The sequence below is a fragment of the Microbulbifer sp. CNSA002 genome (assembly GCF_047324085.1).
Classification (GTDB): domain Bacteria; phylum Pseudomonadota; class Gammaproteobacteria; order Pseudomonadales; family Cellvibrionaceae; genus Microbulbifer.
Genome location: NZ_CP172449.1, coordinates 1842924 through 1900594 on the forward strand (window position 1 = coordinate 1842924; position 57671 = coordinate 1900594).

General features: G+C 47.9%; 52 protein-coding genes (2 of these 52 cut by a window edge). 35 read left to right on the plus strand and 17 right to left on the minus strand.

The window, feature by feature from the left end:
- Both rnhA and dnaQ read left to right on the plus strand, forming a co-directional pair.
- Window positions 1-49, plus strand: partial view of a ribonuclease HI gene (gene rnhA / locus ACG1BZ_RS08255; RefSeq protein ID WP_413665181.1) — the 3' portion only. It extends 389 nt beyond the left edge of the window; only the last 49 of its 438 coding nucleotides appear in the window; the start codon falls outside the window, past its left edge; the stop codon is at window positions 47-49.
- Window positions 50-63: 14 nt separating this feature from the next.
- Entirely contained in the window at window positions 64-789 is a 726-nt protein-coding gene (gene dnaQ / locus ACG1BZ_RS08260; RefSeq protein ID WP_413665182.1) for a DNA polymerase III subunit epsilon, read from the plus strand.
- Window positions 790-905: 116 nt separating this feature from the next.
- Here dnaQ and nhaB read toward each other — a convergent pair whose 3' ends face one another.
- The gene (gene nhaB / locus ACG1BZ_RS08265; protein ID WP_413665856.1) at window positions 906-2441 is read right to left on the minus strand and encodes a sodium/proton antiporter NhaB; all 1536 of its coding nucleotides are present in this window, start codon (window positions 2439-2441) and stop codon (window positions 906-908) included.
- Window positions 2442-2822: 381 nt separating this feature from the next.
- On the opposite strand from nhaB, the gene ACG1BZ_RS08270 reads away from it, so the two are divergent.
- The 7 genes from ACG1BZ_RS08270 (at window position 2823) to ACG1BZ_RS08300 (ending at window position 11277) form a co-directional block, all read left to right on the plus strand.
- Window positions 2823-4529 (plus strand): hypothetical protein, encoded by a 1707-nt coding sequence (locus ACG1BZ_RS08270; RefSeq protein ID WP_413665183.1) that lies wholly within the window; start codon window positions 2823-2825, stop codon window positions 4527-4529.
- A 14-nt stretch (window positions 4530-4543) separates the two neighbouring features.
- Complete coding sequence (gene nudC / locus ACG1BZ_RS08275) at window positions 4544-5359, plus strand: NAD(+) diphosphatase (RefSeq protein ID WP_413665184.1); 816 nt, start codon at window positions 4544-4546, stop codon at window positions 5357-5359.
- 45 nt (window positions 5360-5404) lie between these two features.
- Window positions 5405-6055: a cation/multidrug efflux pump gene (locus ACG1BZ_RS08280; RefSeq protein WP_413665185.1), complete on the plus strand. Its 651-nt coding sequence runs from the start codon at window positions 5405-5407 to the stop codon at window positions 6053-6055.
- A gap of 48 nt (window positions 6056-6103) precedes the next feature.
- Window positions 6104-7249 (plus strand): protease SohB, encoded by a 1146-nt coding sequence (sohB, locus tag ACG1BZ_RS08285; RefSeq protein ID WP_413665186.1) that lies wholly within the window; start codon window positions 6104-6106, stop codon window positions 7247-7249.
- Between the two features lie 40 nt (window positions 7250-7289).
- Complete coding sequence (locus ACG1BZ_RS08290; protein WP_413665187.1) at window positions 7290-8303, plus strand: YhdH/YhfP family quinone oxidoreductase; 1014 nt, start codon at window positions 7290-7292, stop codon at window positions 8301-8303.
- A gap of 159 nt (window positions 8304-8462) precedes the next feature.
- Window positions 8463-9725, plus strand: coding sequence for a patatin-like phospholipase family protein (locus ACG1BZ_RS08295; RefSeq protein ID WP_282933415.1), 1263 nt, complete (start codon window positions 8463-8465; stop codon window positions 9723-9725).
- A 658-nt stretch (window positions 9726-10383) separates the two neighbouring features.
- The gene (locus ACG1BZ_RS08300) at window positions 10384-11277 is read left to right on the plus strand and encodes a polysaccharide lyase (RefSeq protein ID WP_413665188.1); all 894 of its coding nucleotides are present in this window, start codon (window positions 10384-10386) and stop codon (window positions 11275-11277) included.
- Window positions 11278-11315: 38 nt separating this feature from the next.
- On the opposite strand, the gene ACG1BZ_RS08305 is transcribed toward ACG1BZ_RS08300, so the two are convergent.
- The gene (locus ACG1BZ_RS08305; RefSeq protein WP_413665189.1) at window positions 11316-12086 is read right to left on the minus strand and encodes a pseudouridine synthase; all 771 of its coding nucleotides are present in this window, start codon (window positions 12084-12086) and stop codon (window positions 11316-11318) included.
- A gap of 390 nt (window positions 12087-12476) precedes the next feature.
- Here ACG1BZ_RS08305 and ACG1BZ_RS08310 point away from each other — a divergent pair, with 390 nt between their 5' ends.
- Together ACG1BZ_RS08310 and ACG1BZ_RS08315 are read left to right on the plus strand one after the other, a co-directional pair.
- Entirely contained in the window at window positions 12477-13685 is a 1209-nt protein-coding gene (locus ACG1BZ_RS08310) for an RtcB family protein (protein ID WP_413665190.1), read from the plus strand.
- Between the two features lie 79 nt (window positions 13686-13764).
- Window positions 13765-13953 carry a hypothetical protein gene (locus ACG1BZ_RS08315; RefSeq protein WP_413665191.1) on the plus strand — a complete coding sequence of 63 codons (189 nt, stop codon included), beginning with the start codon at window positions 13765-13767 and terminating at the stop codon, window positions 13951-13953.
- Between the two features lie 21 nt (window positions 13954-13974).
- Here the strand turns inward: ACG1BZ_RS08315 and ACG1BZ_RS08320 are convergent, their stop codons facing one another.
- Window positions 13975-14364, minus strand: a complete 390-nt coding sequence (locus ACG1BZ_RS08320) for a YchJ family protein (RefSeq protein ID WP_282933410.1) — start codon at window positions 14362-14364, stop codon at window positions 13975-13977.
- A 152-nt stretch (window positions 14365-14516) separates the two neighbouring features.
- Here ACG1BZ_RS08320 and ACG1BZ_RS08325 point away from each other — a divergent pair, with 152 nt between their 5' ends.
- From ACG1BZ_RS08325 to ACG1BZ_RS08355, 7 genes are all read left to right on the plus strand, one after another.
- Complete coding sequence (locus ACG1BZ_RS08325; protein WP_282933409.1) at window positions 14517-15044, plus strand: TetR/AcrR family transcriptional regulator; 528 nt, start codon at window positions 14517-14519, stop codon at window positions 15042-15044.
- A 38-nt stretch (window positions 15045-15082) separates the two neighbouring features.
- A complete protein-coding gene (locus ACG1BZ_RS08330; RefSeq protein ID WP_413665192.1) occupies window positions 15083-16147 on the plus strand; it encodes an efflux RND transporter periplasmic adaptor subunit in 1065 nt (354 codons plus the stop codon).
- A 43-nt stretch (window positions 16148-16190) separates the two neighbouring features.
- Window positions 16191-19298, plus strand: coding sequence for an efflux RND transporter permease subunit (locus tag ACG1BZ_RS08335; RefSeq protein ID WP_413665193.1), 3108 nt, complete (start codon window positions 16191-16193; stop codon window positions 19296-19298).
- Between the two features lie 296 nt (window positions 19299-19594).
- Entirely contained in the window at window positions 19595-21796 is a 2202-nt protein-coding gene (locus tag ACG1BZ_RS08340; protein WP_413665194.1) for a hypothetical protein, read from the plus strand.
- Window positions 21797-22035: 239 nt separating this feature from the next.
- Complete coding sequence (locus tag ACG1BZ_RS08345) at window positions 22036-22587, plus strand: GmrSD restriction endonuclease domain-containing protein (RefSeq protein WP_413665195.1); 552 nt, start codon at window positions 22036-22038, stop codon at window positions 22585-22587.
- A gap of 77 nt (window positions 22588-22664) precedes the next feature.
- The gene (locus tag ACG1BZ_RS08350) at window positions 22665-25391 is read left to right on the plus strand and encodes a DEAD/DEAH box helicase (protein WP_413665196.1); all 2727 of its coding nucleotides are present in this window, start codon (window positions 22665-22667) and stop codon (window positions 25389-25391) included.
- Between the two features lie 85 nt (window positions 25392-25476).
- Window positions 25477-25779: a hypothetical protein gene (locus tag ACG1BZ_RS08355; protein ID WP_282933402.1), complete on the plus strand. Its 303-nt coding sequence runs from the start codon at window positions 25477-25479 to the stop codon at window positions 25777-25779.
- Window positions 25780-25902: 123 nt separating this feature from the next.
- Here ACG1BZ_RS08355 and ACG1BZ_RS08360 read toward each other — a convergent pair whose 3' ends face one another.
- Entirely contained in the window at window positions 25903-26217 is a 315-nt protein-coding gene (locus ACG1BZ_RS08360; protein WP_108732688.1) for a DUF6471 domain-containing protein, read from the minus strand.
- Window positions 26218-26365: 148 nt separating this feature from the next.
- Here ACG1BZ_RS08360 and ACG1BZ_RS08365 point away from each other — a divergent pair, with 148 nt between their 5' ends.
- The 7 genes from ACG1BZ_RS08365 to ACG1BZ_RS08395 are packed head-to-tail and all read left to right on the plus strand — an operon-like array spanning window position 26366 to window position 31403.
- The gene (locus tag ACG1BZ_RS08365) at window positions 26366-26770 is read left to right on the plus strand and encodes a DUF2170 family protein (RefSeq protein ID WP_108732689.1); all 405 of its coding nucleotides are present in this window, start codon (window positions 26366-26368) and stop codon (window positions 26768-26770) included.
- The gene (locus ACG1BZ_RS08370; RefSeq protein WP_282933401.1) at window positions 26767-27462 is read left to right on the plus strand and encodes a PspA/IM30 family protein; all 696 of its coding nucleotides are present in this window, start codon (window positions 26767-26769) and stop codon (window positions 27460-27462) included. Before ACG1BZ_RS08365 ends, ACG1BZ_RS08370 begins: the two co-directional genes overlap by 4 nt.
- A 4-nt stretch (window positions 27463-27466) precedes the next feature.
- Complete coding sequence (locus tag ACG1BZ_RS08375; RefSeq protein ID WP_413665197.1) at window positions 27467-28537, plus strand: potassium channel family protein; 1071 nt, start codon at window positions 27467-27469, stop codon at window positions 28535-28537.
- Window positions 28522-29175, plus strand: coding sequence for a YjfK family protein (locus tag ACG1BZ_RS08380; RefSeq protein ID WP_413665198.1), 654 nt, complete (start codon window positions 28522-28524; stop codon window positions 29173-29175). The genes ACG1BZ_RS08375 and ACG1BZ_RS08380 overlap by 16 nt, the downstream gene beginning before the upstream one ends.
- Window positions 29176-29189: 14 nt before the next feature.
- Entirely contained in the window at window positions 29190-29606 is a 417-nt protein-coding gene (locus tag ACG1BZ_RS08385) for a DUF350 domain-containing protein (RefSeq protein ID WP_282933398.1), read from the plus strand.
- 12 nt (window positions 29607-29618) lie between these two features.
- Window positions 29619-30233, plus strand: coding sequence for a DUF1190 domain-containing protein (locus ACG1BZ_RS08390; RefSeq protein WP_282933397.1), 615 nt, complete (start codon window positions 29619-29621; stop codon window positions 30231-30233).
- A 3-nt stretch (window positions 30234-30236) separates the two neighbouring features.
- Window positions 30237-31403 (plus strand): glutathionylspermidine synthase family protein, encoded by a 1167-nt coding sequence (locus ACG1BZ_RS08395; protein WP_413665199.1) that lies wholly within the window; start codon window positions 30237-30239, stop codon window positions 31401-31403.
- Window positions 31404-31460: 57 nt separating this feature from the next.
- On the opposite strand, the gene ACG1BZ_RS08400 is transcribed toward ACG1BZ_RS08395, so the two are convergent.
- A complete protein-coding gene (locus tag ACG1BZ_RS08400) occupies window positions 31461-32093 on the minus strand; it encodes an acyloxyacyl hydrolase (protein ID WP_413665200.1) in 633 nt (210 codons plus the stop codon).
- A 776-nt stretch (window positions 32094-32869) separates the two neighbouring features.
- On the opposite strand from ACG1BZ_RS08400, the gene ACG1BZ_RS08405 reads away from it, so the two are divergent.
- From ACG1BZ_RS08405 to ACG1BZ_RS08415, 3 genes are all read left to right on the plus strand, one after another.
- The gene (locus ACG1BZ_RS08405; protein WP_413665201.1) at window positions 32870-34345 is read left to right on the plus strand and encodes a lytic polysaccharide monooxygenase; all 1476 of its coding nucleotides are present in this window, start codon (window positions 32870-32872) and stop codon (window positions 34343-34345) included.
- A gap of 1652 nt (window positions 34346-35997) precedes the next feature.
- Window positions 35998-37620 carry a vanadium-dependent haloperoxidase gene (locus tag ACG1BZ_RS08410; protein ID WP_413665202.1) on the plus strand — a complete coding sequence of 541 codons (1623 nt, stop codon included), beginning with the start codon at window positions 35998-36000 and terminating at the stop codon, window positions 37618-37620.
- Between the two features lie 85 nt (window positions 37621-37705).
- Entirely contained in the window at window positions 37706-38284 is a 579-nt protein-coding gene (locus tag ACG1BZ_RS08415; protein WP_413665203.1) for a hypothetical protein, read from the plus strand.
- Window positions 38285-38569: 285 nt separating this feature from the next.
- Here the strand turns inward: ACG1BZ_RS08415 and ACG1BZ_RS08420 are convergent, their stop codons facing one another.
- Window positions 38570-40201, minus strand: coding sequence for a PAS domain S-box protein (locus tag ACG1BZ_RS08420; RefSeq protein ID WP_413665204.1), 1632 nt, complete (start codon window positions 40199-40201; stop codon window positions 38570-38572).
- Between the two features lie 312 nt (window positions 40202-40513).
- Here ACG1BZ_RS08420 and ACG1BZ_RS08425 point away from each other — a divergent pair, with 312 nt between their 5' ends.
- From ACG1BZ_RS08425 to ACG1BZ_RS08435, 3 genes are all read left to right on the plus strand, one after another.
- A complete protein-coding gene (locus ACG1BZ_RS08425; protein WP_413665205.1) occupies window positions 40514-41926 on the plus strand; it encodes an amidohydrolase in 1413 nt (470 codons plus the stop codon).
- Window positions 41923-43224 (plus strand): amidohydrolase family protein, encoded by a 1302-nt coding sequence (locus ACG1BZ_RS08430; protein ID WP_413665206.1) that lies wholly within the window; start codon window positions 41923-41925, stop codon window positions 43222-43224. Before ACG1BZ_RS08425 ends, ACG1BZ_RS08430 begins: the two co-directional genes overlap by 4 nt.
- 145 nt (window positions 43225-43369) lie before the next feature.
- Entirely contained in the window at window positions 43370-43765 is a 396-nt protein-coding gene (locus ACG1BZ_RS08435) for an MAPEG family protein (protein ID WP_413665207.1), read from the plus strand.
- Window positions 43766-43849: 84 nt separating this feature from the next.
- Here the strand turns inward: ACG1BZ_RS08435 and ACG1BZ_RS08440 are convergent, their stop codons facing one another.
- The 3 genes from ACG1BZ_RS08440 to ACG1BZ_RS08450 form a co-directional block, all read right to left on the minus strand.
- The gene (locus ACG1BZ_RS08440; protein WP_108732704.1) at window positions 43850-44149 is read right to left on the minus strand and encodes a YebG family protein; all 300 of its coding nucleotides are present in this window, start codon (window positions 44147-44149) and stop codon (window positions 43850-43852) included.
- 301 nt (window positions 44150-44450) lie between these two features.
- Window positions 44451-45068 (minus strand): LysE family translocator, encoded by a 618-nt coding sequence (locus ACG1BZ_RS08445; RefSeq protein WP_282933387.1) that lies wholly within the window; start codon window positions 45066-45068, stop codon window positions 44451-44453.
- Entirely contained in the window at window positions 45068-45676 is a 609-nt protein-coding gene (locus ACG1BZ_RS08450) for a DUF924 family protein (protein ID WP_413665208.1), read from the minus strand. The genes ACG1BZ_RS08445 and ACG1BZ_RS08450 overlap by 1 nt, the downstream gene beginning before the upstream one ends.
- 170 nt (window positions 45677-45846) lie before the next feature.
- On the opposite strand from ACG1BZ_RS08450, the gene ACG1BZ_RS08455 reads away from it, so the two are divergent.
- From ACG1BZ_RS08455 to ACG1BZ_RS08470, 4 genes are read left to right on the plus strand one after another with little or no spacing between them, the layout of a single operon-like run.
- On the plus strand, window positions 45847-46137 hold the full coding sequence (locus tag ACG1BZ_RS08455) for a hypothetical protein (protein WP_413665209.1): 291 nt from the start codon (window positions 45847-45849) through the stop codon (window positions 46135-46137).
- A 60-nt stretch (window positions 46138-46197) separates the two neighbouring features.
- Complete coding sequence (locus ACG1BZ_RS08460; RefSeq protein WP_413665210.1) at window positions 46198-46992, plus strand: DUF6249 domain-containing protein; 795 nt, start codon at window positions 46198-46200, stop codon at window positions 46990-46992.
- Window positions 46993-47003: 11 nt separating this feature from the next.
- Window positions 47004-47558, plus strand: coding sequence for an RNA polymerase sigma factor (locus tag ACG1BZ_RS08465; RefSeq protein ID WP_413665211.1), 555 nt, complete (start codon window positions 47004-47006; stop codon window positions 47556-47558).
- The gene (locus ACG1BZ_RS08470; RefSeq protein ID WP_282933382.1) at window positions 47551-47925 is read left to right on the plus strand and encodes a hypothetical protein; all 375 of its coding nucleotides are present in this window, start codon (window positions 47551-47553) and stop codon (window positions 47923-47925) included. Before ACG1BZ_RS08465 ends, ACG1BZ_RS08470 begins: the two co-directional genes overlap by 8 nt.
- 139 nt (window positions 47926-48064) lie before the next feature.
- Here the strand turns inward: ACG1BZ_RS08470 and ACG1BZ_RS08475 are convergent, their stop codons facing one another.
- From ACG1BZ_RS08475 to ACG1BZ_RS08510, 8 genes are all read right to left on the minus strand, one after another.
- Entirely contained in the window at window positions 48065-49120 is a 1056-nt protein-coding gene (locus tag ACG1BZ_RS08475; protein WP_413665212.1) for an alpha/beta hydrolase, read from the minus strand.
- 338 nt (window positions 49121-49458) lie between these two features.
- Window positions 49459-50343 (minus strand): alpha/beta fold hydrolase, encoded by an 885-nt coding sequence (locus ACG1BZ_RS08480; protein ID WP_413665213.1) that lies wholly within the window; start codon window positions 50341-50343, stop codon window positions 49459-49461.
- A 205-nt stretch (window positions 50344-50548) separates the two neighbouring features.
- Window positions 50549-51976 (minus strand): hypothetical protein, encoded by a 1428-nt coding sequence (locus ACG1BZ_RS08485; RefSeq protein WP_413665214.1) that lies wholly within the window; start codon window positions 51974-51976, stop codon window positions 50549-50551.
- Window positions 51977-52156: 180 nt separating this feature from the next.
- The gene (locus ACG1BZ_RS08490; protein WP_413665215.1) at window positions 52157-52756 is read right to left on the minus strand and encodes a glutathione S-transferase N-terminal domain-containing protein; all 600 of its coding nucleotides are present in this window, start codon (window positions 52754-52756) and stop codon (window positions 52157-52159) included.
- Between the two features lie 183 nt (window positions 52757-52939).
- Window positions 52940-53392 carry a hypothetical protein gene (locus ACG1BZ_RS08495; protein ID WP_413665216.1) on the minus strand — a complete coding sequence of 151 codons (453 nt, stop codon included), beginning with the start codon at window positions 53390-53392 and terminating at the stop codon, window positions 52940-52942.
- 542 nt (window positions 53393-53934) lie between these two features.
- A complete protein-coding gene (locus ACG1BZ_RS08500) occupies window positions 53935-55086 on the minus strand; it encodes a serine hydrolase domain-containing protein (RefSeq protein ID WP_413665217.1) in 1152 nt (383 codons plus the stop codon).
- Window positions 55087-55649: 563 nt separating this feature from the next.
- The gene (locus tag ACG1BZ_RS08505) at window positions 55650-56375 is read right to left on the minus strand and encodes a hypothetical protein (protein ID WP_413665218.1); all 726 of its coding nucleotides are present in this window, start codon (window positions 56373-56375) and stop codon (window positions 55650-55652) included.
- A gap of 813 nt (window positions 56376-57188) precedes the next feature.
- On the minus strand, window positions 57189-57671 hold the end of the coding sequence (locus tag ACG1BZ_RS08510) for a hypothetical protein (RefSeq protein ID WP_413665219.1). It continues 591 nt past the right edge of the window; 483 of the gene's 1074 nt are visible here — the last part of the coding sequence; the start codon falls outside the window, past its right edge — the gene reads right to left on this strand; the stop codon is at window positions 57189-57191.

Consider the following 57671-nt stretch of genomic DNA (forward strand, 5'->3'; position numbering starts at 1 on the left):
GCGGGCCGATCAGTTGGCAAATCGCGGCGTCGATGAGCTGGAGTCCTGAGGGGAATATTGCATATGCGTCAAGTGGTTCTCGATACAGAGACAACAGGTCTCGATCCCAAAAGCGGCCATCGTATTATTGAAATTGGTTGCGTAGAGCTGGTTAACCGAAAGTTGACTGGCCGTCACTATCACCAGTACATCAACCCGCAGAGACAAGTGGAAGATGGGGCTATTGAGGTCCATGGAATTACTAATGAATTCCTGGCGGACAAACCCGTATTCGCTCAGATCGCCGATGAATTTATGACCTTCTGTGAAGGTGCAGAGCTGGTTATTCACAACGCGCCCTTCGATGTCGGTTTTATTGATACTGAGCTGAGGCTGCTGGGTAATCCGCGCTGGCGCAATGTCAATGCGCATTGTGGGGTTTTGGATACCCTGACAATGGCCCGGGAAAAGCACCCCGGGCAGAAAAACAATCTGGACGCCCTTTGTAAGCGCTACTTTGTCGATAACTCCCAGCGGGATTTGCACGGCGCATTACTGGATGCGGAGATTCTTGCTGACGTCTACCTGATGATGACCGGTGGCCAAACCGATTTGGTGTTGGCACAGGGTGATTCCTCGGAAGGGGAGGAAGGTAAGAAGGCGGAAAATGATGTGGCGGGTGAAGCCATCCGTCGCCTATCGGCAGATCGCGCGCCCCTGCTAGTAGCGCGTGCTACGCCACAGGAAGCTGAAGCGCATCAATCGATGCTAGGATTGCTGGAGAAATCAGCGGGTAAACACTTCTGGTAGCACATCAATGAAGAGGTGTTCTCTTTAATCTTGATGTTCATTGCGCTTTTCTTTTTCTGAGTGGGTGGGAATTATCAATCCCCACCCATCCAGATAGTCTCTTATACAGGTTCTCTTTAGATCGCGTAGACCACGCAAATCAAAGCAACAATACTCAGTACGATGGTGTAGGGCAGAGCCATGATCACCATGCGGCCATAAGATAGGCGTATGAGAGGTGCCAGGGCCGATGTCAGCAGGAACAAAAATGCAGCTTGTCCATTGGGAGTGGCAACGCTGGGTAGGTTGGTTCCGGTATTGATGGCAATGGCCAGCTTGTCAAAATGTTCTCGGGTAATGTCACCTGCGGTGAGGGCAGCCTTAACTTCGTTAATATAAACCGTTGCCACAAAAACATTGTCGCTAATCATCGATAAAATACCGTTTGCCATGAATAGCAATCCTGGCTGCTGTTCGGGCTTTTGTGCGAGGACGAAGTTGGTTACAGGCTCGAATAGGTGCTGCTGGTGAATCACTGCAACAATTGCAAAGAAAACCACGAGCAGTGCAGTAAATGGCAGTGCCTCTTCAAACGCGTGGCCGATTCTAGCTTCTTGAACAACGCCGTTAAACGAGGTCAGAAGTACGATAATCATCAGGCCAATGATACCGACTTCGGCAACATGAAATGCCAGGGCAAAAACCAGAACCACAGCGACAACGCCCTGAATCCACAGCTCGGCAACTTGCGCCGAGGTGCGCTTCTTTTCTTCCTCTTTGGAAAAATTAACCAGTACCTCACGTACGGCGCTAGGGAGCTGGGCTCCATAGCCAAACATTTTAATTTTCTCCAAAAAGAAACAAGTAGCTAGGCCGGCAAAGAATGTTGGAATGGTCACTGGGGCCATCTGCAGGAAAAACTGTACAAATTCCCACCCGGCTTTCTCAGCGATCAGCAGGTTTTGCGGTTCTCCAACCAAGGTGCAAACACCACCGAGAGCAGTGCCTACGGCGCCATGCATGATCAGGCTGCGAAGGTAGGCTCGAAACTGATCCAAGTCTTCGCGGTGATACTCCACGACATGCTCATCGTTGGAGTGGTCATGGTCGTTGTGGTGGTGTGGCTGCTGGGAGGCGACCCGGTGATAGACTGAGTAAAAGCCTACGGCAACCGCAATCAGAACAGCAGTTACGGTCAAGGCATCTAAGAATGCTGACAGTACTGCAGATACAGCACAGAAAAGTAGTGACAGCAGAGATTTTGAATTCACATTAATCAAAATTTTAGTGAATACAAATAGAAGCAGGCTCTTCATGAAGTAAATGCCGGCCACCATAAACATTAGCAGCAGAATAACTTCGATATTCTCAACTACCTCGTGGTAGACGGCATCGGTGCTTGTCATACCCATCAATACGGCTTCAATTGCGAGTAGTCCGCCGGGTTGAAGAGGGTAACACTTCAGGGCCATCGCCAGGGTAAAAATGAATTCACCAATAAGGACCCAGCCTGTTACAAAAGGCCCCGATACATACAGTATTAATGGGTTGAGAAGCAAAAAGGCGGCTATGGTCAATTTGTACCAATCAGGCGCTTCGCCGAGAAAATTTTCGGCAAAGGCGCGACCAAATCCGCCGCCGGATGCCGCAATGGTGTTGTTGTAAGTGTTCATCATTTACTTCCTTGGTTAACCCATTGGTGTGGGTCAAAATGGAATCTTTGGGAATTGGCGGTGTATGCGAAATAGATACCTGAGCTCAATTATCGCTGCGTGCTTCCCCGGGTTTATTGTGCACAGATTGATTGGTTTTTGTTCTTTAACACAAAAAAACGTACAGCTTTAAACTTGAAAGTAGCAAACGCTACTGGGTTTTCTGGAAAATTCAAGTAATTTAGGGGCTTCAGCCCCGCCGCTAGGTTATTTGTCGATTATTCGGTGGAAATTGTTTGGCGAAAGGTGGACTCTTTTATTTATTGGGGTAAATTGCCCTTAATGAGGCCAGAATCATCCGGATCTGGTTGTTTTTTGTTCGATTATAGGAAGAATGCAGCGGTGCAGCCAAAGACTGAATTGCGCAAGATCAATATCACTTCTGTCAATGTAGTGAAGGATGAGCTGGTAGCTACCATCGATAATGCCGCCTCACACTTGGATAAATTTGCCGCGGATACTTCCCAAAAGCAGGCTCTCGAACAGAGTTTGGCTGCACTCAGGCAGGTCAGTGGAGTATTGCAGATGGTGCAGCTCCAGGCAGCTGAGCTCCTCGCCCAAGAGAAAATCAAAGCGCTTACAGAGGTGTTGGAGGAGAGACAGAGCGCCTCAGAAGAATTGATGGAAGCGCTGGGTACAGGTTTTTACGTAATGGGACGCTACTTGGATTTTGTCCAAAGTCGTGCCATTGCCCGTCCAGAATTGCTGATTCCCTATATCAATAATTTGCGTGCGGCCCGGTCTCAGCCCCCTGTGCCGGAAAGTCATTTTTTCCGTTGTAATTTGGAGGGGGCTGTGCCTGGTGCCGGGGCTTCTGCGGTAATGTCGGAAGACTTGAATAGTTTTGTTCGCCGATTCCGCCATATGTACCAGGTTGGTTTGTTGGCTCTGTTGCGAGGTAAACCTCGGGGCCCAGCGTACACGATGATGTCTCGCGCCCTTGAGAGAATCGCAAGCATCACCATGGGGCGCCCAAACGGGCGTTTATGGGTGGTAGCAGGGGCGGCACTTGCAGGCATGGCCTCCCAGGAAATGCGCATCAGCCGATCCCGAGTGATGGTTTTCAGTATGTTTGATCGCTGGCTACGAGCTTTGCAAAAAGAGTGTGATACAGCTTTAGATCAGCCTGCGCCACCGATTTTGCTGAAAGAGTGCCTCTATTGGCTGACTCTTTCCAAGCCCGAGGGTTTTGGTGGCAAGTTGCTGGAAGCCTTCTCCGCAGAGGCTCTTGATTACAGCGAAGAAGAATTAGAGCGGGAGCGGGCCACCCTTGGAGGCCCCGGCGCCACGGCAATTACCGCAGTTGCTAACGCCTTAGAGGAAGAGTTGTCCGGTGTGCGCCGGATGTTGGATGACGCTGAGTTAATTGGTACTACTACCTTGGATGCAGAAGATGGCCTCGCTTCTTCTCTACAGAGAGTGGCCGGTACCTTGCAGATGCTCAACTTCAAGCGGGTTGGAGAGAGCCTGCGCAGCGCAGTTGCGGAATACCAGAGTGCCTCCGGCGCGGGTGGTTCCATAGCGGACAGCGCACTGCAGAAACTGACAGGCCAGGTGTTGATGGTCGATAGCACGGTAAGAGCGCTCAAGCAGAGTACTTCTATTGATCTGGATGAATACGGTCATGCGGATATTGCCTTTGAGCACAGCCAGTTGGCAGAAGCGGAAGTGGCTGTACTTAAAGAGGCAGAAGCCGGTTTGGCGTTGATTAAGAGAGCGCTGGCGGCCTATGCAGAGTCCGACTTTGATCATGGCCATATTCGCAATGTTTCCACTACTTTGAACTCAGTGCGCGGAGGCTTGATCGTTCTCAACTTAAGTAGAGCGGCGGCCGTAGTTGAAGGTTTGCTGAACTTTGTTGAAACTGTTATCGACCGTCATGATGCCGGTCCTGAAGTAGAGCAATCTTTGCATATTTTTGCCGATGCGATTATCAGCCTTGAGTACTATCTGGGAGAGGTAAAGCTGCATAGGCAAGCAGATATTCAATCCCTCAGTCTCGCTATCGAAAGCTTGACTGCTCTGGGTTATCCCGTTGAGGCCGCATAATTAAGGAGGTCTCCTTGGTAGATAAGTTTGTCCCAGCAGGTAATGTGTGGGCAGTCCCGGAATTTTCCCAGCATATCCTGATTGCTGATGGGCTGATTCTCTGCCGAGGAGATTTTTTCCTCCATGACGCCCAGGTATTGGTAGCGGAGGCTGTTCAATCCAGCCACTATCTGGGAGAGCTAAGTGGGCGGGCGTGTGGTGTCCACGTTTTGTCTCGTCAGATTGAAATTGCCGGCTATGAATGGCGAAACCTGCGCAGCCTGCTGACTTTGGTTGAGGAGCCGATGTTTGCATTGGCTGGGCGGGCGCTACAGATTTCCCATTGGGATAGCCAACATCGATTTTGCGGTCGTTGTGGCACTCCTACCATCTATCACTCTAATGATCGCGCTCGCACCTGCCCGGCTTGTGATCTCACTGTCTACCCCAGAATCTCCCCCTGTGTAATTATGCTTGTTACCCGGGGAGATGAGTGTCTCTTGGCTCGTCATGCCTCGCGTGGAAATGCAACTTATACGGCCCTCGCTGGGTTTATAGAGCCCGGTGAGAGTGCAGAGCAAGCGCTGGTGCGTGAAGTCTATGAGGAAGTGGGGCTCAAAGTGGGTGCCCTGGAGTATGTGGGGAGCCAATCCTGGCCTTTTCCCGGGCAGTTGATGATCGGGTATTTGGCGGAGTGGCAAGGTGGGGGATTGTGCTTGGACCCCAATGAGATAGAAGAGGCAAACTGGTTCCACTACAGTTCATTGCCAGCTATACCGCCCATACAAACCCTGTCCGGCCGCTTGATCCACACTTTTGTCGAAAAGGCTGCAGCGAAGAACCGCCCGTAAGCTTGGTTTAAAGATGTTGCGCAGTATCAGGGAGTAGAAATCATAATGTATATAGCGATTACCTTTATTATTGCCATCCTGGCGTTGTTGTTTGTGTTTTGGGGCGCGCGAGTCCTGTTATCGGGAAATTGGTTCCTGGGGTTTATACGTGGTTCCGCCGGTCTTTTTCTTTTTGCAACTGCCCTTTGGATTGTTCTGATTGCTGCAGATGTTTACAGCTATAGAAATCTGGCTGAAGAGCACAGTGTTGGCATTGTTTCGTTTCGAAAAATTGCCGAGCAGCAATTTGAAGTCAAGTTTTCTGATGCGGATGGTATAGCGCAAAAGTTTGAATTGCTTGGGGATCAGTGGCAGTTGGATGCCCGAATGCTCAAGTGGCAGGGTCCATTAGCCCGCTGGGGAATTAAGCCCGCTTATCGTCTGGACAGGTTGAGTGGTCGCTATCTCACGCTACAGGATGAGCGAGCTCGCGAGCGTTCTGTCCACGAAATAGAGGGGGCGAACTATGGCGTGGATGTCTGGCAGTTTGTACGCGGTGTTGATCGCAAGTTGCCCTTTGTTGATGCGGTATATGGCAGTGCCACATTTCTACCTATGGAGGACGGTGCGGTTTACGAGGTGCGTATTAGCCACAGCGGTTTGTTGGCTCGCCCCCTTAATCAGCGAGCAACTTCCGCCCTGGAAGGTTGGCAGTAAAATACTGAAGCTAAATAAAAATTAGTTAAGACGGAAAATGGAGTCTAAGTGGAATTTTTAATTGAATACGGCCTTTTTCTAGCCAAAATTGTTACGGTTGTCGTGGCCTTAATGGTGTTGATAGGTTTTATTTTTGCAAATCGAGAGCAGCTGAAAGAGCGTGTTCAGGGTCATATCACAGTTACACATTTGAATGATCGCTATGAGCAGTTTAAAGAAACACTGCTTGAAGCTGTGATGGATAAGCACGAATTCGCCCGTCGTAAAAAGCAAATGGCGAAAGAGAAGAAAACTCAGGAAAAAGCCCTAGCTAAAAAACATAAAGCTGAGAGCAAAAAGCAGCCTGAAAAAAGTGCTGCTACTTCTTCCGACGTTGCTAAAGAGGAAGGAGAGCGTGAGTCTAAGGGTATAAAAGGGGAGTTGGTCTCCGAGCGCAAGCGTGTCTTTGTTATGCAATTTAATGGGGATATCAAAGCGAGTGCTCTTTCCCATTTGCGTGAAGAGGTGACGGCCATTCTTCAAGTGGCAGAGTCCGGAGATGAAGTTCTCCTTTGTCTTGAAAGCCCTGGGGGCATGGTGGCGAACTATGGCTTGGCCGCCAGCCAGTTAACCAGGATTCGTAGTGCAGGTATCCATTTGACTATTGCTGTCGATAAAGTGGCTGCCAGCGGGGGCTACATGATGGCCTGTGTTGCAGATCGTATCCTGGCAGCACCCTTTGCGATGTTGGGCTCTATTGGTGTTTTAGCTCAGATGCCGAATTTTAACCGCCTGCTGAAGCGCAATGATATCGATTACGAACTGTTTACTGCGGGCCAGTACAAGCGCACTGTAACCATGTTTGGTGAAAATACTGAGGAAGGTAAACAGAAGTTCCAAGAGGATTTAGATGAGATCCATATTCTGTTTCAGCACTTTGTCGGGGAGTACCGTCAAAAACTCGACGTCGACAAAGTTGCCACGGGCGAGGTTTGGTTCGGGCAAAAAGCCCTATCCTTGGGACTGGTCGATGAGCTGAAAACATCAGATGAATACTTGACCAGTTGTGCTAAGGACTGCGACTTATATCAGGTGGAATTCAAAGAGCGGAAAAATATTGCTAAGAAAATAGGGCTGGCGGCAGAAGCCGGTGTGGAATCGGCGGTCACTCGTCTCTTTTCACGGCTGGCAGCTCTGCGTCATCAGGCTCAATAGTTGTAACGTTACAGGTTGATAGTGTTGCGGGATATACCCCATGGAAATAGATAGGGATGAAAAATTTCGGGCAATTCAGGTTGCCGAAGTAGCTTCGGGAAAGTTTGACCAGTCTGTTGTTGAGCGTCAACTTTCTGAGCTTCCCGATAACCCGTTGCTGTTGGCCGTAAGTTATTCATCCTTGAATTTCAAAGATTCTTTATCTGCGTTTGGCAATCGTGGGATTACTAATACTTACCCCCATACCCCGGGTATTGATGCGGTGGGCAAAGTGCTGTTCGATCGGAGCAAGACGTTTCAACCGGGTGCCGAATTATTGGTCAATGGCTACGATTTGGGCATGAATACTTCTGGTGGACTTGCAGAGCGTATTGCCGTTCCTCCGCAATGGGCCTTGCCAGTCCCCGAGGGCCTAACAGCTTGGGAGTCTATGGCACTGGGTACGGCTGGTTTTACCGCCGCGCTTTGTGTTGAAAAACTCCTGGAGTCCGGTGCATCTCCTGAGGATGGAGAGATTCTGGTAACAGGTTCAACCGGGGGCGTCGGCTCTGTTGCCGTCGCCTTGCTGGCGAAGCTAGGCTTTCGTGTCGCAGCAGTGACGGGAAAGTTGGAGTCTGCTGATTATTTGGCGAGATTGGGTGCATGGAAGGTTCTCGACCGGGATACACTGGCCCCTTTTGCCAATAAGGCGATGGCCAAGCCATTGTGGGCTTGGGCTGTAGATACTGTGGGGGGGGAAACGCTTTTTAATGTCATTAAATCCCTGCGCTACGGCGGCGGAGTGGCTGCTTGTGGTATGGCTTCAGGTGCTCAATTTCACGCCAATGTATTTCCATTTATCTTGCGCGGTATTAGTTTGTTGGGTGTGGATAGCGCTGTTTTGCCAATAGAAAAGAAGGCAGAAGTATGGAAGCGGTTGGGCAGTGAGTGGTATATCGGCGATAAGCTCGACAGTATTGCGGAGAATATTAGCCTTGATCAGGCTCCAGAGTTTCTTGCGCGCTTAAATAGAGGGCATGGAATAGGTCGTTACGTTGTAGATATGGCTCTCTAATAGATCTATCGATTTAGAATAATAAGTACACTTAAAAGATTCTATTTATCTTACCAAATATCCCCGACAACTCTGAATCTGAGTTGTATATGGGCTTTTTTCTCAATAGCCTTTAAGCGGACTCTGTTGTTTGCGGGCTTGTTGTATTGGAAGAAAACTTTGTCGACAAGTAACAGTGAAAGTAACAAACCTGGCCAGCGTAACGCTCTGGTTCTCTCTGGGGGAGGTGCGCGTGCCGCCTATCAAGCGGGCGTTTTAAGGGCGCTTGCGGAACTGGTTCCAGAAGATAATCCTCGGCCCTTTCAAATAATCTGCGGCACCTCTGCAGGAGCTATGAACGCGATGCTTCTCGCCTCTCATACAGGTACCTTTAAAGAAGCTGTCGACAGAATGTGCTCAGTTTGGTTGCAGCTTAGTGTTGAGCAGGTTTATCGCACCAGTTGGCGTAGTTTGCTTGGAAATCTGTTTTCTATCAGTCGTTCGCTCTTGAACCAAGGTGTGGGTAGACAAAAACCTTTGGCACTCCTGGATAACAGTCCGCTGCGCAGCTTGGTTGAGCGCGAGATAAACTTTGACAATATTCAAAAAAATATTTCGGCTGGGCATTTGCATGCCACAAGTGTTAATGCGCTTTCTTATAGTGAAGGGCAGTCCGTCAGCTTTTTTCAGGGAGCGGAGAATGTTAAAGGATGGCAGCGGTTTCGTCGCTTTGGAGTGCCCACTCAATTAACCTCGGACCACCTATTGGCATCAGCAGCAATTCCTGCCATTTTCCCGGCGGTCAAATTGGATGGGGTTTATTTTTGCGATGGTGCCATTCGTCTGATGGCCCCGATTAGTCCCGCACTGCATCTCGGTGCCAAGCGTGTCTTTGTGGTGGGTGTGTCGGACAACCGTTCTCCAGCCCATTGGGGGAGTCGCAACAGTCCTGCGCAGATGGAGTCCCCTTCGATGGCGCAAATAGCTGCTCAGTTATTCAATGCCGCATTTATCGATAGCTTGGAGGCAGACTTGGAGCATCTGGATCGAGTAAATATGTTACTTGACTATGTGGATCCAACAGATCATTCCGATTTGAAATTGTTGCGTTCGGTAGAGTCGGTTGTTATTGAGCCCTCGCAGAGTTTAGGGCGTCTTAGTGGCAGAAAACTTGGTCACCTTCCCTCGGCGCTACGCTGGTTATTCCGCTCAACGGGTGCGACCAATCCCGGTGGCGGTGTTTCTGCAGCCAGTTATTTATTATTTGAAAGGCCATATATCGAAGAACTTATCGATCTCGGCTATCAGGATGCCATGTGGGAAAAAGATAAATTGCGCAGTTTTCTACAGCCGGAGCCGGAAGGTAAAACTGAGCGCAAGGGGCTCTTTGGGATTCGCAGTAAATCTCAAGAAGAGGCTTCTCACGGTAATTCTGAACACTGACCTTAGTTTCTCTCCCCTCATTGGCGTGACTAGCGCCTTTCATCTTAGTGAATATTTTTTCTTCAAGTTTCTAAAGGGCGTTAAACGCCCTTGAATCCATTATTATTCCGCCAAGGCGGAGGAAGCCTTTAGCATTTAGTTTGCGCTTTCTTATGATTTTCTCGGGCTATGTGCGCCCTCACTCATCCGAACAAGTAGCTTCTATATTTAATAGTGATGTCAATGCTGTCGGGTATTATTCAAGATGTTTTCTGTGTTTTTACTCGTGACTCTTTTTTCATTTAGTACAGGTAATCAGGATTTCGCCCAGATGATCGGTAGGGTTGATCGGGTTGAATATTTGGGGGGAGGCTTGGTTGTTTCTGGGTGGGCTTGTCAGAAAGGAGTATTCAAGTCAGTTTCTGTTGGTCTTTATCTAGGTAGCGATAGTAGAAGCGGGTTTCCATTAAAAATTTCCAGAGCTGATCAGGCGTCGTCAAAAGGAATTGCCAATATATGTGATACTCAGGGCGTTCCCCATGGATTCAAGTTCTATTTGAATTATGAGGAAATGAAAAAATTTGTAAGAAAGAAGATCTATGTATATGGGTTTTCATCAAATCAAGGCAGATTCAGTGCAATTTCAAATTCTGGTAGATATCGGGTCGGGATCCCCTACATGAAATATACCGATATTACCTTGTTGCGAAGAACTTTTGATTTGCAGCCACTGGCTACGTTTGATGATCAGCATTTAAATTTAATTCCAATGCCCGGTAATGGGCATGCACTGGAAGCTCAGTATATTCCTTATGAGAAGGGTTCGGAGAGAATTAGTACATCAACCCAGTTAGCCAAATCTGTTTCATCGGCAACTCTCGCTTACGATGTGAAGTTTCATCGGAACTTCGAATTTGTTAAGGGAGGTAAGCTACACGGCCTTGCTGGTGGGGGACAGGCTTCAGGATGCGTACCTATTGATCCGAAGAGTTGGAGTGTGCGGGTTAAGTTTGGTGCGGAGGGTAGGGTTGGGCTCTATACCTATCATCAGGATAGAGTCGCTCGGTGTGGAGATGGGTATCAAGGGAATGACAGCTTTAGATTTGAGCGGGATACCTGGTATCGGATTGAGTTGTTTGTGCAATTAAATAGCAGTGCAAATAATGCTGACGGATATATCGAGCTGTTTATAAATGGAAAAAAAATTGTAGAGGAACAAGGGTTGCGGCTGACTGGTAGTGATAGGGTAGCTATTGATAAATTTCAGTTCAGTACTTTTCATGGCGGTAGTTCAGCTTTGTGGTCACCCTCCAAAAAAGTCTATGCCTACTTTGACAATATTTCAGTGAAGCAAGGGAGAAAGATATATGGCCTTAAGGGGGCTGTATGCGAAAATGAGAAAGCTGGAATATACAATGGGTCGGGAGCTTGCTGTTCCAGCTCGTGTGGGGCCTGTGGCGGCCCCGGATGCGGCCAATTAAATGGTGGAAGCTCAGCCTGCTGCACATCGGAAATTATTAATTCAGCGCCATTGTGCTCCTATCCTGGGCAGGTCGCCCCATGCACTATGTAAGGCTTGAGGGCTTCTGAGTAACTTGGACGCTTTATAAATTAAAGTTTCCATTTAAATCGCTGAATTAATTGCAAGAAATTTCCCTGTATTTCGCATTGTATTTTCAGCTGAGAACCGCTCACCGGATGTTCAAGCTTAAGTTCAGATGCATGCAAAAGCAGTCGAGAGCACTCGAGCCTATTGGCAAAGAAACGATTATGGGTTGACTTTCCATATTTCGGGCAGCCAATTAGAGGGTGGTGGATATGCTTGAAATGCCTTCTTATTTGATGGCGCCGCCCTGTTTTCAATTGGATTTCTACTAGGGAATACCGGCTGGTCGGGTAGCGGTCAACCTCATAAGGTAACTCAATAGTCTCCAAGCGTCGGTACAGTGTAACAGCTTGCTGACGTGGCAGATCCGTTTTAGGTCGCTTCCTCTGGTGTTTGAAGTCGGCAACGGGGGGGAGGGCATAGTCAATGACACCTTCTTCCGGGCTATACCCTCTACATACAGCAATATATTTTTTTGATGATAAATCACTTTCCAGCTGCTGCTGTACCTGCGCAGCAATCTCGCTGCTTTTCGCAAAAATAATAACACCGGAGGTAGGCTTATCCAGTCGATGTACTGGATAAAGAAAGCTGCCACATAGGTCCCTCAAATATTGCAAAAGTACACGCTTTTCATGGCGGTCTATTTCTGATCTGTGAACAAGCCACCCCTCTGGTTTATAAGCGGCAAGTAAGTAGTCGTCTTCAAAGAGAATGGTAGGTTCTTGAGTGGTCATTTTGGGGGCGTGGCGACTGGACTGTAATTTCGGTAGCACGATTTTATGGCATAGCGAGCCCTCAAGCTATGTTGAAAAGTAAAAGTTGGTTAGTGAATTCAGGGTAGAATTTTTATCGATAGGCAAAAAACAGGCTTGACATGGTACCAAATGAGAATAAACTGCACCTAAATTCCATTGCTGATCTAGTTTCAAGGTTGGCATTCTAATTGGCAGTATTTTTGAAGTGGATCGCACCACTAAGGAGCCGTGAAATGCGAAATGTAGATATCAAGAGTTTATTTGTTTAATCACTTTTCACGTGCTTGAGCTTGGAAAGTGATATTGCTTTCCAAGCCAGACCTTCCAAAAGCCCTGGCAAATGCCGGGGCTTTTTTGTTTTAGCTTGGATTGCCGTTTCAGTTAAGTGGATTAATCCAGGGATAAAATATGCCTGTAAAAACAGTGTTGAATCGAAATGCACCGCCTGGCACGGTACCGGTAAAAATCTATACCGATGATATCGAGCCCAAGGCAATGCAGCAGTTAAAGAATATTGCCCAGCTTCCTATTGTGCACTCCCATGTTGCTGCTATGCCGGATGTGCATTTGGGAAAGGGGGCAACGGTAGGATCGGTGATCCCAACGGTAAGTGCGATAATTCCTGCTGCCGTTGGGGTGGATATTGGTTGTGGAATGAATGCGGTGCGAACTTCGCTACAAGCCCATCAGCTGCCAGACAATCTGAAAGCACTGCGGGACGCCATTGAGGTGAAAGTGCCGGTTGGTCAGGGACGACATAAACTGATCAGCGCCAGGGAATCTGCCTGCAAACTTTTAGCTCCCGGTGTGGATAGATTGTTTTCAAAGCATCCAGGGCTACTGAAGAAGCTGCATCAGCCACAAAAAACCTGGGTGACCCAAATGGGTACATTAGGGGGTGGCAATCACTTTATCGAAGTTTGTATTGATGAGAGTGGTGCTGTCTGGGTGATGTTGCATTCAGGGAGTCGAGGGATTGGCAATGCTATTGGTCAGCATTTTATCCAGTTGGCCCGACGGGATATGGTTGGGCATATGCACAATCTTCCGGATAAGGATCTGGCCTATTTCTCAGAAGGCTGCCAGAATTTTGACGATTATATTGAGGCGGTTAATTGGGCGCAGGAATATGCGCGCTGGAACAGGCAGGAAATGATGAAGCTTGTGCTTGGATGCCTGAAGGTAAGCTTGCCAAAGTTTACTTTGACCACAGAGGCAATTAACTGCCACCACAATTATGTTGTTCGCGAGCGCCATTTTGATAGAGATGTATTCGTGACTCGCAAAGGGGCTATTAGTGCTCAGAGAAATCAGTTGGGAATTATTCCCGGCTCTATGGGGGCTAAGTCATTTATCGTGCGTGGGCTTGGCAATAAGGAATCTTTTTATTCCTGTGCACACGGAGCTGGTCGAAAAATGAGTCGTACAGCGGCTCGCCAGCGTTTTACCAGAAAGGACTTGGAAGATCAGACCCGAGGTGTGCAATGCCGTAAAGATAAGGGCGTTCTGGATGAGATTCCTGCTGCTTATAAGGATATTGACCAGGTGATGGAGAACCAGTCCGATCTTGTGGAAGTGGTGCACACGCTACGCCAGGTAATTTGTATCAAGGGGTAAATATGGAGGTATCAATACAAGTTTTGAGTGAGAAGATATTTGGAAGAGTGGATCTACTAAAAGTAAAAGGTGAAGTTTTATGAAAAAGAAAGAAAAAATTCGTAGTTATGTTGCGCGTAATCCGCTAATGAGAAAGGGCGGTGCCCACGTAAAGGCAAAATCTTCGGGGCGTTTCGCTAGCAAGCAGAAGCTACGTAAAGAGGTGCGGGAGTGCGACTCCCGCCCCCAGGCTTTTGCTGCTATTTTTTCTTTGATATCGCCTCTTTAGCTAGCCGTGTTTTCTGCTAGCCTATTTCCCATCAGGCCAGTTGGGTAGAGCTTCCAAATATACCCAGCGCTTCTTAAATAACTTAAATAGTGAAATTTCGTGAATCAGGTGTTCTTGGTCATTTTCTGTATACCAAGCCTTAAATTCCACAATCGATTTTTTTAGTCCCGCCTTACTCTTAATAACTTCCAATTGTGTCCACTGGGTTTCAATATCCTCAGCTTGCAGTTCTGGGCAGGTGTCGGGATGCCAGGTTTTTTTCAGGTACCGAAAATTTCCGGTTGCAAAGGCCGTATAGCGACTGCGCATAACCGCTTCTGCATTATTGGGGTAAGCCTTTCCCGACAAATAGAGTCCGCAGCAGGTATCAAGGGGCTTGCCCGATCCACAGGGGCAGTACCGATCCGTCATAAATCATCTCTCCAGCGTGAACTTAACGCTCTCGTAACACTTTTTAACCATGTTTTCTGGTGAGGGAGCGTAGCATAGCTTGACCTTTGAAATGTTGCCGCTAAGATACCGACCAACCGGTTGGTTTTGATTGATGGTGCCCAGGAGGTCATGTGTCGAGAGTCGACAAAGCTGCCATTGTTCGAGCAGCAGAAGAAGTAGTCCGGGATCGCGGGGCGCGCAAGTTGACCCTGGATGCGGTGGCTGCACAGTGCGGGCTCAGCAAGGGCGGTTTGATTCATCATTTTCGAACTAAGCAGTCACTCCTGAAGGCGATGCTGGAGGCGGCAATAGCTCGTGAAGATGACAGTGTTGCCACTTTTGTGTCCTCGGGGGACAGCTTGTTGGTGTCGCGCTTGAAGAGCATTTTTGAATTGATGGAGGACGACAAGGGGCTGCCTCGCTCACTGATCGCCGCCGTGGCCGAAGACCCCATGTTGCTGGGACCGGTAAAAGACAAAGAGGAGCAGCAGCGTCGCGATATCTGCGATGCGTATCGTGACCCGGAAATGGCGGAACTGCTAATCCTGGCGGCCCAGGGCATGTTCCTGGGTCGCGTACTCGGTGTGGTTGAGTCTGAAGACCCGATTATTGAACGTTTACAGGGACGTCTGCTGGCGCTCTCTGCCGACCTGAACTAAAGGTCAGCCCCAGTTAATACAGTTTGTGGATGATGAATATGAATATATCGCCAAGATCGCGTTTCTCATTGGCCGTTTTGATCGCAGCAGTTGCAGTTCTGGCAGGATGCTCCGAATCGAAGACGGAGCAGGCGCAGGCAGAGCACGTCTGGCCCGTGAAAGTAGCTACCGTTGCCAGTAATAACCAGGTCAAAGATCGACAGTTTGCCGGTCGTGTTAAGGCAGTGCAGAGTGTCGATCTATCTTTCCAGGTCGGTGGGAAGCTGGACAAGCTCACAATTCGCGAAGGTGAAATTATTCCAAAGGGAACCCTGATAGCAGAGCTTGATCAGCGGGATTACCTGCGCAGGGTAAAAGAAGCCCGATTAAATGTAGAGTTGCTGGAAAAAACCCTCAATCGTCAGCGCTCTCTGGCAGGGTCAAAAGTTATTTCACAGCAGCAGCTGGATGAAACGAAAAGTAACTTTGACTTGGCTAAAGTGACCCTGGAACGTGCTGAGCAGGACCTGGCTTATACACAGCTAAGGGTTCCTTTCGATGCTTTGGCAACTCGCCAGCTGGTAGAGAATTACACCAACGTCCAGGCCGGCCAGGCAATTGTCCGTTTGCAGAATATTTCTGAAGTTCGAATTCAAATCTCCGTGCCTGAAAAGCTGTTGGCCACGGTTAATGAAGAGCAAGTCAACTCCATGACCGCCGAATTTGAATTTTTGCCGGGCAAGGAGTTCCCACTTACTTACCGTGAGCACCAGGCTGAGGCAGACAGCGTTACCCAGACTTACGTTGTCGAGTTTGGAATGCCCCGCCCCGAAAATGTACAGATCCTTCCCGGCATGACCGCTCGCGTTAGTGTGAAGTTGAATAAAGCGAGTGGTGACCTGTGGGTTCCCCTTTCAGCAGTGCAGACTGGCCCGGAAGGTAAGCCCTATGTTTGGCAAATTAATGCAGACCAGTCTGTTTCCAAAGCTTCCGTGACCCTCGGGCGTACTGATGGTGAGTCGGTTCAGATTAAAGATGGCATTAGCCCGGCTATGAAACTGGTTGCTACCGGCGGCCAGCACCTTTATGACGGTGCAAAAGTACGCAATTACGCACAGCACTAATTAGTGTGTTAGCTCTGGCCCTGTTAACAGTAGGGAAAATGTTGTGAAGATTTCTGACATATTTATAGAAAAGCCAGTTTATAGCTGGCTGTTGATGCTGATTTGCTTAATCGGTGGTCTTTGGGGACTTTCAGATATTGGCCGCCTCGAAGATCCTGCGTTTACGATCAAGGAAGCCCGTGTTTACACCTTCTACCCAGGCGCCAGCGCCCAGCGTGTAGAAGAGGAGGTCACCGAAAAGCTTGAGGTGGCCATCCAACAAATGGGACAGCTGGACAAGGTCTCTTCCACCTCAAGTCCGGGAATGTCTGAAATTCGGGTGGAAATCAAAGATCAGTATGCCTCGCAGGAACTTGCCCAGGTTTGGGATGAATTGCGGCGCAAGGTTAATGATGCTCAAAGTGACCTGCCCAGCGGTGCTTTACCCTCCATTGTGAATGATGACTTTGGTGAGGTTTACGGTATTTATTATGCGATTACCGGAGAAGGGTTTTCGCTGACTGAAATGCGTGAAATTACCAAAGCGATTCGCCGGGAGTTACTGGGAGTTGAGGGGGTTGCCAAGGTTTCCCGCTCAGGCATTATCGACGAAGTGGCTTACCTGGATATTGATGAATCCCGCCTGGCCCAGTTTGGTTTTTCCCTGGATGACTTAGCGCAGGTACTGCAATCTGAAAGTTCGACCCAGAAAGTTGGCGAGATTGGAGGTCAGGATTTACGTACCCGCATACTGGTTGATAATCCTGCGAGTGACCTGGAATCCATTCGTAATATTCTCGTCGGCGTGCCCGGTTCTACCGCGATGCTGGCCGTTCGTGATATCGCCGATATTTCTCTCGGTTACGATGAAAGCCCAAGCTTTATTGCCCGATTTGATGGTAAGCAGGCCATTCTGCTGGGTGTGGCCGGTGCGGAAAATACCAATATCGTGAACGTTGGCAAGGCGGTAGAGGCCAGGCTGGAGCAGATTAAGCAGGCATTGCCCCTGGGTGTAGAAATCCATCCTATTTACGAGCAGCATCAGGTAGTAGAGGAGAGTGTTGACGGTTTCCTCTTTAACCTGGTTTCTTCTGTCGTGATCGTTACTCTAGTACTTTGTGTATTTATGGGCTGGCGTTCCGGCGTTGTGGTTGGCACTGTCCTCGGTTTGACCGTTTTGGGCACCGTGTTAATCATGAACCTGTTTGGTTTGAATTTACAGCGGATCTCTCTCGGTGCCCTGATTATCGCCATGGGTATGTTGGTTGATAATGCCATCGTGGTTGCCGAAGGGATGCTGATGGGGGTTCAGAGAAAAGAAGAGCCTAAGAGTGCTGCCAGGCGCGTAGTCCGCCAGACTTTCTGGCCACTGCTGGGTGCGACCATTATCGGTATTATGGCCTTCTCCGGTATCGGTCTGTCCGATGATGCTACTGGTGAATTCCTTTTCTCCCTGTTTGCGGTAATTGGTATCTCCCTGCTACTCAGCTGGATACTGGCAATTACTATTACCCCTTACTTGGGTTATCACCTGTTTAAGCCGGGTAAGCAAGCCGACTCGGATGATCCGTACGATGGCCGCTTCTACAACATGTATTCCGGTGCTTTATCAGGAGCGTTGAAGCGCAGGGGCCTAACCATTGCAGTACTTATTGTGGTGACCCTGGCCAGCTACTTTGCTTTCGGGTTTGTGAAGCAGGGGTTCTTCCCAAATTCAAATGCTCCTCTTTTTTATGTTAACTACTTCATGCCTCAGGGCAGTGATATTAATCGTACTGATAAGGCGCTTCAGGAAGCGACTGCATTCTTCCAGGAACAGGATGAAGTTGTCTCCGTAACGGCGGTAGCTGGTCGCGGGGCCGATCGCTTTATGCTGACCTATGCTCCCGAGCCACCCAATGCGTCTTATGGCCAGTTGATTGTTCGCACTGAAAACCGGGAGCAAATCCCCCAGTTGATAGAGAGTGCCAAGGCGAAGTTGCGTGTAGCGCAGCCGGAAGCATTGATTACTTTCAAACGCCTGGTGTTTGGTCCCGGTGGCGGATCGGATGTTGAAGTGCGTATTTCAGGTCCGGATTACCAGACACTGCGTACCTTGGCGGTCAGTGTAGAACAGCAGTTCCGTGAAAAAGAACTGGAAGATATTCGTCACAACTGGCGCAGCAGAGAGCCTACTCTGCACGCACATCTGGATGATGAGCGGGCGCGAGTTGCCGGGGTTACCAATGCTGATGTCAGTCGTATGATTCAGTTTGCCACTGCGGGTTACACCGTTGGCGACTTTGAAAGCGGTGACCGTATTATCCCTATTGTTGCCCGTATGCCAGAGGGAGATCGCAATCAGGTGGGTTCACTGGAAGACCGCTTGGTATGGAGCCCCAATGAGCAGGGTTATATTCCGGCAGGACAGTTGATTACTGATTTCGAGTTAACCGCTGATGAAGGATTGATCCAAAGACGCAACAGGGTACCGACTATTACCATCAGTGCGGATGCGCCTGAAGGTGTTACGGCAATGGCAGCCTTTGGTCGCATACGTCCCTGGGTTGAAGAGATGAAGTTGCCACCAGGCTTCAAGGTTGAATTCGGTGGTGAGTACGAAAGTTCTACCGATGCACAGAAGTCGTTAGGTAAAGGTTTACCCTTGGGCTTCCTGATTATGATCCTGGTGTCGATACTGCTGTTCGGTACTGTTCGTGAGCCGGTGATCATCTGGCTGGTTGTACCTATGTGTCTCGTCGGTGTTGTTGTCGGATTGTTGGCGACGGGATTACCATTTGGATTTATGTCTCTTCTCGGTGTCCTCAGCTTGTCTGGTATGTTGATTAAAAATGCCGTGGTATTGGTGGATGAGATTGAGGTTCAGACCCACGCGGGCCTACCGAGATTGACAGCTATCCAGCGGGCCAGCGTTAGCCGTTTGCGTCCGGTTTTCCTTGCCGCTGTCACTACTATTTTGGGAATGTCCCCGCTTCTATTCGACGCTTTCTTTGCGGATATGGCGGTGACAATTATGGGTGGGCTTGGATTTGCTACGGTGTTGACACTGATTGCAATCCCTGTGTTCTACGCGGTATTCCACAAAGTGAGACCCAACGAAGTAATCGGTGGGGAACCTGAAACCAAAGAGAAACGCAAAGAGTCGGTTATTAGCGAACCTGTATCCGTTTAAAACATGCTAGCCCTAATTTGGGGCTAATCTAAGAGTCCCGTGCCAAGTTACTATTCGCTTGGTACGGGATTTTTTTTGTCTTCGTTTTTTATCCACTAATTATAGGGTTGTTTTCTGATAGGGAGCTTTCCATTGAAATATATGAAGACCTTCGTGCAGAAAATTAAATTTATTGAACTAAATTATTCTTCGTCTGTAATCAAACCTTATTAAGTCTGTCATTTAGCACAACTACTCTATGCCGCCTTTATAACTGGAACTGCCTTCGGGTGGGGAATCAACGCATTGGAGTGGCAATGAAAAATCATAAATTTTTCAAGAGAGCAGCGTTAGCTATCGTTATACCGGCAATCTTGGCTGGTTGTAGTGACGATAATGATGATCCGGTAGTGGTAACTCCAGATCCGGAAGTGCCAGAGGAAGTCAGTCTATTTGAATCAGTTGCTGCTTCTGAGGCTGCTGCGCATATTGGTCCTTCAACAATACAGGTACCACATGTTGTCGCCACGGCTGAAAACGTTAAGGTAATTAATCTGCTTAGCAATGGTTATCTCCCCACTGATTACTCCAGTGAAAATGTTCCCCAACAGGATATGCTTCCTATATTCGAGGAGCACCCGAGTCTCGATGCTGCGGATACGGATGGCCTTTATGTATTGTCTGGAGAGCCCGATGGTTTGGGGTACCTGGATAATGACGACGGTACATTTACCCTGTTTATGAACCAGGAACACTACAACTTTGTTGGCGGTGACGGGGTGGTGCTGGAGAACTCAAATCGCAGTCTCCGATCGACAGGCACCTTCATTTCAAAGTGGGTAATCAATAAAACCTCCGGGGAAATTGAGGGTGGTGAGGATCTGATTAAAGGTGTTTATGCCTGGCGGCGTACCCTGTATGACACGGATGGTGAGGTTGCTGAATCTCCAGGATATACCTACGTAACACAAATGAAACCTTATTTTGATGCGGATGGGGACCTTGTGAATACGGGAGCATTCGAACGTTTCTGCTCCGCAACTCTGCCAGCTGAAACTGCTTTCTATAATGCGGAGAGCGGCAAAGGTACCCAGGTACGGATGTTCTTGACCGGCGAAGAGAGTGACGGTGGCGAGAGCCTCAAAACTTATTACGATGGTTTGGTTGAGAAGCGTGGTTATGAAGGCCTTCGATTTGATGCTTTTGGTAGCATCAGTGGTGAGGCGAAAGCCAAGAGTGAGATCGAGTCTGTCTACGAGTACGACAAATCGGAAATTTATATCGGTCGCGGTATCGCTGTTTTGACAACCGGAGACAATGCTGGTGATGCTTATGAATTGCCACTACTTGGTAAATCTCGCTTTGAGAATATCGTACCCAACTATAAAGCACAGGATAAAACCATATTGCTGTCTGTCGATGATGAACGGCCTCGGGGTGATGAAGATGATGCTTATCGCAATGGAGGTTTTCTCACAGTTTATGTTGGTGAAAAAACCAATGAAGGCAGTGAAATTGATAAGGCTGGCTTGACCAATGGTGAGCTGTATGCGGTTCGGGTTTTGGATAGCGATGGCGCGCCGGTGGTTGATTTTAGTGATAGTGACAATCGAGCGCTGTTTGACGATAGCGAATTGATGTTTGAGTTGGTACAACTTTCCAGCCAGGATACCGACGGAGATGGGAAGCCAGAAGATATTCGCGATATGAGCCAGGAGGCCTTCCGTATTCATACCACTGGAATGGAGGTCTCCCAGTGGCGTTCTCCGGAAGATGGTGATTGGGACCCATTGGATCCCAATAGCTTTTATTTTGGAGCCAAGTACGGTGTATACCAGCTTGAGTTTGCGGATATCACCAATCCAACAGATGGTGGAATCATCAAGAGAGTAGTGAGTAGCAAATCCGATGGCGATATAACTGACAACTATGAGAATTTCGACAATATGGCAGCGGTTGCTGGTGTCGATAATAAGACTCGCCTGGTGTTGCAATTTGATAAATCTAATTATTACTCACCAATCTACGTTCTCGACCCTGAAACCGGAGAGATGATTCGTGTTGCCGAATTTAACCCAGAAATTATTGGCGATAGTGAAGACGAGCTCGATCTGAAGATCGAGAAACAGCTGGCAAGTGGAGAATTGGAAGCTGAGCCTACCGATGAGGAATACCAAGCACTGCTGGAAGAGCATGTGGAGAGTAAGCCCTACCGTCAATACTACTCACAATCCTCCAAGGTTCGCAGTGGGCTGGATGATACCGGGATAGAGGCTGCGCTCTCTACCGATGCTGAAGCATCCGGGGTTATTTATGTGGGCGATATTCTGGGTGATGGTTGGTTCTTGAGTTCAACCCAGTTTCACTATGATTTTGAAGGTCGAGTGGATAGTTACCTGAATTCCTTTAATGTGCGTGACCAAAAAAATGGTCCCTCTACACAATTGATTCAGGAAATGATGGCCGGAGGACAGTTGCACGCAATCTATATCCCTCAAGCGGTAGGGCTGGACAAGTAGCAAAATCTATCATTGATAAATTATGCCCTGTCAAGCGTTAATCAGGCAGGGCATTTTTATTAGGTGTAAAAAAATTGATCGAAATATCCTGCTCTTCATTACTCTTGCTATAGCCCTATTTTTTCATTTGGGGTGTTTTGTATAACGTTTGAACCATTTCTTATTGATTTGAACCGCCGCATACAATTGGTACACACTTTCTTGTAACCTAGCGCTCTGGTTTGATTGGTAGTTGATGTATGAGCGTTCGGTCAGTTTCTAAGCTTTCTTCCATTGCTGTAGTTTTCTCCTTCAGTTTTTCCGCTTTTGCAGCGTCCTATGATCGGGCGGAGTGGCTGCCCAAGTGGTCTGATTCCGATCGGGATTGCCAGGATACCCGCCATGAGTTGTTAATTCGCTATTCACTATCCCCGGTAACCTATACCCGCTCCAATCACTGCAAAGTAGACACCGGTTTGTGGCTGGATCCCTACACAGGCGGCTTCTTTGTAAAAGCTTCAGATCTTGATGTGGAACATATTGTGCCGCTGAAGTGGGCGCACGATCACGGGGGAGCTGATTGGACGCGCAAGCGAAAGCAGCGGTTTGCTGAGGACATCGAGAATTTATGGCTGGTTGATGACGGTCGTAACCAAAGTAAAGGCCACAAAGGGCCGGACAAGTGGATGCCGCCCTATGGACCGGTCAAGCAAGTTTACCTCAAGCGGTTTATGGCAATCGTAGATAAGTATGACCTTCAGCTGAGTGCGGGCGAGCGCCGCAAATATCAATCGCTAATGGCGGATGGCTGAGGACAAGTAATCTCCGGGGGGTATAACAAGGTTCCGGCATCCGTTAGAATTTTGTTGTCCTCTAGGAGTTATTTGCAATGCAGCACCACCCCAAGAAGTTAATCGAATACTTTCGGCGCTGCTATCAAGCTGACAGTTACGACCTCTCCCTCAACAATATTCTAAATCTCAAATCGAATCGGCGTTTGTTCTTAGATGAGCGGGACTATTTGGGGGCTGATGAGTTACCACGTATACCTGTCTCCGCTACTGCGGGAGCAAAACTGCTGGAACAAGTGGATGTTTACCGAAAGGAGCGGCGGCTGATTTATGGTTGCCTGTTTATTTGTGGTAACTACGCTCTCCAATCTGGACTAAGCGCAAAACGCAAGCTCTGTGCACCACTACTTTATTTTCCCGCCAAGCTACATTTTGATGAGGATTGTTTTGTAGAGATCAACTCTGCAAACATTCACGTTAATTTCCCTGTTTTACGTCAACTGCTTAAACCTGATGTTGAGTCCTCAATAACAGATAGTTTCCCGGTGCTTACTTCGCCGCTGTCCTCGACACAGCTGGCTGACGTCGGCCGCTGGCTAGCCCATTACACTATTTTGGAAAATGTGGAGGAATTGGGGCGCTGGCCTAACCTGAGTGATAAGGCAGCTGTTGAAAGTGTATCGAAGGGTATTCAGTTGTCCCTGGTCTCGGCGGGTGCGGTAATTCTTGCAGATAGATCGAGGGGTTCTCGTGGAGTGCTGCACGAATTACAACTTTTAGGCAGGGAAAAAAGATTATCTCCTCCGTTACAGGCATTGCTGGGAGAGTGCCACTGGGAAACGGCACAGAAAGCGTGTGAGCCGGATATGCTGCCGGGTCTGTTGAGTGGGGCACAGGAGAGGGCACTGGAAAATGCGGCTCGCTTTCCTCTTAGCCTAGTTTCAGGTCCGCCCGGTACGGGAAAGAGTTTTACGATCGCCGCTATGGTTCTCGATCGAGTGCTGCATGGTGAAAGTGTTTTGGTGGTATCGAAAAACCAGCAAGCATTGGATGTGGTGCGGGATAAGTTGCGAGATGAGTACGGTCTGACTCAGGGGTATGTACATCGAGAGGAGCGGGGTTTTATCCCCAGCTTAAAAGCTCATCTGGATAGGCTGCTGAAAGAGGGGGTGGGGCCTCCAGAGAGAAAGCCTGCCCAGGTGAAGAGGGAGCTGAAGAGGGCTTATCGAGCCTTGAGGGGCTTGGAGAAGCGCTTCTCCAAAGAGCTGGGATTGGCGCGCGCTGTTAGTGTAGGTCGGTTTGCTCAGTGGGTAGCGCGACATGCCTGGGGCTTCTTTGCAAATCGATTGAGTGTTAAAAGTCTGTGGCAATCACAAGGTGCGATTGATGATTGTCGGCGCAACTTTGAAAGCCTGGCAAGTCAGTATTTGAATACTTATCGCCGCGATACATTGCACAGACTGCTGGAAAAGAATCGGGGTACCCTGAGCCAATTCAATCAAGCCTTGCGATCTCGAACTTCAAAAGTACAGGCGGAGCGCTTTGCCCAAACTGATATGCGGGTGGTAATGCAGGCGTTTCCCATATGGCTGGTGGAGGCAGATGAACTCAATGAAGTGCTGCCGTTATCGCCCGCCATGTTCGATTTGGTGGTCTTTGATGAGGCAACCCAGTGTGATATTGCAAGTTCACTGTCGGCCCTGTTTAGAGCTGAGCGGGCAGTGATTGTCGGTGACAGTAAACAACTGCGGCATGTTTCATTTCTTTCCCGCAAGCGGCAGCAAAGTATCTGGCAGGGAGTGATAAAAGATGCCGGGGTGCCGCCAAAACTGAGCTATAGGGATCAATCACTTTTGGATTTGGCTTCAGACGTGATCCCCACTCAACAAGCTATTGTGATGCTGGATGAGCACTTTCGCAGCCATCCAGAGCTGATCGCATTCAGTAACCATGCTTTTTACTCCGGCCGCTTGAAAGTTATGAGGGCCAGGCCCAAACCATTACCAGAGTCGGCGCTGGAATTTTATCAACTGCTAGGGCGCCGGAGAAAAAATGGGAGAAACACCGTAGAGCGCGACTGGGTTATTGCGCAATTGAAAGCGCATTTCGAGCGCTATGCCGATGCTGCAATTCGGCCGTCGGTCGGTGTTTTGTCTCCCTATCGGGATCAGGCTGATTATTTGGAAGGGGAGTTGATTAAGGTCTTCTCCTCGCAGAAGTTACAGAGTTTTTCTGTGCGCGTTGCCACGCCCTATGGTTTTCAAGGAGAGGAGCGAGATTTAATGCTTATCTCCATGGCTATTGATAGTCAATCGTTGCGGGCAGCCAGCTACTTAAACCGGGCGGATGTGTTTAATGTCGCAATTACCAGGGCAAAAGAAAAGCAGTTGGTTGCGTTGTCGATTGAGCCCCAAACTCTCCCTTCGGATCATCTCTTGCGTCAATATGTTGAGTTTCCACACTCCGTTGGCAGTCATTTGCAGGGTGATGAAATCGTATGTCGTTTTGCGAGTGAAGTTAGCCATTTATTAACCCAGCACGAAATTCCCCATTGGGTGGGCTTTCCTGTGGCTGGGCAGATTGTAGATGTGGTTTGTGCTGTGAGCGGGCGTTTTATCGGTATTGACCTGATTGGGTATCCCGGCGACTACGAGTCTTACTTTAGTGTAAAGGTCTACAAGGCATTGTATCGGGCGGGCATTCCGGTCTTTCCCCTGCCGTATATTAACTGGCTAAAAGACCGGCAGGGCTGCATCGAGCAGTTATTGACGATCCTTCAGCAGGAAAAAGTGCCTGTATCTGAAGCTGCTATTCCTGACGGTTAGTGCCGCTGCTTAGGGCTCAGAGATGAAAGTTACGCCGCAGCTGCTAGTCTTCAAGGAGATTTGAGCAAAATTCCAGAGTAGATCTATGAAATCCTGGTTGCTGATTCTCTCCCTCTCTGTGGTTGCAATTGCCGGAGTGCAAGTTTCTTTGGCTGATCCCCAGCAGGTTCAAGGGGTGCGAAGTCCCACTTTAAGTTTCTGCCAGGCGCGGTTCTATGAGGAAGAGGACGGACGCCTCTACTGTAACTGGGCAGTCAATTTCAGGTATGCCTGCTTTGTTTGGTGGCCAACGAATAAGATTATTCCTGCAGGGGCCAAGCTTTCAGAGCCTGAGGTTGTCGGAAAGTGTGGTAATGGTGAGCCAGTCGTCAAATTGCATCACTACTAACTCACCTGTAAAGGAGCTGTGCAGGTGAGTCGTGGATACCCCGGTTCTTCAGCGGGTAAGCTTGATTACTGACGACGGAGTCAAAGTGTGATCGCGTGTACTGGTGTCCAAGGAAGTGGCGTGTTAGCTTTTCTCCTGCTCGGCATAGAGTCCTCGATCTTGCAGCTCACGGGCCTGTTTGAGGATTTCAAGCATGGCGCTGTCCTCCACCGACATGGCATCGATGATGGCTGCCAGCAGATCTGCTGAAAACATGCACTTGCTGACTTTGCTGCGCAGGTTTTCCGGTGTCATTGAAATTCCTCTCTCGGCCAGTGCTTGGGCGAGATCTCCGTAACGCATGCCCTTTAGTGCCATTGATGCGCGCACATAGCGAGCAATTGCCTGCTTGTAAGGGGTCAGTGCTTGCTGGTTGCTCAGGCTTTGCTTGTGGTCCATGGGCTCTACTCCGTCCTATTCACTATCACCAATGTGGTAAATATTATCTTTGTGTGTATTATTTGCAACATTAGTTTGTAATAAGTTATTGACCGCAGATTTTTTGGTGCTATATTTGTGACCAATATTCCACAGCGAGGGAGTTGAGATGACCTGGAACAATGAGAACCTGCGCCAATTGGCGGAAAACCACTCCGGATGGGTGGTCGAATCTGAGGGGGATTGCCTCAGTATTTCCAACGATGAAGGCGTCGATGCGTTTGTCTATGTTGGCGAGAAGCAGATAGTTGTAGAGAGCATTCTGTTTCCCGTGAGCCAGGTAGATGATGTGGCAGCGCTCAATGAAATGGTTCTGCAAACACATCAGCTGGTGCCCCTGACAGCCATTGCGATTAAGAATATTGGTGGTGAGAACTACTACGTCGCTTTCGGTGCTCTGTCGGTGTCCAGCAAGGACGAAGTTGTTATCGAGGAGGTTGAGACCCTGTTTTCCAATGTGGGTGACTTCCTGGATTTATTTGCCGATCATTTTGAAACGGAGGGTGTAGCATGAGCCTTAAGAGAATTTGGACTGCTTTGAAAGGCGCAGTTAACGAAGGAACAGAAGCAGTAGCGGATAGCCAATCGATTCGTATTCTTGACCAAGAATTGCGCGAGGCGAAGGAAGAATTGAAAGCTTGCGATGAAAATCTGACCAAAATCATGGCGAAGCGCAAACTTACTGAGAGTAAGGTCCAAGCGCTGCAAGCCGACGTTGAAACCTATAGCACTCACGCAATCAACGCGAGTGAAAAGGGCGATAACGAACTCGCTCTTGAGTGTGCAGAGCGTGTTACCGAGCTGGAAAGCCAGCTGGAAACTGAGCGCAGCATCCTGGATGGATTCCTGAGTTCAGAGAGTACGCTGAAAGGTAATATTACCCAGGCAAAAACCAATGTGCGCCGTATGGAGCAGCAGATTGACCAGATCAAAGCGACTGAGTCTGTTCAAAAAGCACAGGTAGCGGTTTCTTCCCGCCACATGGGTGCGAACAGCAAGATCAAAACAGCGCTGGACAGCCTGGATCGCATCAAAAACAAGCAGGAGCAGCGTGCTGCTGAGCTTGAAGCTGCGGAAGAGCTGGCTTCAGAGGAAACCGGTTCCAGCCTGGATGCCAAGCTGAAAGCGGCGGGCATCAAGCCCGGCGGCCAGAAAAGTGGCAGCGATAAGTTGGCTCAACTGTTAGCGGGCCGCGAAAAGGCTTAACACAGTGCTGCTTTATCGAGTGCGACGCCTTCTGGCGTCGCTTTTCATTCGGGCAAATGTAACCACCATTCTCATAGCTGTAGGCAGCTATGTTTTCATCTCCTATTGGCTGCTCAAAATTGCCGGTGAAGCTGATATTGTCGCGGGCGAGAATTTCTTTTACTGGTTGGTCGTTACCGCATCGACAGTAGGTTACGGCGATTTCTCCCCGGTAACCCCTGAGGGTAAAGTCGTAGTTGCCGCTTGGGTGATCCCAGTGGGCCTCAGCCTGTTTGCCATGGTGGTCACAAGAATTGGCTTTGCGGTTTCAGAATTTGTGCATCGCGGCAAGAAGGGCTTGCGTATGACAAACCATATTGATCACACAGTAATTATCGGCTGGAACGGTACCAGAACGCTCCGTTTGATTGAGTTGCTACTCTCCAAAACAAACGGTAGCGCAGCAGAGATTGTCCTCTGTGTTGAAGCCGATATCGAAAATCCGATGCCGGGTAAGATTGATTTTGTCCGGGTGGAATCGTTTTCCCACGGGGAAGGTATGCAGAGGGCAGGGTTGGCCGATGCCGCTCGAATTATTATCGACAACCCTCTGGATGATGTAACCCTTACAACCGCCTTATTCTGTGACAAGCTCAGCCCGAACAGCCATAAAACGGCTTATTTCCAAGATGAAAATGTGGGTGAATTGCTCCGTGCCCACTGTCCCAATATCGAATGTATTCCCTCTGTCGCTGTAGAGATGTTGGCAAAATCCTCGCTTGACCCCGGTTCCGCAAGGTTGCACCGACAGTTGCTCGATAGCACATACGGCATGACCCAATACAGCGTTGAATATCGGGGTGAGAAGCCTCTTCCTGTCGGTGAATTATTTGACCATTTTAAGCGGGATCTCTCCGCGACCTTAATTGCGGTACGTAGAAAGGGCGTGGTTAAAATTGATGTGAACCCGGGGCTTACCGATCAAGTCACCGAGGGCGACATGCTGTATTATATCTCTGCAAAGCGGCTCGATGAAAAAAGCTGTTTCGATATAAAAAGTAATGAAGAAGGTGTTGGTACATGTTTACCAAACTGATAAATAAAATAAAGGGAAAGGACGCTCCAAAGGTCAAGACTCCAGAAATTATGGGCTTGCGAATGGGGGCGAGTTTTGAGTTGGACCCTTTGGCCATCCGTCTGATACTCGATGAATTGACCATTGAATCCTGTTCACCGACCCAGATCATCAAAGCGGCCGGTGTTGTCGAACTAGATGGTACCTGGATTTATCGCTTTTACACTGATGATGATGCCTGGCTGCAAGTGATTGCTGAGGGCGGTCAGCGGGATGAGCATGTAGTCGATGTAAAGCTGTTCCATTTTTACGACACTCTGGATGTTGGTTCGGAGCAGGCTTGGAATAAATTGTTAAAGAGTGATATTGGCGCACCCAGTTATCACCTTCAGGATCGCTCTTATAGCCGTGTATGGACCGCAGCAGGGGACTACCACAACCCAGTGCATATGGCCGAGAAGACTTACGATGAAGATGGTGATTATTCAGTAACGGATCAATTTACCATGCTTTTCGAACGCGAATTGTCTGATCAGCAAACCGAATCCCTTTTTCTCTCAGCTGAAGAGAAAGAAGAGGATGCAGGCTACTTGAGCCGCAGCCTGGTGATTAGCACCGGCATTACTCTGACCCCCTCACAAATAACAATACACGGATAATAAGGAGATATTTAATGGACCAGCCTTATGATTTACTGACTGGTATCTTGCATTTTGCGGCCTACTTTGGCCTGTCGCTGGTACTTTTGATCGCGTTTAAATTTTTATACGCACTGGTGACCCCTCACGATGAGTGGAAGCTGATCCGCGAAGATAAGAATACGGCTGCCGCTATTGGTTTTGGTGGTGCTGTTTTGGGTTTTGCAATTGCCGTTGGTGGTGCTGCCAGTAACTCTATTTCTATTGTTGATTTCGCCATCTGGGCCCTGGTTGCATTGATAGCCCAATTAATTGCTTTTGCCATTATCCGCTTTGGGTTTATGCCGCGTATTGTTGAGCGCATCGAAGATGGAGAGGTGAGTGCCGGTGTTATGTTGGCTGCAACTACAATCGCTGTTGGCGTATTGAATGCGGCTTGCATGAGCTACTAATTGGGGGTGGTAATGAAGCGTACCAAGAATATTAACCTGGCAAGGATGCGCAAGGGCGGTGGCTCCAATTTTTTACTGCGCCCACTTGCCTTAGGTGTAGCGGCTGCCCTGGTCGGTTGCTCCTCAGATGAGGAAGTTAAAGTCGTCTCTTCAGTAGATGACTGTGTGGCCAATACCCAGCTGGACGAAGCTCAATGTGAAGCAGCTTATCAGCGCGCGGTTGAGGAAGCGGAGCGCACCGGGCCCAAGTATTCCCGTCTCTCTCAGTGTGAGGCTGAGTTCGGTAGTTGCCAAGAGACCAGTAGCGGCGTCTGGATGCCTCTGATGGCGGGCTTTATGGTTGGCTCCATGCTCAATGACAGGGATCGCCACTACAACTATGGCTACTACAACCCGGTCTACCGCTATTCAGGTTCCCGTTACCGCGACAAGCTGATGACAGCTGACGGCGGCATTATTGGCGACTATGGCCGTTCATCTTATAAGGTGGATAAAAGCGCTACGGCGCCTAAGCCTAAAGTTACCAAAACTGTTTCCCGTGGAGGCTTTGGTGCAGTGGCATCGGCCAAATCCAACTGGGGAGGGGGGCGCTCCAGCAGTGGTGGTTCGCGCGGCTGGGGAGGTTGATTTGTGCTGAGGTTGCCGATTGGTGAGCGCCCGCGTTGGCAAGAGCGAGCGCAAGAGTTTGGGTTTCACTTCCATACCATGTATGGCGAACCCTACTGGGATGAAAGCGCCTACTATCAATTCTCTTTGGAGCAGATAGAAAAGCACATTGAAGATCCCACCGAAGAAATTCACCAGATGTGCCTGGATGTCGTTGCCCGTGTGCTTGAGGATGAGGAGTTGCTGAGGCGGTTCTGTATACCCGAGCAGCACTGGGACTTTGTGCGAGCATCCTGGCGTAACGGCGACCCCAGTCTCTATTCTCGCCTGGACTTTGCCTATTCCGGACAGGGGCCGGCAAAGCTCTATGAGAACAATGCTGATACTCCCACTTCTCTGTATGAAACCGGCTTCTGGCAGTGGTTGTGGCTACAGGACAATGTTGATCGCAGGTCTCTGCCGCTACAGTCTGATCAGTTCAATAGCCTGCAGGAAAAGCTGGTTAACCGCTTCCATGATTTACAGTTCCTGACCCCGGGGCGGGAGTTGCATTTCGCCTGCTGTAAAGATACGGAAGAGGACCGGGGCACGGTTCAATATTTGCAGGATTGTGCCTCCGAAGCGGGGATCAATAATCATTTTGTCTTTATCGAAGATATTGGCCGGGATGAAGCGGGTCAGTTTACCGATTTGAATGATCAGGTAATTACCTGGATGTTTAAGCTGTACCCGTGGGAATTTATGCTCCGAGAGGAGTTCGGGACCCTGTTGGCAGGAAGCAATGTCCGTTGGTTGGAGCCGCCCTGGAAGGCGATCATTTCCAATAAGGCGCTTCTGCCAATGTTGTGGAAGCTTTTTCCAGAGCACCCGAATCTTCTTCCCTCTTTTTTTGAGGATGAGCTGGACAAGGCTGCGGATTTCCCGGAATTAGTTAAGAAGCCAATCTTTTCACGAGAAGGGGCGAATATTTCAGTAGTAAAAGGGGCGGATACCACTTTGCTATCCGATGGCCCCTATGGGCAAGAAGGATTTATCTATCAGGCTCTGCATCCTCTCCCCAAGTTTGGAAAGAACCATACTCTGGTGGGAAGCTGGCTCGTTGATGACCTGGCAGCGGGAATATCCATCCGGGAAGATTCAAACCTGATTACCCAGGATATGAGCCGTTATCTGCCACATATCATCCTCTAGGGCCCGCCAACGACTGCAGGCGCTGACATCAAGCCGGCGCCTGCTCAATCCTCTTCTTTAAAAGTTATAGTGCAGCCGCAGCTCAAAAAAATTCACTCCGGAATTTTCAGAACAGGTTCCTGCATTTGAGTAGTGCAGTGCGTAAGTTGTGACTCCCCAGCGGCGCTCACTCCCAAAGTCAGAGCCCAATCCAATTCGATCCTCAAACTGGAAATGACATCCCAGAGTTGTGTGATTTGTGTTTTTACTCACAATATTGGACTCAGTAATGTAACTGGCCCCCACGGAAAACTCGAAGTAGGGAAAGATAGGCTTGTCCCACTGGGGCAGGTACTCAAGCCTCCATACCGGGCTCACTGACATACCGTGAACTAAATCCTCTCCCCGTTTGGAGACGTCTGGATCGCCATCGTCCAGGCTGGATCGCCATTCAAAGTAACTGGTCTCCAGTCGTGTTTTGAGCGTCCATTTCTCAGCAAGGGACCACTGCCAGGGCAGGTCCTTGGATATGGCAAGGCGATATTGGGTGAGTTCATTGCGGCGATTGGAAAATCCCGGGCCGGCTCCAACAATTGCAGCCCACCGTTTATCCGGGTTTGTTGCCGTTTCAGCCAAAGACCAGGCTGGAAGCAAAAGAGAAGAAAATAACAGACACAGGCCGAGCCTGCGGATAATCAAGTACAACATCATCCCTGATCCTACCTTTCCTACTACGAATGGTGACTACAAGAAAATGATTGGTTAGGGAAACTCAAAATCATCCGGGTTCTTTTCCAGTGTAGACAGAGGTGAGCGAATATAGGCCTTTTATCCCAGTGGTAATGTACTAATGGGAATAATTTACTGGTCTGCAGTGGTATTTGTTGCCAGGAAAACACTTGCAGTGACAGTTTAAAAAAAGCGGTGACAGCGATAGTTCTCTGATATGTAAAGAGGTTTTTTCTCAGGATGAAATAGGTGTTCGTAGGTTGGGGTAGCTGCCAATTCCCGCCCTACTGGCAACTTTTGCGGGTAGGTAATCTCGAGAGATTTATGGTTTTAATGCAGTCAGGCTTATCTATTTTGAATTGTAATAGGGGGTTGTTCGTGAGAGAGGGTGTCATCTATTGATAATTAACTAGTGTAGGGACTTGTATTAAGTTAAAAATCGTCTGTGAAATTTCTCATCCTGTTAAAGGTTTGCCTGTTCTCTATTTTAGGAGTCGCTGTAGTTTTTTCGTCCTATTTTTTAATTGATTATTCTTTCTTAAAAAATAATACCCCTTGGCATTATTTTTAAGGAAAAATGGTGCGCTGGTGATCTTCCGAAGTTTGTAAATTTATATCAATAATTGTCAGGAACCGTGCTGTTAAGTAGCGGTCCATAATTCTGTCGCCAACATTACACATCGAATATGTGTAATCAGGATAAGGACCTGGTTCAGCTGGGGAAGGAGGTTGGACGAAATTGAATAACAGGCATAGATATGATTTTACGAAAAACCAAACTAGCATCTGCAATTAAACTACCCGTATTAAATAGCGCCCTGATGGCAATAGCACTGGCCGGTATGAGTTCAAATGCACTTAGCCACGGCTATGTAGAGGCCGCTGATGGTGGTGTTGCATCCGCTCGTGGAACCTTGTGTAAATATGCTCTCGATACAGGAGAGATGAATGTTGACTGCGGTGCTGTTCAATGGGAACCGCAAAGTATTGAAGGGAATGAAGGTTTTCCTGAAAGTGGTCCTGCTGATGGGCAGATAGCCAGTGCAGGAGATAGCTCTTGGTCAGAATTAAATGAGCAATCCTCAGATCGCTGGGTTAAGAATTATATTAGCTCCGGTTGGCAAACTTTTAAATGGCGCTTTACCGCCAATCATGTAACCCGGGACTGGAAATATTACATTACCAAAGAAGGTTGGAATCCAAATGCGGTTTTGACCCGCGACCAATTTGATCTGGATCCATTCTGTGAGGTTGATGGCAACTATGAGCAGCCTGCGGTAAATACGACACACGAGTGTCAGGTGCCGGAGCGTGAAGGCTACCATGTAATTCTTGCTGTGTGGGATGTAGGTGATACGGTTAATGCCTTCTATAACGTTATCGATGTCGAGTTTGATGGTGATAATGTTGTCAATACTGACTGGAGTGTTGGGGGCACTATTAACCCAACTCAAGACCTGAATGTGGGCGATAAAGTTTACACTCGTGTATTTGATAGCTCCGGTGAGAACTCCTCATACTCTACTGTTCTGGAAATTGCCTCAGATGAACAGGGTATCGCTGAAAACTGGTCTCATGATCTGGCTGAGCTGATTAACCAGGAACAGAGCAGCATCCGCGCCGGTGATTATGATGGTAGCAGCAGCTTTGAGCCTCTATATGGCATCAACAGTATCTACTTGTTAGAAGGTAGCAGTTTAGAAAATGTTGAAATTGGATATGAGCTTATTCAAGACCAGGATGATGACTCTACCGATGACGACAATAATTCCGGTGATGATAGTTCGGATAATAGTGGAGATAATGGCGATTCTGGAAATTCCGGCAATTCCAGCTGTGAAGCGTTTGTGCAGCAGTATGGCGGTGATCCAGGTTACTCGATTGGCGACGTAGTTATCTATGACAATGTTGCTTATGAATCTACACATGAGCCAAACTGGTGGTCGCCGAGTGCCGCGCCGCAATTCTGGAATGAAACTACCTGTGATGGCTCCGATAGTGGTTCAGACGATAGCTCTGATAACGGCTCCGATGATAGCTCTGATAGCAATAGTGGAGACGATAGCTCTGCAGTTTCCTGCCCTGAGTTCCAACAGCCTTACGCGGGTGATAACGGTTACCAGGTTGGAGATAGAGTGACCTTCGGCGGCCAAGTTTATGTCTCAACCTATGGACCAAATTGGTGGTCTCCATCTGCTGCTCCGCAGTTTTGGGAAGAGAGCTCCTGTCAGTAACTAGCAAGTTCAATCACCTATCTTTTGGTAGGTGATTGAACTGGGTTCGATCTAAGAGCATGGTATCCTGAAGCCGGAAAGATTTATTAACCTATCTGGTGTATTGCTTCTTGTGATACACCAATCTCGCTCTCTCCTGTTAGATGAACAGGCTTATTTCTCCATTCCTAATCAGCTCTCTGCTCCTGGGTTGAGATAATCAAGCGTTGTTAGTGGATGGCTCCTCGAACAATGACCAATCCCATCTCTGCACTATGTCCGCTTTATTGGGTCAAAAATGGATCAATAGTTAGCTTGCACGCCTAATTTTTCATATCTATATCGGTGATTTCGATCGAAAAATACCGGCTAGTTATGGAGCTAGAAATAGGTATTGGCGGTTGCTTTTTTAGGCTTGGTTATTGAAGTTCTGGATTATGTCGCCTGCCATTCCAAGTAAGATCTAGTTGAGTAGATAGAGTATTTTAGGGGCAATAGTTACTGAAACTGGACGGTAAAATATTTGCCCAGTCTAAGTGCTGATCCAAAAGTCTAACTGTCTACGTAGATAATTGTTAATCCCTTAAGCGGTGTTTACATTGGGTCATAGTGAATGTGCAATGTATTTTATTATTTTACTGCCTCAATAGCGTGAGAGTGGAGGGTGCTTCTATAGGTTCTGCATGTGTGTGATCTCAAGAGTATATTTCTCATAGCACTGTCTGTGATTTGTCATCTGCTGGCAATTTAATTGTTTCGGGTGCTCAGGGTCTTGCGTATGACGACTTTGTTTTTGTTGTGCTGACTATGATTTCCGCGTTTAGATGTTAATTATATATACGTATTTATTAATATTTTTTAGCGTTGGGTTTTTGGTTGGGAATTGGTTGTTTTATTTTTTCTTGTGGTGGAAAATTCCACTGGTTTGAAATTAATGGGCGTGTAAATTTATGAAAACAATTGTCAGGAACCGTGTTGGTGAATCGTGGTCTATAGATTTGTAATAATTATTATATTCGAGGTTTGCCTCGCCAGGTAATACTAACCTGTTTCAAATGGGGAAATTAGACAAGATTGAATAGCAGGTAGAGAGATGAATTTACAAAAATCCAAACTAGCATCGGTAGTCAATCAACCCATTTTTATGTGCTTACTTAAGGCTGGAGTATTGTTCGAGGTTAGATCAAAGACTTTTAGTGGTAGTGATGAAGAGGCTGCCGATGGGTAAATTGTCGGTGCGGGAAACAGCGTCTGATCGCTAATTTTAAAATTATATTCGCTCTGGTTGAAAAACCTTTATCTAGCACTTTTATGCAGGTCCATTGTCCGCAACTTGTTGAGAAATTTGTCTCCCTTAGTAGCAGGAAATGGGAGAGCGAGCCGTATTTAGCTTGGCTCAGCATCTAAAAAATAACTACCTGATAAGAGAACCATTTTGATGTTTGGCCTTCTCTTCATTATCGGCGCCATGTCTATAGGGATGTATGAAATTAATCGATATGAAGCGGTAGGGATCAACATAGGGGGCAGGTTTGTAGTTTGCAAGCAGAGACTTGCGAGAAATATTACTCGGCATGATTTCTACAGCCTGATGCGATTTACGAAAGCATACTTACGGCCACTGATAGATGTACTGATTCAGCGCGCCCTTTAATATCTAAGGACGTAATACAATGAACCATATCTTTTTAAAAACATCAGCCTGCTTTTTAGCAGCCGGCTTATTACTGGCAACGGATGTTGTACAGGCTCAGAAGGCGAAGGGTAAGCAGCCCAAGGGACAAACCAGCGCTTATCTAGGAGAAACCAGCAGATCAACTCTTTCCAAAGGTGTACTTGATCGGCTTGAGCGGACATCGGGGAAGTCTGGTGAGCTTAATAGACCTAGAGATCGTGTTGTATTTTGGTTTAACACGATGCTCGACTCATCGGCTATCGATCATACTCCCGACCCTGATACCGGTGAAGTGGATTTCTACCAGGGGGGGCCTACCCGGTCCAGTCGCGCATTCGCCATCGTACAAACTGCTGTGTTTGACGCTCTGAACGCCTTTGACGGTAAATATCAACCTTATAATGATCTCGGTGTGCTCGACACCAGAGATGCATCCAAAGATGCAGCTATCGCTTACGCCGCTTACGAAACCTTGCGCGCACTCTACCCCGATCAGGCAGAGCGATTGCAGGAATTACTGCAATCCGACCTCGACCAGTCAAGAGATAGTGCCGAAAGGATTGCCAAGGGCCAAGTGATTGGCGAAGCCGCCGCTGCGGCAATGCTCGCGGTGCGAAGCAACGATAAGGCCGACCACTTGGAGCCCGCTTATGGTGAGGGCGGCGCTGTCGCGGATGGGGATGACACCTATCACTCTACATCGGTCAACACGGGTGCTACGGTACCGGGAGAATGGCAGCCTGATCCCGTGGATCCAGTTGGCCACGATTCCGTGGCTCTCGGAGCCTATTGGGGCAGTGTGACACCTTTTTCACTAAGTTCAGGTGATCAATTCCGCAGTCCGATTCCGCCTACAATTACGTCTGAGGAATATGCCGAAGCCTATGAGGAAGTGGCGGCCCTCGGCGGGTCCCCAGCCAATACTATTACCCCATCGACATCCACAGCAGAGACACGATTTATCGGGAATTACTGGGGATATGACGGTGTACCGTTATTGGGCATTCCCCCGAGACTATATAACCTTATCGCCCTGCAGGCAGCACTGGATAACAAAGTCGAGAATGAGCTGGATCTGGCCCGGTATTTTGCTTTGATCAATGTGGGGCTGGCGGATTCTGGTATCGCTGCGTGGGACAGTAAATACTATTACAATTACTGGAGACCGGTTACCGGTATTCGCATCGATGACGACAACCCATCGACCTTGCAGGATGAGCAATGGTTGCCGGTAGGGGTGTCAGTCATCAATACCACCATTGCGATTAGGCCAACACCGCCGTTCCCCTCCTACCCATCGGGTCATGCTACCTTCGGTGCTTCCACCTTCGAGATTATGCGCAGTATGTTTGGAGACCAGCCCTTTACTTTTGTATCGGAAGAATACAATGGGGAAGGCTTCGACCCCTTCACGCCGGATACACCGAGGCCTTTGGTACCTGTCCGTTTTGAATCCTATACCGCCGCTCAACAGGAAAATGGCCTCAGCCGCATTTATAACGGAGTGCACTGGGACTTTGACAATATTGCAGGTCAAGTCATGGGCGAGCAGATCGCGCAGAATTTAATGAACAACGTCGAAGCATTTAGCCTGATTAGTAGATCAAGGACTCGCAGGTAAACTTTTTTTACGCTATGAGCTAAATTCTCGCTCTCCATCAGGTGCCGCTCCGTAAGGGGCGGCCACACCAAAGGTAACTCACCGTATGAATAGCAAACGATATATTGCAGTGGCAGTGTTCGGAATAATCGCTTTTGGGTTTTTAGCTACGCACACACTCATAGAGCCAGTCGAAAACGAGAAGGTCTGGGTAGGTAAACAGGAGTCGGCACCGGATGTTGAAAGCGTTATCCACCCCGCAAAAACACCCGCTTCAGTGGCACTGGCTAGCAATGACATTAAGGCTGCATTCGAGCGGGATACAGTTATCAAGTTGAATAGTATTGTTCGTCGTTCCCTGACTACTATTCGTAAGTACGATGCTGAGATAAAGGCCGTCCGAGCAGAGAGTCTTGCGGCGACTCGAGACGGGGTGGATGAGCAGCAAGTGGCATCTGCGAAGGCGAGTCTCGCCAAGCTGCAGGAGTGGGATCTGGAAGCATCCAGGGCTCTCAAGGATATGAACGCAGCCGTTGAAGAGCTTGAGGCAAGTGGAGAGCACTATAACGCAGCAATTTTAGCGGGCATGGTACGCTTCGTGGAGACTGTGTCCACTGAAATAGGAGAGGAGAACACCAAGCTGACAAGATTGGTGGGGAAGGGGACCGTAGCGGCAAAATTGTGACATACCACTAAGAAAGCATCGGCTTCAAAACTATCGAGATTACACCGAGCAGGAAGGTAATGATATATCGATTGACTTTGGTTTGTGGGAGTCTGCAAACACTAAAATAATGGGAAATTCCGCTTGAGCTGCTTTTGTGTAGCCTTATCCTGATTACTTTATCACTTCACTTTTTTACAACCGATTATCATAGGGGTCATTCCATCAGCTAACTAACTGGTATCTGAACTCTGTGACGTAGCTGTCAGCTAGGTCGGCTGCGGCGATTCAGATAGAACTTTTTTGTTACCTGGGGAGATTTATTTTTCCGCTGGCAATCATCTCTTCAATCTTTTTACTGAGATGCTCGAATGTAAATGGTTTCTGGATGCAATCTAGCACCCCATCAGAAATTACTTCCTGAACTTTACTATCCACACTGTAACCGGTGGAGAGAATAGCCTTCACTTCGGGGTTAATCCGTTTTAGAAAAGCGAACAATTCTTGCCCATCCATGCCGGGCATAATCATGTCCAGCAGGACCAAATCTACTTCATCACTATATTTTCGATAGTAAGTTATTGCTTGCTCTGCTGTCGCAAAGGTAACGACGCTATGGCCGTTCATTTCGAACAGGGCTTTGGAGTAGGTGCGGACAATTGCCTCATCGTCGACAACCATAATGCGCAATTTGCGCTCGCGAGCCAGTTTCTTGGCCTGGTAAGTTCTCTTTTTGATTGGGGGCTTGGAAATTGGCAGGTATAGCTTAAAGCTGCTGCCAATTCCCTCACGGCTCTGACATTGTATAGCGCCCTTATGTAAATGAATGGTGCCGTGCACTGCGGCAAGGCCCAGTCCAGCACCACGTCCACTTTCTTTGGTAGTGAAAAATGGTTCAAAAATACGGCGTCGCACTTCGTCAGACATGCCAGTGCCATTATCGGTAATCGTTATTAAAAGGTACTGGCCTGGCTGAATCTCAAAATCGGCGATAGAAGCCGATTTTTCTATGGTGATATTAGCTGTGACAAAGCTCAGGGAGCCACCAGAGGGCATAGCATCCTTGGCATTGATTCCGATATTTAGCAAAGCGCTCTTGAGTTGAGCAGGGTCGCCCACAATATGTGGACGATTTGCATCTAATTGCTGATCAATCTCGATTCTTCGATCAATAGTGCGGGTTAGCATTGCACAAACATCGCGAATGATTTCGTGGGTATTGCAGCTCTTAAGTTGATAATTTCCCTTGCGGGCAAAAGTGAGTAGCTGTTTGGTCAGCTCTGCGGCATGGCGGGCAGTAGTCAGTATATGGTTGGTATACTCGTTGATTCTGGCATCGGTGGAAATTTGTCGAATAACTTCAGCATAGCCATTGATTCCATGAATCATATTGTTGAAGTCGTGGGCAATACCGCCGGCAAGCTCACCGATAGCTTGCATTTTTTGAGCTTGCCGAAGCTCTTCCTCCAGCAACCGCTGCTTAGTGATATCCGAACCAATACTGAGAATTCCCGCGGGATCTCCCTTCTCATCTGAGATAATTTTATTGGTCCAGGCGATCCATACTCGCTTCCCGCACTTTGTAATGTTTTCATTAATATTGTAACGGTGTTCCTCTGGGAACTGGCAAATACGGTCTATCAATTGCCGCAGGTCACGGCCGCTCGTTTCGCTGGCGGGAACAATCGTACCAATTAAGTGCCTGCCAATAATCTCGGCTTCGGTATAGCCAAATAATTGTTGAGCGTACTCGTTAAAGGATGTGATACGGCCGTGTTGATCGCATCGCATTATGATCGAGTTTGCATGCTCCACCAGCTCCCGGTAGCGCTCCTCACTTTTACGTAAGGCCTCATAGACCTGGGTTGAGTCTCTATCCGAGGTGGTAGCTGTAGATGGTGAAAGGGGAAAAATGGGCATATTACTTTCCTTGATCACCTATTTCTCCTCCTGAGTGCGGCTGCCTGTTTTTCCGCCAGAAATTCCACCATGAAGACGTACAAAAGTATATAGCTGGGGCGGCGTATTTTGACCGTGTAGACATTCTTTGCTGACTGGCTGTTATTTTTAGTTCGTATTGTTATCAAGTGTGCTTTAGTGGTACTGGGGGAACTCTCAGGCTCAGTTATGGCCCCTTGGATTGGGAGATGCATATCTCTAAACAGTCGTTTGTGACAATTTGGATAGTGGCGCTGTCAGCACAAACTGGTAGCATTCACCGCCATATTCAAAACGATTGGATGAATGACTATGCAGCTGCAACCCCGATTTCTCGGGCGCAGTATCGCGGCTCTGTTAAGTGCCTCGCTACTGCTGTCCGCATGCGGTGAGAAGCGTGTTGACAGTGAGCCGAGATCTCTCGACTTCGCTCGTGTGGACGCCTTCCCTTCCACTTATTCTGTAACCCAGTCCCGCCCTGTGTTGATTCAGGGAGCTACCCTGCTAACCGGTACAGGGGAGCAGCAAGAAGATGCGGACCTGTTGTTTGAAAATGGAAAGATCAAGGAGATCGGTAAGGGGTTACTGGCCCCCGAAGGCGCCTTGATTGTCGATGGCAAAGGTAAGTGGGTCACTCCTGGCATTATCGATGTGCATTCTCATCTGGGTGATTATCCAGCTCCGGGGATTGAATCTGCCCAGGATGGCAATGAGATGACCTCGCCAAACACTGCCCAGGTTTGGTCGGAGCACTCTGTCTGGACCCAAGACCCCCAGTTTCCCTTAGCTCTTGCCGGAGGTGTAACAACCCTGCAAATCCTGCCGGGTTCGGCCAACTTGTTTGGCGGCCGCAGTGTCACCCTGAAAAATGTACCCGGCCGCAGTGTTCAGGATATGAAATTCCCCGGCGCTCCCTACGGCTTGAAAATGGCCTGTGGTGAAAACCCCAAGCGGGTTTACGGTGGTAAAGGTAGCTCTCCCTCAACTCGAATGGGTAACGTCGCCGGTTATCGCGATGCTTGGATTAAGGCGAGTGCCTACAAGCAGGAGTGGGAGGATTACGTTGAGAACGGAGGGGATGAGCCCAAGCGCGACCTGCAGATGGAAACTCTGGCGGGCGTACTCAATGGAGATATTCTCGTTCATAACCATTGCTACCGCGGTGAGGAAATGGCGGTAATGATGGACGTTGCCAAGGAGTTTGATTTCAAAATTTCCACTTTCCACCACGCAGTGGAAGCTTACAAGGTTGCTGACCTGCTGGCTGAAAACAATGTTTGTGCGGCAATGTGGGCTGATTGGTGGGGCTTTAAGCATGAGGCCTACGATATGACCGAGGCCAATATCGCCATTGTGGATCAAGCCAAAGCCTGCGCAATGATTCACTCGGACTCCGGTGTTGGTGTACAGCATTTGCACGAGGAGACCGCGAAGGCAATGACTGCAGGCCAGCGTGCAGGCTTCGATATTCAGCCCAAGGATGCAGTGGTTTGGATGACCTTGAACCCCGCCAAGGCTCTGGGTATTGCCGATCAAACTGGCAGCCTTGAGAGCGGCAAGATGGCGGATATCGTTGTTTGGTCCGGCAGCCCCTTCAGTGTTTACACCCATGTAGATCAAGTTTTCATCGATGGGGAATTGATGTTCGATCGCGCGGACAAGAAACGTCAGCCACGCACCGATTTCGAGTTGGGTATTCTCGATGCAGAGGGAGAGCGACTGTGAGAAAAGTAGCTGTTTATTGTGCGCTGGCCCTGGGGTTGATGTCAGCCGCTGGCCAGGCAGAGACCATCCTGATCAAGGGTGGCAAGGTACACACCTTGGCGGGACAGGGCAGCCTGGAGTCCGCAGATATTCTGGTTGTGGATGGCAAGGTCCAGCAGGTAGCCCCCTCACTGGAGGTGAATGCAGATCAGGTAATTGATGCGCGCAACAAGGTGGTGACGCCCGGTGTGATAGCGCCCATTTCTGAACTGGGGTTGGTCGAGATCAGTGCGGCCAGCGCCACCAATGATCACCAGGTGACCGGTGACAGTATCGGTAGTGCCTTCAATCCGCTACCTGCTTACAATCCTAAGTCCACCCTGATCCCATTCAACCGGGCGGGTGGAGTCACCAGTGCTGTTGTTTCACCGGGAATCAGCACTTGGGACAGCGGTGCTATCGATGCTCAGCGGATATTTGCAGGGCGCAGTTTTGCCATCAAGTTGAATGGTGAATTTGATAGCGTCGAAGCAAAGAATGTTGCGCAAAAAGCTTATCTGGGAGAGTCCGGTGGCGAGCTGGCCGGTGGTAGCCGTGCCAACGCTTATGCCAAGGTGGAGAGTGCTCTGCGTGAAGCTCAGGAGTATCGTGATAATCGTGCAGCGATCCACCGTGGAGAATGGCGAGAGCTGGATTACGATCTGGCAGATCTGCAAGCTCTGCAGCCGGTGATCGATGGTAAGGAGCCTTTGATGGTAACTGCCAACCGGGCCAGTGATATCCTCGCAGTATTAGAACTGGGTGAAACCTTTAAGGTGAAGCTCATTATAATCGGTGCAGCTGAGGGCTGGATGGTTGCCGATAAACTGGCGCAAGCACAAGTGCCTGTTGTGATCGATGCAATCAACAACATTCCAGCATCATTCTCAAGTTTGGGCGCACGCCTGGATAATGCTGCACTTCTGGCCAAGGCTGGGGTGACGGTAGCTATCAGTGGCCCAGATATGGTGGCTAGCCACAACGTTTACCTCTCGCGCCAATCGGCGGGCAACGCTGTAGCCCATGGTATGCCTTATGAGGAAGCGCTAAAGGCAATCAGTAGCAATGTTGCTGAGATTTTTAACCTTGAGGGCGGTACGTTGGAGAAGGGCGCGGTTGCGGATATTGTGATCTGGAGCGGTGATCCCCTGGAAGTTACCAGCTACGCTGAGCAGATCCTGATTGAGGGTGAGAATCAATCCCTGGTGAATCGCTCAACGCGCCTCAGAGATCGACACCTCAAGCCCGCAAAGGGCCATGAATTTGGTTACAAGCACTAGTATGCAAAGAGCGGGCTTCTAGCCCGCTTTTCTTTTTCCGCCTATTGATCTGAAAGGTCCATTGGCTTGTACAGGATTTGTGTGGCGGAATACTTGCTTTCGGGGATATATTCCCTGGCCAGATTGATAAGAACAAGGAAAAAACATGGCGAATATCACAGCACTCTACACCGGCCTCTGTGCGCTTCTGATTATTTACTTGGCATTCAGGGTAGTCGAGTTTCGTCGCACAAAGAAAGTGGGAATTGGAACCGGAGATGATCGTTTCAATGAGATTAGGGTGCGAGTTCACGCTAATGCGATTGAGTACACTCCGATAGCGTTGCTTCTGTTGCTGGCTGCAGAGTTGGGCGGTTTGCCTGCACTGTGGTTACACCTCTTCGGGGCGCTCTTTTTTATCTCACGGGTATTTCATGCCTATGGACTGACCAAGGGCAAAGGCGGGCTGCACTTTGGGCGCTTCTGGGGAACTTTAATCAGCTGGGTCGTTATCGTTGTGTTAGCGGTCATTAACATTGCTAATGCCGTAATTAATCTTTGAAGTTTATTGGTGAGGCTCAGTATGAGCCCCACGCAAAAAAGCCCGGTAGAACCGGGCAGAGTACAGGGATGAATCTATAAGCGTTTACTGATTGGCGGCGAGCGGAGTTACGCGATCATCTTCGCTCTCCTGCACCATGTTTTCGTCTTCTTCGAGTAGTACTTCAGGCTTCCCTTTACAGGCTTTAGCCAGGGCATCGCGGCGTTTGGCCAACAGCAGGCCGATCTCTTCGCCCACTTGCTCATCAATGCTGTCGATGTGGCGCTCAATCAGCGACGTGATATTAGCTGCGAGCTCCAGCATCTTATCGTGTTCTTCAGCGTCTTTTTTGTTGTCGAACATTGCTCCGTCTCTATCGCATTTCCAAACAGCTACTACGGCCATCGTGTGCCTCCCAATCGTCTATTAGACTGTCCACTTAGTTTGTATGCCGCTACCCTAACTGTATAAATATTCAGTGTCAACGATGGGGTGAAGAAAGGGCTCTATGCGGTCAAAAGACCAGCAGGTGCGATGATTGGTCCGCCATTAAGCGTGAACACTGTCATAATGTGCATACAGCCAGACGCATTCCCCCCGGGGCGACTGGCTGTCTTCACATCATTTAACAGGCCCGCTTGCGGGCCTGTTTTTTATTTGGGTGTGGTGAAACTGAGGTAGTGAAGGTTTCTGCAGGCCTGTGGCTTTAGATGCTAAGGATCAGCCGGGCAGCCAGTCCTATCAGTAAGATCCCGAAAACCTGTTGGATGCGATGGCCAATATGCTTGCTGACCAGCTGGCGTTTACGGCTGGCGTGAACCGCCAGGGCAACGATGCAGTACCAAATTGCATCCACTCCTGAAACCAGCGCCGCCATGCCCAGCTTGGTGCTCAGGGCTTGCTGTTCTGACACAAACTGGCTGAATAGGGCGGTGAAAAATACAGCGATCTTGGGGTTGAAGAAGGCAACACCAAAACCTTGAGCGATAGAGCGCTTCAGGCTCTGGTGAGGAGGTTGTACGGTTGCAGTACTGGTACCCGGTGCGGGTGCACTGAGGGCTTTCCAGCCCAGGTAGACCAGCATTGCTGCACCGGCCCACTGCAGAATGTTAAATAGAAGAGGAGAGCTAGTAATCAGCACCGCCAGGCCAAATGCGGTAAGAATTGCGTATATAGCGACCCCGGCTCCGTGAGCAATAGCACTGGCCAGGCCTTGCTGTAGGCCTGAGGAGGCGCTGCGTAAGACGATAAGAAGACTCGGTCCCGGAGACATAGCGCCGAGGGCACAGATCCCCGCGAGAGATAACCAACTGAGTAAATCCATTATTTAAAGCCGCCCCCTTGAGCCAGCCATTCTTTTTCTGCTTGAGTGGAAGTGCGACCCAAAGCCGTATTGCGGTGAGGGAAGCGCCCAAATCGCTCAATGACCTCTTGATGGGCAAGGGCGTATCGATAATGAGTGTCGAGATAGGGCGAGGCAATTTTGTCTTCTGCGAAGGTTTGCTGCAACTGTCGAAAGTAGTCTACCGAGTGTTGCTGGGTCACGAGGTCTTCGCTGTGCTCTAGCGGCATGCCCAGGAATACCTGCTGGTAGAGCCCAAGATTCGGGGCCTCTCCGCGCTGAATCAATGATATCGCTATTGCCAGTGCCAGGGAGTCTGTAGCGAATGCCTGGCGGGTGCCCCGGTAAATGTTTCTGGATAATTGGTCACAAACCAGTAGCAAGGCGAGTTCGCCTTCCAAAGTTTGCCGCCAACGGTCCAGCTCTCCACGCAGCGCTGACTCGGCAATAGCTCCAAATCTTGCCTTGATGTCGGCGTCCACTTCCGGAGTAGCGGCAAACCATAAACTCTGCTTCTCTGCAGCAATAGAGTTACCACGAATATCAGTGCCGCCAAACCAAAAAACCAGGACATCATCAGGGGTTGTCATATCGAAGTTCTCATTCCGTGTTGTGTTCCGAGTTTATCCGATCGTTCCAGCCCAGTGATGACCATTAGAAGGTGGTTCCAAGTGTTGGCGTAAAAAAAATTATACACCTGCATCCAACTGGGCTCCCTGAATCGTCATAGTGGCGTACAAGGGAAAATCGGGAGATCACAATGTTTACTGCGAGATCAACTAAAAAGGTACAATTTTGCGTCGCGCTATCTCTGGTAGTTGCGGCTCTGCAAGTGGGTCAGGTTAATGCCTCCGAGCTGACGCTTTCCCAGGATGGGATTCACCGAGAGCTCACCCAGAAAATTGATCAGCAAATACTTAAAAAGCTTGGTGAGTGCACTGATAAGAGTGAGGAAGTTAACCGGCTACCTCCAGTGCGTATTGCTGAGGAAAAAGAGCCCCGAGGAGGAATGGCTTACCCCTACTCCAAGGCTCGAATGATGGTGATGTAGGTCACCCCCCCCCAACGACGGTTTACACCACTGATAACGAAAATGATTAGAGAGTAAGTAATGAGAGCGAGAAATAAACAATCATTCCAGGCAGTCATCTGCTGTTGGGTGGCCATTGCGGCATCCAGCATAAGCATGGGCAGCTGGGCCCAGGAGGAGGACTCATTTGTCCCAGAGCCCCCGCCGCCGCCAGGTGTGGAAGCCTCCGAATCTGAAACCCGCGTCCGTATATTGCGTGAAGATGGTGTTCTCACGATCAAATCCGAAGGCGAGAATGGTGAGAAAAGTGAAGTTCGGGTTGACTTGGGGCAGGACTTTGGCGGCCCCCTAAGTCAGGAAATTATTGAACGGCTGAAAAGCAAGGGCATTCTGGATGTAGACGGCAAGGTAACTGAAGATACCCTGAATAGCGTACCGGACAATGTCAGAATCAGGTTATCGGAGAGTCGTGATTACCGTGGTAGGCACTGGGATCACCATGATTCACACCATTCAGGAAGTGACGACTCATCGGTAATCCCAGTTGTAGCACTGCTCTGTATATTTGGTATGCCGGTATTTATTGTCTGGTTGGTAACGCGCAGCAGCTATCGCAAGAAACAACTGGTTATGAGCAATATCAACCAGATGGTTGCTGATGGTCGGGATGTGCCCCCGGAGCTAATTGATCTTTTAGATGAGAGAGAGCCAAATAGCTCCAGTGATCGCGGTATCACTCTGATTGCAATAGGCGCTGCAGTATTCATCTCCCTCTCAGCTCTTGCAGGTATTGGAGTAGGCAGTCTTGGCTTGATCCCTCTGTTTATCGGTGTGGCTCGCTATGTGAACTGGAAGCTTGATAACAAGCAGGTGTAGGAAAGGCGAGTATGGACCTCAATGACGAGGAATTAATCAGGCGGGCCGTCAAAGACGGGGACCAGCGGGCATACGCCCAGCTGGTTCGTCGCTATCAATCTCAGCTGCGATACTCGCTCCGACAGCTGTGTGATGGTGACCAGGGTCTGGCAGACGATATGGCGCAGGAGGCCTTTATTAAGGCCTATAAGGCGTTGCCGGCGTTCAGGGGGGATGCCCGCTTCAGCACCTGGCTGTACCGTATCGCCTATAATCTCGTCATGAGCCACAAGCGTAAGAATATGCCCGATGTGGATCAAGAGGCAGTGGATAGGGCTCAGGCCGATGAGACTATTGAAGAATCCCGGCAGTTAGGGATGGCTAGGGACCTCACTGCCGCGATGGATACCCTGAGTGGCCCGCAACGGCAAGCAATCCATCTGTGTATGCACAGGGGCTTTTCTCACGAGGAGGCGGCAAGTATTATGAAATTGCCGCTTGGTACGGTAAAATCCCATGTCAACCGTGCTCGGGCCAAGCTGCGTAGCTTGTTACAGCCCTGGCGTGAGGAGGTGGTAAATGGTTAACTTTGAACAGCGCAACACGAAAGGTAACGCCTTGAGTGAAATGGCTTTAGAGGGCAACGACCGGGAGTTTGACGCCTGGCTAAGTGAACAGCTCCAGTTCAATGAGCCCCATTTGGATAATGATGGTTTTTGTGACCGCGTGATGGCCGCGCTCCCTGCGCAGCCTAAACGCTCAAAGCGTCGCTCCAGTTACTCTCAGTACATCGCGGTAGCAGCTGCATTAGGGATCATTGCCTGGCAGTTCCCTTTCAGTGAGGTAGTTGCCGAGATGGCCAAGCAATCCATTAGCTTGTATAGCTTGGTAGGTGTTGGACTTTTATCTTCTTTAGCGGTAATGACCGGTGGCATTTTCGCCGCACGCCGCTAGCGAGAGCCTGCCTTTATAGAAGCCCGCGCCTAAATCATGATAGGGCGGGCAGCTTCCTTTTTTACTTTGCAAGCTTTCCTTAAAGTTTTAGTGGGCTCGCTTCATATTAAGAGTGTGTCTGGCCTTCGAGTAGATTTTGTCAGCCTTTGCAGCGAGCGTGCTCTTCAGCCTGGTTGCACATCTCTTTCAGTATGGTTTTCCCCGCCTCTTCATAGCCATTGTTCAGCAGGTATTCTGCTGTCTCAACTGTGGCAGCGATCCCGCTCGAAACTTCTTTGATGGTATATGCGATATGGAGTTTTAATTCGCTAGCTGCGTTTTCAGAGTCGGAAATGGCATGGTGGGCCATCAAGCGTTGCAGGGTATTGGTGGGAATAACTACTTTGAAGCCAAATTTATCTGATAAATTACGGTAGTGATTTGTCAGTCCATCAAACCCACTTACTTTAAGTTCGTAAGTAGGTTCCCACCCTGTAAAGGTGTGTTGAAGGGCAAATTGCATAGAGTGATGTTTAGTCGTTCTGTGGGATTGCTCTGGGAATTTTTGGAAGGTAAAGGTTGCGCCTGGTACATTTGCGAGAGTTTGGCTCAATTCGTCAAATGGGACTTGCATATGATTCCCCTCGTTAGCGATGGTCACGGTCAGCGGGGAAAGCTCTTTGAGTTGTTTAGGTGCTAAATTGGAAACTCGCCCGGTTATATATTTATCCTCTAATGACGGGCTAAAAGCAAAGTACTGTGAAAATGGTGCTTTGTCGTTTAGCCAGTAGTCCAGTACGAAGCGGCCAGAGTTGGAGTGCCCAGACAAAATACTAAAATCTGCAGTTCGATAGTTTTTATTGACATAGGGCACAACTTCGTTCGCTAGGAACTGAGAAAATACTGTCGATTTACCTTGATCCGGGCGCAACTCCTTACCCATTCCCTCTACACCAATCACGATAAAATTGGGCACTTGGCCTTCAAGTAAATCGATAGTAGACAAAGTAGAAAGCATGTCCCACTGAGCATGTAATACGTAGAGCACAGGATATTCTTTGTCATTATCCTTATATTGTTCGGGAAGTTTCACCAAGATGGTTCGGTTTTCACTAAGGAAATCTGATTTGATTTCCGTCTTTTGTGCGAGAATAAAATCTGAAGCATTTGCTATCAGCGAACAAACACTTATCAAGGCTAAAAATAGAATTCTCATTTTCCACTCTCCTTGTTGGTATTATTTTAGGGTGTAACACTAAAGTTCGGGTTAAATTAACCAGCTAAAACTGGCTGAAGAAAGCTGCTTTTGCCTACTTGTCAGGTATTTTCAGTAGAGGGTACTCGTGTCGACGTGCGCCGATATTTGTGCCGGAAGAAGTTAACAATTTATTGTTATATGACTTAAATCTATTTATTGACCCTTTAGATGTCAAGTGCCTTGACTAGGAGATATGCCTTGTTGAGCGAGGGTAAGTCGATGAAGTAGGGCCTGCAGACTTAAAGCTTAGGGCAGGCTGAAGTCAGTCTGCCCTAAGTTTAACAAAATAGTAAATGCTACTTAGTTTCTATATTCTTCAGAAATTGATCGATCACTGCATTGAATTCATCGGGCCTCTCCCAAAACATCATATGCTTTCCCATATAAGCGGTAGTGGCGGAAGGGGTATTAGCTTTGATCCATTTGTCAGCCACTTCCTTAGCTTCATTTCGTACCACATATAGCATGGGAATCTTCCCTTCAAGGCCGATAAGGTCTTTGCTGTAATCGAGGTAAAAACCAGTAGCGTTGGTAATTGCGGCGACGCTGCTAGAGGTTTGATTGGCGATATTAGACACCCAGGCAATATTTTCTGCAGTGGGATTTTCAAGCATCCATTTGACGAACTCTGCAATCACATTTTCGCGATCCTCAATAATCCCCTCAGTGAATGAGCGCGAGTATCCGTCTGAATCATCATTTAGATACCAGACCCACTCGTCCCGGCTGGCCCCAGAAATCTCCGGGCCAGTGTCGATCATAATCATGGCTTTTATCTTGTCAGTGCCGAACTGGTTGAGATAGGCCAGTTGCTCGGTCACTCCATAGGACCAACCCGCGAGAATCACGCTATCAAGCCCCAGCTTGTCAATCAGTGCAGCTAAGTCTCGAGCGTGTTGCTGATAAGTATGGCCCTCAACAGGCTTGGATGACATGCCCTGGCCGCGGGGATCATAAGCTAGTGCGCGATACTGGGTGGAGTCCTTGAAATGGGCAAGTTGATGCTCGAAAACCTTTGTAGACATCATCCAGCCGGGAATAAATATGATTGTCGTATCGCCATTACCCGCTTGTTCGTAGTGGATAGTGAGAGTGTTGTCGATCTTGATTCTCTCTGCTGCCACATAAGTAGAAAAAATAGACAGGATGCTAAATAAAATTACCAGATGAAGAGTCTTCATGATGCAAATTAACCCAATAAAATTTCTATAACGATATTAGAGGAAGTTCGTAGGCGAAGGAGCTTCGGCTACCAATATTCGCTTATGCCCACATTGTACCGTGGAATTACTCCTATTAGTTGTTGCTGCAATATTGCCGGCCATATAAATTGCACAAACGTCCGTTTTATAGGGTTGATTGCTTAAAGCCAAAGCAGGTGGGAGCTTACGGTAGTTGGTTATGATTTTTCCCATTTGGGTTGGTATAAAAATCTATATTGAGTGTGATTGCCCGGTATTTATCCAGAATTATCATAGTGAAAAATAAAGGAATAAGTGACAGTGCTGAGAAGTGTAGTGCAATGAATTTGGTCTCCTCTTGTATGGGCGTGGAGGAAAATATAATTACTTCGATAATAAGTAAGAAAACAAATAAAAAACACTTATTGAAATCTGATATTGAGTCAAATATTTTGGGACCCAATATCCAATGCTTCCAGGATTTGTGCGCAATAGCATCTAGTAAGTAATAGAGACCGCAGGTAAAGCTAACCAATGTTGTAAGCAGTAGTTCAAATACCCAGGCGGGAGGCTTGCCTGGAGCGGGAGGCCAAGCATTCGTAACTCCAAATTCTGTAAAAGAGAGGATGGCAAAGAGACCGGTCGCCAGCAGTACAACCGGAAATCGAAATATTAAAATTACCATACAGATTGCAGCAAAGGCCTCGAATAGTCTCTGGGTTGGCATAAAGATCTCGGCGTGATCCGCTACCCAAGCCAAGGCTCCCCGATACCAATACGGTGTATTCCCGTATTCGACATAGGAGTTAATGAGACCTCGGTACCCTTCTACAGTAAACCAATTTAATAGCCCATCCTCAAAAACCTGAAAGACTAACATTACCCCGATGGTGAAGGTAAAAAGATCAATCCAGCGCCCTACTATCGGAGTTGAATCCTGTTTGGGGGGAGTATTTCGATACTTGTCTAAATACTTTGAAGCTATTGATAATATGGCAATGGTAATGCTGGATAGGGCGCTTACAGTGAATACGTAATCGCCACCATTGCGTGACATAGTAAAGACCCCAAATAAGAGAGCAGATGCTACAACAATCGCACAACCCCAGGTTAATAGGCTTACTCTCGGTGCTATCACCGCGCCTAAAAGCCGAGAACGAAAATTGTATTGAGAGTCTTTATGGAGCTTGTAAATGCTAACTGCCAAGATTAAGGCAAATAACGCAGGTGACAAAAACTCGAAGTACCAGCTGTTTTCTCCCATGTAAGTCAACCCCCACAGCAAGATAAAGCCGAAAAACATGAGTGTCGCGCCCAAAACAATAAAAACACGCAATATCAAGAGGGTCCCAGCAAGCAATAGTGCCAGGTGGAGTGTATAGGTCACAAAAGCTGAGTAGGGGATAAGGTAGCTGACCAGTGATTTGACAAGTGAAGGTGTGCCCTTAGTCTGTACAAGCTGATGTAATAAACTTGCGAAGACATCCGGTGCCATTTGCCCATTAAAAAAGCGCATGATAACTAACTGAATACAGGCTGCGCCTAAGAGGAGGCTGATAATGGCTAGCCAAGTAGTTTGAGATGTGGCGCTTCTTGCTTGCTCAGTACTTAAGTGTAGGCTGGATATAAGCATGTATCTTATCCGAGGCCCTTTAAGATTGATTGCCTTATTAGTGATTATGGCAAATTTGGTAAATAACTTACAAATTTTCGCCGTGTTGATGCTGTTGTAACTACAAGGCTGGCTACAGCCAACCTTGTAATCGATGAGTTGATAAGAAAGTTCCAAAGCGACATTTGATGACAGCTTTAATTATGAGTTTCTCCACTCTGCAGCCAGGTCAATTGCTTGCTGTAAGATAGGCCATTCCAAAAGACTTTGCTGGTATTTGGTAGCTTTCTCGCTTAATGAGATATTATAAGCATATAGTCTATAAGCGAGTATTGCGTAAAATGCGTCTACAGCCCCAGCAGAACCGAACATGAAGGGCAGTTTTGCTTTCGAGAAAATATCTTCAATCCTTTTTAACTCAGCCTGAATTCCAGGGTTCATATCCGGAGAGGAGTTGCTTTTATCTAAAGTGAAAGGGCAGTTGCTTCTTAAGGCGATGAAACCGGAGTGAAGCTCAGCACATAGGCTTCTTGATTGTGCTCGCTCAATACTTGATGAAGGGTACAAGATACCTTTGGAGAGCTCATTAAAATACTCAGCGATTGCCAGTGAATCATGAATGTAAGTATCTTCAAGCAACAATACAGGTACAAGTCCAGCTTGGGAATATTTAAGTACCTCGTTTTTGTAGTTAGGGCTGGAGAGGTCTATGGCTTTGATCTCAATGTCGAGGCCTGCGATTTGGGCGCATATCCAGACTCTTAAGGACCAGGTGGAATCAGTGCCTGTGATTAATTTCAAAATATGTACTCCTTTTTGGTGTTGCTGGAGAAAGTGGCAGGGTATTCAAGAGTATCTGAGAAGCTATATGTTGCCTCCCCTCGAGATATTTAGAAAAGAGTATACAGAATCTAGTGTTTAAACATTATGCTGAGACTTTCATGCTGACTGAAAATTTAAGGGTGAATTTAGAGGTAGCATTAGTTAGTCAGATAGCTTCTTCAGTAGTTCAATAATGTTAGGTTTTTCATCTGTTTTTCTCATAAAATACCGGGGGTATACCTTGTTTAAGTCTGGACCTCTCAGCAGAAAAACAAACTCTTCGCCTAATGATGACCCTTGGATATTACCGAGTTGATAGTGCCACATTTCCCAAAGTTCTACGTAAAATTCCGGGGGGACATGATCAAGGTTGCTTTTAATTACACCATTTGACATTAATTTAACATGGAGCCTAATCTTATTCCCTGATAAAGGACTGGTTCTCCCATCTGGATTAAAGGTGATTTCTCCGCTTGAGGTGATCATATCTACCTTTTGAACCAGAACATGTAAAACGTGATCGGTGCTTTCTAGAAGCTGTTCCAGTGTTGCAGGCTCTATAGATGTTCCATTTGCACAGCTAGAAAATAGTAGAAAGAAAATCAGCTTTTTCATGAGTATTATCTATTTTTGTAGGTTATACCAGGCGCAACATTGATTGCCTAGGGTGGAGCTTTTTAATAGCTGTTTTCGTCAGTATTTTTAGTATTTCTGTCTGGTTTCGATGGTTTTTCTATTCTAGTCAGAATATGGAGAGTCAATTCACAGGCCGCTACTTACTTGTGCCTTATTACTCAGCGGTAGTTCAATAATGGCCAATCACACCATTGTTTACAAGGAGGTATCTCTATATTTTGGTGTTAAATCCTTTTTGAATCGAATTTCGGTGTTTGCTAAATTTTAGCTGGCCCACTAGTTGTTAATAGGATCTTACTATGTGTCCGTATGGGTTGATAATTATGCTGGCTTATTCTGTTTAAGGATCTGAGGTGTGGTTTTATAAAATTAATTTTCAGAAATGTTTATTTTAATATATTTAAAGGTGGGCGACTTCCTTTAATGCGGCTGCTATTTTCCACAAGATGTGGGCGTCTATAGGAGGAGGGAGTGAGAAACTGCTGCGGACCTGAACAATCAAGCCCGCTTGCTCCAGTGAATCACTCAAATGGTTTCAAACGTTTTGTAAGGTGCTTGCGGATATCTTTCATCGACTTTTCCGCAGTCTTGTGCCCCGCATTTATCGCAATTAGAAAGATTATGTCATGCTTGGGCATGATACGCACATCAGTAAACCAATATCCATTACTGCCAGTATGTGCAAGAAGTGATAACTCAGAGTCGTACACTGCGCCCCACCCGAGAGCATAATTGCCTGTCACCGGTGAATGTAACTTGCGATAGGTTTCAGTCTTTAGCAATTTACCGCGACCATGTACGCCATTGAGCTGATCTTCTACAAAAAGAGTCCAATCCTGGAGTGATATATTGATAGTTCCTGCGGGACCCATTACTTGAGGGTTATCACTATTTTTGTCGGCAGGGTCTAGCGGGATGAGCTTGCCCAGCCAGGATTTTTTGTGGCCACGGGGTTGATCTAATGTGGTCGAAGAGCCGGGAGCTGAAAAACCTGCATTCTTGATACCAAGTGGAGCAAAGATCTGCTCCTTGATGAGATCTTCCCAGGTCTTGTCTGTTCGAGCTTCGGCGATAGCCCCAGCAATGATAAAGCCGAGATTGGAATATTCAGCTGAGCCAGCCTCGGAGCTGGGAGGTACAGTGAGGTAATGGCGTGCGACTGCCATGCGTTGCGCTCGAATACTGTGTTCCGGCTCGATTACTTTCATTAATGTAGGAAGCTCATACCAGCTGGATAAAGGGGGTAGGCCGGCAGTGTGACTGAGCAATTGCGTGATCGTAATATTACGGTAAGCGGGGTCTATATCTTTTGCAAAAGAGGGAAATGAGTCAGCTAGTGTATCCTCAAATTGTAATATGCCCTGCTCGACTAAGCGCGCTACCATTGTTGCTGTAATCGCTTTGGTGTTAGAACCTATGTGCCAGCGGTCATTGATAGTTACTATTTCATTATGGCCCTGTGCGCGAACTCCGTCTACCGCCATGGCAGCGATGTCGCCATCGATTTGAACTAGTACACCGACTGCTGGAAGGTTGTTGCTATCTCGGGCATTAGTAAGTATTTGTTCGAGAAACTCTTGTAACGAATCGTCGGCATGTGCGATAAAGGGTGACGTTAGAAGTGTGACTGCCAGGAGAATCCTTGGTAGAGTTTTATTAAATCCTATATGCATTTTAATAAGCCCGAATGAATATTTAAAGCAAGTGCTGGATCTGTGTTTATACAGATATTTTATGTCGATTGGTATACTCTGAGGCTTCGATGTAATGAAGGGTTTTGGTACATTGTTGCCAAGTGGTTGTTTTAAATATTGTTCATAATTATTTTCAGATAAGTGCTAGAGAAAGGTGTTTTGTGAGGTCTTTCTGCTCGAAGAATTATAGATTATAACAGCCACCAGATCATCGTATTGATCTGAACATCCTTTGTTCAATTTCAAGTTAACTTTGATATCCCTTAGTAATGATATTTCCTTTCTTTAGGGCGTTGACTGGAATATATGCTAACGGCATTTTCTCAATAGTCTTTCTTTTGGAATTTGATTCTTTAGTGTATGCGACCTAGAAAGGTTATATTTATAATCTATTAGAAATGGTGTCATTGTGAGAGAGGCCCGTCAGCAATTCGTGTAGGTGGTGATTGCTGACGGAAAATGAAAATTTGAATTATGGCTGAGTTTATCATCTGGGATCAGATGCATGTTAAACATTACAAAAGCAAGAGCTTTTGGGATTTCTAGATAGCAAGATTTCGAGCTCTAAAAATTCTGTCGCGAGGAACAAACTGAATGTGTAGGTCTCGAGAAACATTCGGTGCACTGATATGGGAATAATCTCCGGTAGCTGTAAATTTATACATTTGTAAGTTTCGTCCGGCAATATACCTTCCCAATCCCCAGTAACCCTGATAGTTAATGGCTTGATCATCGGGGATTTGGTTTGATAGAGTGCTTATAGTACGAGCAACACGTCGGCCTCCAATCATGTTTCTTCCCATTCTTAACCCTGTGACATGCGCAGAACCTATAGGGATTATTCCGCCTGGGCGTCCGCCTATATTAAAGTGGTGAATAATTCTTCTTGCTATTCCCTTTTGACGTTTTTCTGAAGATTTCCACTCTCCATTTCCTCTCCATGAATCCACACAGGCTATATCCCAACTTTTCCGAGAAGCTATATTGATTAGTAGCGCTGATGTTTCAGTGTCAGTTACGCCACCCGCGAAATAGTCTTTTATCCTATTGGGGTAAGCGGAGAGAGTTCCTGCAGCTTTTATTTCATGCGGTGCTTCGACGAACAATGAGTGAGGCTGATCGCTATTGTCAGCTATCGCTTCAGCTGCAAAGGAGAAACCGTGAGGTACATCATTATGCGGCTCTTGGACAATCACTAGCCCTCCGGCTTGCAATGTGGCGCGAACACGAGCCTTTGCGTCTTGCAGGGTTATATTGTTTACTGGCATTTTATATCTCCATCTTACTATAGGACGACTGGTTTAGCGTCGAATGTGCTCGGTGTATTTCTCGTCGAGTAGAACCTTTTTATTTGGCTTGGACACAACTGCAAAAGCAGGAGTTATCATATTTCAGTTTTTGTAATGCATGTATTGCTAATCAAGTTACTCTTCATGAAAGTTAGGTTCAAGAAATAAATGCAACACCTTTCCAAATTTTGTCTTAGTTTGTGAGTTATTTCTTTCGGGGGTGTTTATTGCCCAGGGGTTTGTGTCCTTTGTGAGGTAGGTTCCCTTTTAATGTCCTGTAGTGTAGTTTTTATTAATATTGGCAATCTTGGAGATGGTCGTATCGAGTATGATTTCTAGGATAGATTTTTTGGTCTTTTAAGTCGGTTCTTCTGTGATGGATATTTTGGGCTAATTGTGTTTTTTCTGGTTTTCTATTGGTTATTTTCTATAGGGATAGCTTTTGTAAAAAAAAGTAATCTACAGTAGAAAATCTTCTACATGTGTAAAGAATGAAGGGGTAGTGTGATCACATTATCTAATACTGCATCCCCTTACGGCACTCCGAGCTAAAAAGTTTAATTTTTTTTGTGGCTTATTTATAACCACATTCTTGGTCAAAAGTCTTGAGGTTCTTGGAATGGTTTTGTTGGATCCATAAATTGAGGAGGTGCTAATTCTCGGTGGGGTAGAAGAGAATAGATTTAATCTGGGTTGATTTAGTGATGTAGAGAGCTACAAGATGAAATAGAGTTGCCAGTTTGGCCGATAAGTAACAATAATAAGCTGCCCGGAGGCAGCACATTAATATATCTAGTTGCTAAGTCCTAATTCCCGCTCAATCTGAGCCTTTCTCCAAACTGAGTAACTGGCTGGTATCTTTGCCTCTTTGGTGCCATCGGCAAGGATGGCGCGGCCGAGGTTTGGCCAGCATAGTACGGCCAATACCCTGGGCGCGATTACTTGGAAGACTTTGGGTGGCCCCATTAGGGATTTGAGTCTCTGTATTAATGGTAGCCAGGATGCTGGGACTACCTGTTCTGCGATCATCCATGAGGCCTGAGGATCACTACCCAGTTGCTTTGCCAGGGATTCGTAGCGCAATGTAGCGGCTCTTAGTGAGGCTTGGGGTGGTGCGAGTATGACGGCACGGGCCCTTCTCTCTGCACAGAGTAAGCAAATCTCTTTGGGGAGACCGCTACTTTCTGCAAGCTCTTGGTTGAGTGCCCATCCACCGGCTTTGATATCGCATTGGCAGATAGAGCAGTTATATTTCGGGTTTTCAGGGGTGAATAC

Excerpts from the sequence above, each read along its gene's own strand:
- dnaQ (WP_413665182.1), top strand. The coding sequence starts at position 64 with ATGCGTCAAGTGGTTCTCGATACAGAGACAACAGGTCTCGATCCCAAA.
- nhaB (WP_413665856.1), bottom strand. The coding sequence starts at position 2,441 with ATGAACACTTACAACAACACCATTGCGGCATCCGGCGGCGGATTTGGT.
- ACG1BZ_RS08280 (WP_413665185.1), top strand. The coding sequence starts at position 5,405 with ATGTATATAGCGATTACCTTTATTATTGCCATCCTGGCGTTGTTGTTT.
- ACG1BZ_RS08290 (WP_413665187.1), top strand. The coding sequence starts at position 7,290 with ATGGAAATAGATAGGGATGAAAAATTTCGGGCAATTCAGGTTGCCGAA.
- ACG1BZ_RS08300 (WP_413665188.1), top strand. The coding sequence starts at position 10,384 with ATGAAATATACCGATATTACCTTGTTGCGAAGAACTTTTGATTTGCAG.
- ACG1BZ_RS08310 (WP_413665190.1), top strand. The coding sequence starts at position 12,477 with ATGCCTGTAAAAACAGTGTTGAATCGAAATGCACCGCCTGGCACGGTA.
- ACG1BZ_RS08315 (WP_413665191.1), top strand. The coding sequence starts at position 13,765 with ATGAAAAAGAAAGAAAAAATTCGTAGTTATGTTGCGCGTAATCCGCTA.
- ACG1BZ_RS08320 (WP_282933410.1), bottom strand. The coding sequence starts at position 14,364 with ATGACGGATCGGTACTGCCCCTGTGGATCGGGCAAGCCCCTTGATACC.
- ACG1BZ_RS08330 (WP_413665192.1), top strand. The coding sequence starts at position 15,083 with ATGAATATATCGCCAAGATCGCGTTTCTCATTGGCCGTTTTGATCGCA.
- ACG1BZ_RS08340 (WP_413665194.1), top strand. The coding sequence starts at position 19,595 with ATGAAAAATCATAAATTTTTCAAGAGAGCAGCGTTAGCTATCGTTATA.
- ACG1BZ_RS08345 (WP_413665195.1), top strand. The coding sequence starts at position 22,036 with ATGAGCGTTCGGTCAGTTTCTAAGCTTTCTTCCATTGCTGTAGTTTTC.
- ACG1BZ_RS08350 (WP_413665196.1), top strand. The coding sequence starts at position 22,665 with ATGCAGCACCACCCCAAGAAGTTAATCGAATACTTTCGGCGCTGCTAT.
- ACG1BZ_RS08355 (WP_282933402.1), top strand. The coding sequence starts at position 25,477 with ATGAAATCCTGGTTGCTGATTCTCTCCCTCTCTGTGGTTGCAATTGCC.
- ACG1BZ_RS08360 (WP_108732688.1), bottom strand. The coding sequence starts at position 26,217 with ATGGACCACAAGCAAAGCCTGAGCAACCAGCAAGCACTGACCCCTTAC.
- ACG1BZ_RS08365 (WP_108732689.1), top strand. The coding sequence starts at position 26,366 with ATGACCTGGAACAATGAGAACCTGCGCCAATTGGCGGAAAACCACTCC.
- ACG1BZ_RS08370 (WP_282933401.1), top strand. The coding sequence starts at position 26,767 with ATGAGCCTTAAGAGAATTTGGACTGCTTTGAAAGGCGCAGTTAACGAA.
- ACG1BZ_RS08380 (WP_413665198.1), top strand. The coding sequence starts at position 28,522 with ATGTTTACCAAACTGATAAATAAAATAAAGGGAAAGGACGCTCCAAAG.
- ACG1BZ_RS08385 (WP_282933398.1), top strand. The coding sequence starts at position 29,190 with ATGGACCAGCCTTATGATTTACTGACTGGTATCTTGCATTTTGCGGCC.
- ACG1BZ_RS08390 (WP_282933397.1), top strand. The coding sequence starts at position 29,619 with ATGAAGCGTACCAAGAATATTAACCTGGCAAGGATGCGCAAGGGCGGT.
- ACG1BZ_RS08400 (WP_413665200.1), bottom strand. The coding sequence starts at position 32,093 with ATGATGTTGTACTTGATTATCCGCAGGCTCGGCCTGTGTCTGTTATTT.
- ACG1BZ_RS08405 (WP_413665201.1), top strand. The coding sequence starts at position 32,870 with ATGATTTTACGAAAAACCAAACTAGCATCTGCAATTAAACTACCCGTA.
- ACG1BZ_RS08410 (WP_413665202.1), top strand. The coding sequence starts at position 35,998 with ATGAACCATATCTTTTTAAAAACATCAGCCTGCTTTTTAGCAGCCGGC.
- ACG1BZ_RS08415 (WP_413665203.1), top strand. The coding sequence starts at position 37,706 with ATGAATAGCAAACGATATATTGCAGTGGCAGTGTTCGGAATAATCGCT.
- ACG1BZ_RS08425 (WP_413665205.1), top strand. The coding sequence starts at position 40,514 with ATGCAGCTGCAACCCCGATTTCTCGGGCGCAGTATCGCGGCTCTGTTA.
- ACG1BZ_RS08435 (WP_413665207.1), top strand. The coding sequence starts at position 43,370 with ATGGCGAATATCACAGCACTCTACACCGGCCTCTGTGCGCTTCTGATT.
- ACG1BZ_RS08440 (WP_108732704.1), bottom strand. The coding sequence starts at position 44,149 with ATGGCCGTAGTAGCTGTTTGGAAATGCGATAGAGACGGAGCAATGTTC.
- ACG1BZ_RS08445 (WP_282933387.1), bottom strand. The coding sequence starts at position 45,068 with ATGGATTTACTCAGTTGGTTATCTCTCGCGGGGATCTGTGCCCTCGGC.
- ACG1BZ_RS08450 (WP_413665208.1), bottom strand. The coding sequence starts at position 45,676 with ATGACAACCCCTGATGATGTCCTGGTTTTTTGGTTTGGCGGCACTGAT.
- ACG1BZ_RS08455 (WP_413665209.1), top strand. The coding sequence starts at position 45,847 with ATGTTTACTGCGAGATCAACTAAAAAGGTACAATTTTGCGTCGCGCTA.
- ACG1BZ_RS08460 (WP_413665210.1), top strand. The coding sequence starts at position 46,198 with ATGAGAGCGAGAAATAAACAATCATTCCAGGCAGTCATCTGCTGTTGG.
- ACG1BZ_RS08465 (WP_413665211.1), top strand. The coding sequence starts at position 47,004 with ATGGACCTCAATGACGAGGAATTAATCAGGCGGGCCGTCAAAGACGGG.
- ACG1BZ_RS08470 (WP_282933382.1), top strand. The coding sequence starts at position 47,551 with ATGGTTAACTTTGAACAGCGCAACACGAAAGGTAACGCCTTGAGTGAA.
- ACG1BZ_RS08475 (WP_413665212.1), bottom strand. The coding sequence starts at position 49,120 with ATGAGAATTCTATTTTTAGCCTTGATAAGTGTTTGTTCGCTGATAGCA.
- ACG1BZ_RS08480 (WP_413665213.1), bottom strand. The coding sequence starts at position 50,343 with ATGAAGACTCTTCATCTGGTAATTTTATTTAGCATCCTGTCTATTTTT.
- ACG1BZ_RS08485 (WP_413665214.1), bottom strand. The coding sequence starts at position 51,976 with ATGCTTATATCCAGCCTACACTTAAGTACTGAGCAAGCAAGAAGCGCC.
- ACG1BZ_RS08495 (WP_413665216.1), bottom strand. The coding sequence starts at position 53,392 with ATGAAAAAGCTGATTTTCTTTCTACTATTTTCTAGCTGTGCAAATGGA.
- ACG1BZ_RS08500 (WP_413665217.1), bottom strand. The coding sequence starts at position 55,086 with ATGCATATAGGATTTAATAAAACTCTACCAAGGATTCTCCTGGCAGTC.
- ACG1BZ_RS08505 (WP_413665218.1), bottom strand. The coding sequence starts at position 56,375 with ATGCCAGTAAACAATATAACCCTGCAAGACGCAAAGGCTCGTGTTCGC.